General features: G+C 42.3%; 46 protein-coding genes and 1 other annotated feature. Of the genes, 9 read left to right on the top strand and 37 right to left on the bottom strand.

Features of this window, described 5'->3' with window-relative positions:
- Positions 1-821 precede the first annotated feature (821 nt).
- On the top strand, positions 822-1,601 hold the full coding sequence (locus DW959_RS06085) for a YlmH/Sll1252 family protein (protein WP_118483088.1): 780 nt from the start codon (positions 822-824) through the stop codon (positions 1,599-1,601).
- Positions 1,602-1,925: 324 nt separating this feature from the next.
- Here DW959_RS06085 and DW959_RS06090 read toward each other — a convergent pair whose 3' ends face one another.
- The 5 genes from DW959_RS06090 to DW959_RS06110 all read right to left on the bottom strand — a co-directional run bounded on the left by DW959_RS06090 (position 1,926) and on the right by DW959_RS06110 (position 6,205).
- Complete coding sequence (locus tag DW959_RS06090; protein ID WP_118483086.1) at positions 1,926-3,098, bottom strand: GHKL domain-containing protein; 1,173 nt, start codon at positions 3,096-3,098, stop codon at positions 1,926-1,928.
- Positions 3,095-3,817, bottom strand: coding sequence for a LytTR family DNA-binding domain-containing protein (locus tag DW959_RS06095; RefSeq protein WP_173784027.1), 723 nt, complete (start codon positions 3,815-3,817; stop codon positions 3,095-3,097). The genes DW959_RS06090 and DW959_RS06095 overlap by 4 nt, the downstream gene beginning before the upstream one ends.
- A 29-nt stretch (positions 3,818-3,846) precedes the next feature.
- Positions 3,847-4,182, bottom strand: coding sequence for a helix-turn-helix transcriptional regulator (locus DW959_RS06100; protein ID WP_021944672.1), 336 nt, complete (start codon positions 4,180-4,182; stop codon positions 3,847-3,849).
- 297 nt (positions 4,183-4,479) lie between these two features.
- Positions 4,480-4,950, bottom strand: a complete 471-nt coding sequence (locus tag DW959_RS06105) for a methylglyoxal synthase (protein ID WP_021944671.1) — start codon at positions 4,948-4,950, stop codon at positions 4,480-4,482.
- Positions 4,951-5,035: 85 nt separating this feature from the next.
- Positions 5,036-6,205, bottom strand: coding sequence for an NADP-dependent malic enzyme (locus DW959_RS06110; RefSeq protein ID WP_117808079.1), 1,170 nt, complete (start codon positions 6,203-6,205; stop codon positions 5,036-5,038).
- 248 nt (positions 6,206-6,453) lie between these two features.
- On the opposite strand from DW959_RS06110, the gene DW959_RS06115 reads away from it, so the two are divergent.
- Entirely contained in the window at positions 6,454-6,999 is a 546-nt protein-coding gene (locus DW959_RS06115) for a DUF6512 family protein (protein WP_117808078.1), read from the top strand.
- A gap of 53 nt (positions 7,000-7,052) precedes the next feature.
- Here DW959_RS06115 and DW959_RS06120 read toward each other — a convergent pair whose 3' ends face one another.
- The gene (locus DW959_RS06120) at positions 7,053-7,838 is read right to left on the bottom strand and encodes a hypothetical protein (RefSeq protein ID WP_117822369.1); all 786 of its coding nucleotides are present in this window, start codon (positions 7,836-7,838) and stop codon (positions 7,053-7,055) included.
- Between the two features lie 1,158 nt (positions 7,839-8,996).
- Positions 8,997-9,182, bottom strand: coding sequence for a YlcI/YnfO family protein (locus DW959_RS06125; RefSeq protein WP_117822370.1), 186 nt, complete (start codon positions 9,180-9,182; stop codon positions 8,997-8,999).
- Positions 9,183-9,348: 166 nt separating this feature from the next.
- Here DW959_RS06125 and DW959_RS14280 point away from each other — a divergent pair, with 166 nt between their 5' ends.
- Positions 9,349-10,032 carry an Ig-like domain-containing protein gene (locus DW959_RS14280; RefSeq protein WP_201815394.1) on the top strand — a complete coding sequence of 228 codons (684 nt, stop codon included), beginning with the start codon at positions 9,349-9,351 and terminating at the stop codon, positions 10,030-10,032.
- A 199-nt stretch (positions 10,033-10,231) separates the two neighbouring features.
- Positions 10,232-10,485, top strand: a binding site (T-box leader).
- A 151-nt stretch (positions 10,486-10,636) separates the two neighbouring features.
- Positions 10,637-11,851 (top strand): aminotransferase class I/II-fold pyridoxal phosphate-dependent enzyme, encoded by a 1,215-nt coding sequence (locus DW959_RS06135; RefSeq protein WP_021944668.1) that lies wholly within the window; start codon positions 10,637-10,639, stop codon positions 11,849-11,851.
- Between the two features lie 301 nt (positions 11,852-12,152).
- Here the strand turns inward: DW959_RS06135 and DW959_RS06140 are convergent, their stop codons facing one another.
- The 4 genes from DW959_RS06140 to DW959_RS06155 form a co-directional block, all read right to left on the bottom strand.
- Positions 12,153-16,631: a hypothetical protein gene (locus tag DW959_RS06140; RefSeq protein WP_117822371.1), complete on the bottom strand. Its 4,479-nt coding sequence runs from the start codon at positions 16,629-16,631 to the stop codon at positions 12,153-12,155.
- Positions 16,618-17,343 (bottom strand): DUF6063 family protein, encoded by a 726-nt coding sequence (locus tag DW959_RS06145; RefSeq protein WP_008402483.1) that lies wholly within the window; start codon positions 17,341-17,343, stop codon positions 16,618-16,620. The genes DW959_RS06140 and DW959_RS06145 overlap by 14 nt, the downstream gene beginning before the upstream one ends.
- A 21-nt stretch (positions 17,344-17,364) precedes the next feature.
- Positions 17,365-19,002 (bottom strand): hypothetical protein, encoded by a 1,638-nt coding sequence (locus DW959_RS06150; protein ID WP_117822372.1) that lies wholly within the window; start codon positions 19,000-19,002, stop codon positions 17,365-17,367.
- 125 nt (positions 19,003-19,127) lie between these two features.
- On the bottom strand, positions 19,128-19,319 hold the full coding sequence (locus DW959_RS06155; RefSeq protein WP_008402480.1) for a transcriptional regulator: 192 nt from the start codon (positions 19,317-19,319) through the stop codon (positions 19,128-19,130).
- A 539-nt stretch (positions 19,320-19,858) separates the two neighbouring features.
- On the opposite strand from DW959_RS06155, the gene pap reads away from it, so the two are divergent.
- Positions 19,859-21,331 carry a polyphosphate:AMP phosphotransferase gene (pap, locus tag DW959_RS06160; protein WP_118615672.1) on the top strand — a complete coding sequence of 491 codons (1,473 nt, stop codon included), beginning with the start codon at positions 19,859-19,861 and terminating at the stop codon, positions 21,329-21,331.
- On the opposite strand, the gene DW959_RS06165 is transcribed toward pap, so the two are convergent.
- The 5 genes from DW959_RS06165 to DW959_RS06185 form a co-directional block, all read right to left on the bottom strand.
- Positions 21,328-24,087 (bottom strand): CDP-glycerol glycerophosphotransferase family protein, encoded by a 2,760-nt coding sequence (locus DW959_RS06165; RefSeq protein WP_118615674.1) that lies wholly within the window; start codon positions 24,085-24,087, stop codon positions 21,328-21,330. The genes pap and DW959_RS06165 overlap by 4 nt on opposite strands.
- A gap of 115 nt (positions 24,088-24,202) precedes the next feature.
- Positions 24,203-25,291, bottom strand: a complete 1,089-nt coding sequence (locus DW959_RS06170) for an NAD-dependent epimerase/dehydratase family protein (protein ID WP_117822375.1) — start codon at positions 25,289-25,291, stop codon at positions 24,203-24,205.
- 111 nt (positions 25,292-25,402) lie between these two features.
- Positions 25,403-25,861, bottom strand: a complete 459-nt coding sequence (locus tag DW959_RS06175; RefSeq protein WP_118615676.1) for a LicD family protein — start codon at positions 25,859-25,861, stop codon at positions 25,403-25,405.
- On the bottom strand, positions 25,762-26,214 hold the full coding sequence (locus DW959_RS06180; RefSeq protein ID WP_207664457.1) for a LicD family protein: 453 nt from the start codon (positions 26,212-26,214) through the stop codon (positions 25,762-25,764). Before DW959_RS06180 ends, DW959_RS06175 begins: the two co-directional genes overlap by 100 nt.
- A 119-nt stretch (positions 26,215-26,333) precedes the next feature.
- Positions 26,334-27,059 (bottom strand): HAD hydrolase-like protein, encoded by a 726-nt coding sequence (locus DW959_RS06185; protein WP_118615678.1) that lies wholly within the window; start codon positions 27,057-27,059, stop codon positions 26,334-26,336.
- 230 nt (positions 27,060-27,289) lie between these two features.
- Here DW959_RS06185 and DW959_RS14545 point away from each other — a divergent pair, with 230 nt between their 5' ends.
- The 4 genes from DW959_RS14545 (at position 27,290) to DW959_RS06200 (ending at position 31,029) form a co-directional block, all read left to right on the top strand.
- The gene (locus tag DW959_RS14545) at positions 27,290-27,832 is read left to right on the top strand and encodes a hypothetical protein (RefSeq protein ID WP_243023358.1); all 543 of its coding nucleotides are present in this window, start codon (positions 27,290-27,292) and stop codon (positions 27,830-27,832) included.
- The gene (locus tag DW959_RS14550) at positions 27,829-28,416 is read left to right on the top strand and encodes a hypothetical protein (RefSeq protein ID WP_243023359.1); all 588 of its coding nucleotides are present in this window, start codon (positions 27,829-27,831) and stop codon (positions 28,414-28,416) included. The genes DW959_RS14545 and DW959_RS14550 overlap by 4 nt, the downstream gene beginning before the upstream one ends.
- A 249-nt stretch (positions 28,417-28,665) precedes the next feature.
- On the top strand, positions 28,666-30,564 hold the full coding sequence (locus tag DW959_RS06195) for an oligopeptide transporter, OPT family (RefSeq protein ID WP_021944659.1): 1,899 nt from the start codon (positions 28,666-28,668) through the stop codon (positions 30,562-30,564).
- 150 nt (positions 30,565-30,714) lie between these two features.
- Positions 30,715-31,029, top strand: coding sequence for a PqqD family protein (locus DW959_RS06200; RefSeq protein ID WP_173784022.1), 315 nt, complete (start codon positions 30,715-30,717; stop codon positions 31,027-31,029).
- Here the strand turns inward: DW959_RS06200 and DW959_RS06205 are convergent.
- The 21 genes from DW959_RS06205 to DW959_RS06285 all read right to left on the bottom strand — a co-directional run bounded on the left by DW959_RS06205 (position 31,021) and on the right by DW959_RS06285 (position 57,449).
- A complete protein-coding gene (locus tag DW959_RS06205) occupies positions 31,021-33,498 on the bottom strand; it encodes an RNA polymerase sigma factor (RefSeq protein ID WP_118615680.1) in 2,478 nt (825 codons plus the stop codon). The two genes, DW959_RS06200 and DW959_RS06205, sit on opposite strands and share 9 nt — an antisense overlap.
- Positions 33,499-33,561: 63 nt before the next feature.
- Complete coding sequence (locus tag DW959_RS14850) at positions 33,562-33,690, bottom strand: hypothetical protein (protein WP_278286976.1); 129 nt, start codon at positions 33,688-33,690, stop codon at positions 33,562-33,564.
- Between the two features lie 109 nt (positions 33,691-33,799).
- Positions 33,800-34,888, bottom strand: coding sequence for a fibronectin type III domain-containing protein (locus tag DW959_RS06210; RefSeq protein ID WP_118615682.1), 1,089 nt, complete (start codon positions 34,886-34,888; stop codon positions 33,800-33,802).
- A 30-nt stretch (positions 34,889-34,918) separates the two neighbouring features.
- Positions 34,919-35,272, bottom strand: coding sequence for a hypothetical protein (locus tag DW959_RS06215; protein WP_117808056.1), 354 nt, complete (start codon positions 35,270-35,272; stop codon positions 34,919-34,921).
- Between the two features lie 311 nt (positions 35,273-35,583).
- Complete coding sequence (locus DW959_RS06220; protein WP_182430059.1) at positions 35,584-37,374, bottom strand: RNA polymerase sigma factor; 1,791 nt, start codon at positions 37,372-37,374, stop codon at positions 35,584-35,586.
- 75 nt (positions 37,375-37,449) lie between these two features.
- Positions 37,450-37,614 carry a hypothetical protein gene (locus DW959_RS14150; RefSeq protein ID WP_156782874.1) on the bottom strand — a complete coding sequence of 55 codons (165 nt, stop codon included), beginning with the start codon at positions 37,612-37,614 and terminating at the stop codon, positions 37,450-37,452.
- A gap of 192 nt (positions 37,615-37,806) precedes the next feature.
- Complete coding sequence (locus tag DW959_RS06225; protein ID WP_118615695.1) at positions 37,807-38,898, bottom strand: hypothetical protein; 1,092 nt, start codon at positions 38,896-38,898, stop codon at positions 37,807-37,809.
- Positions 38,899-39,129: 231 nt separating this feature from the next.
- Positions 39,130-43,422 (bottom strand): leucine-rich repeat domain-containing protein, encoded by a 4,293-nt coding sequence (locus tag DW959_RS06230; RefSeq protein WP_118615697.1) that lies wholly within the window; start codon positions 43,420-43,422, stop codon positions 39,130-39,132.
- Positions 43,423-43,631: 209 nt separating this feature from the next.
- Positions 43,632-44,852 (bottom strand): hypothetical protein, encoded by a 1,221-nt coding sequence (locus DW959_RS06235; RefSeq protein WP_118615699.1) that lies wholly within the window; start codon positions 44,850-44,852, stop codon positions 43,632-43,634.
- Positions 44,853-44,920: 68 nt separating this feature from the next.
- Positions 44,921-46,423: a LuxR C-terminal-related transcriptional regulator gene (locus DW959_RS06240; RefSeq protein ID WP_182427484.1), complete on the bottom strand. Its 1,503-nt coding sequence runs from the start codon at positions 46,421-46,423 to the stop codon at positions 44,921-44,923.
- 210 nt (positions 46,424-46,633) lie between these two features.
- Positions 46,634-47,788, bottom strand: a complete 1,155-nt coding sequence (gene fabV / locus DW959_RS06245; RefSeq protein ID WP_117808051.1) for an enoyl-ACP reductase FabV — start codon at positions 47,786-47,788, stop codon at positions 46,634-46,636.
- Between the two features lie 92 nt (positions 47,789-47,880).
- Positions 47,881-49,221, bottom strand: coding sequence for a replicative DNA helicase (dnaB, locus tag DW959_RS06250; protein ID WP_021944647.1), 1,341 nt, complete (start codon positions 49,219-49,221; stop codon positions 47,881-47,883).
- A complete protein-coding gene (gene rplI / locus DW959_RS06255) occupies positions 49,221-49,670 on the bottom strand; it encodes a 50S ribosomal protein L9 (RefSeq protein ID WP_021944646.1) in 450 nt (149 codons plus the stop codon). The genes dnaB and rplI overlap by 1 nt, the downstream gene beginning before the upstream one ends.
- A gap of 1 nt (position 49,671) precedes the next feature.
- Entirely contained in the window at positions 49,672-51,816 is a 2,145-nt protein-coding gene (locus DW959_RS06260) for a DHH family phosphoesterase (protein WP_117822386.1), read from the bottom strand.
- A gap of 70 nt (positions 51,817-51,886) precedes the next feature.
- Complete coding sequence (locus DW959_RS15075) at positions 51,887-52,378, bottom strand: 2-C-methyl-D-erythritol 4-phosphate cytidylyltransferase (protein ID WP_347475331.1); 492 nt, start codon at positions 52,376-52,378, stop codon at positions 51,887-51,889.
- Positions 52,354-52,665 carry a 2-C-methyl-D-erythritol 4-phosphate cytidylyltransferase gene (locus DW959_RS15080; protein WP_347475332.1) on the bottom strand — a complete coding sequence of 104 codons (312 nt, stop codon included), beginning with the start codon at positions 52,663-52,665 and terminating at the stop codon, positions 52,354-52,356. Before DW959_RS15080 ends, DW959_RS15075 begins: the two co-directional genes overlap by 25 nt.
- Positions 52,666-52,807: 142 nt before the next feature.
- Positions 52,808-53,893: a CDP-glycerol glycerophosphotransferase family protein gene (locus DW959_RS06270; RefSeq protein WP_181983885.1), complete on the bottom strand. Its 1,086-nt coding sequence runs from the start codon at positions 53,891-53,893 to the stop codon at positions 52,808-52,810.
- A gap of 134 nt (positions 53,894-54,027) precedes the next feature.
- Positions 54,028-55,383: a glucose-6-phosphate isomerase gene (locus tag DW959_RS06275; protein ID WP_008402430.1), complete on the bottom strand. Its 1,356-nt coding sequence runs from the start codon at positions 55,381-55,383 to the stop codon at positions 54,028-54,030.
- Positions 55,384-55,457: 74 nt separating this feature from the next.
- The gene (locus tag DW959_RS14555; protein WP_243023360.1) at positions 55,458-55,652 is read right to left on the bottom strand and encodes a hypothetical protein; all 195 of its coding nucleotides are present in this window, start codon (positions 55,650-55,652) and stop codon (positions 55,458-55,460) included.
- A complete protein-coding gene (locus DW959_RS06280) occupies positions 55,637-56,362 on the bottom strand; it encodes a polysaccharide deacetylase family protein (protein ID WP_243023361.1) in 726 nt (241 codons plus the stop codon). The genes DW959_RS14555 and DW959_RS06280 overlap by 16 nt, the downstream gene beginning before the upstream one ends.
- A 133-nt stretch (positions 56,363-56,495) precedes the next feature.
- Complete coding sequence (locus DW959_RS06285) at positions 56,496-57,449, bottom strand: hypothetical protein (protein ID WP_117822388.1); 954 nt, start codon at positions 57,447-57,449, stop codon at positions 56,496-56,498.
- Between the last annotated feature and the right edge of the window lie 222 nt (positions 57,450-57,671).

Here is a 57,671-nt window from a genome sequence, read left to right on the forward strand (position 1 = left end):
GGGGGGGTTTGGGGGTTATGGGGTACATTACATCGTAATATAGGGATTATACGAATTCGTGCATTGGGAATCCTCCATCATATCTATTCAAATGTTAAGTAATTGTCTTTTTTAACTTACTACACTGTAGTAACTTCTTTCAAGATGTTCGTTTTTATTTCCTGTCCATCTCTTATGGTGCTATGATAACAAATTCATTCAAATTTGTAAATATTGCATAATAAATAAAGTTTTCCGGGTTTTATGGTTCTTTTTGCACAAATTTTACTATATATGATAGCTTTATGAATATTTTGACGGATTTTGCCTATCTCATTTTGTCAAATTTACTATTTCTTTACTCAAACAGCCAAATTCAATCAAATAAAATTTGATTTGCGTGCGATACTTTTCGACATTTTACGATTTTTTACAGCAGCAAAAATTTGAAAATATTGTGAAAAATGCCATTTTTTGTTCAGAATACTTTTTTATATCGCGAAGCGTTTATATTTTCTTCTTAAAAAATAAAATCCGGAATGTAACAATACCTAATTTCTCCGTCAGATATAAAGAAAAAGGAGCTCAAAACTGAACTCCTCATCTTTCGAAAAAAATACTATGCAAATATATAACGTCTGTCACAATCTTACTGACCCCGTATTCGGAATCCTCTTCTATCGCGCCAGACGCTTTACACAATATATACGTTTGTATAGATTTTGTCAAGAATATTTCAAAAAAGTTAAGATTTCTTTCCCCCCTTTACAAATTGTTCCAATAATCCTATCATTCTACATAGATTGAAAGAACACAACACAGCCGCGCAGGAGGAAAACCACATGAATACAGATGCATTATTACAGGGACGATTCAAGGATCTTGCAAATAAAGCCTATCAGAAGAATATCTATACCTTTACGAATTTTCTGTCTGCATCCGATCTGGATATTTTCTATTCTATCCTGCCGGACATCAACCATGTACCATATCAGATTTTCGGTGGCCGGGAAGGATGTGACCGTGTTATGATCCGCTTTGGATCAGAGGATATGACCGGATATGAACTTTCATTTCCGATCACCATACTTCAGATCACACCATTACTGGACAAATTTTCAGACGAGCTGACTCACCGCGACGTTCTGGGTTCTCTGATGAACCTTGGTATTGAACGTGAAATGACCGGTGACATTGTTATGAAAGAATCCTCCAGAAGCGGAAAACGAAATACCGCTTATGTGTTCTGTGTATCTTCGATCGCAGATTACATCACTGATAATCTTACCCGCATCAAACATACCAATGTCCGCTGTATCATCTGCCCGGATGATGACCTGCCGGATATTGTACCAACACTGGAAGAATTTCAGTGCATTGCTGCCTCAGAACGGATCGATGCTGCCATTGCTTCTATCACGAAGCTCTCCAGAAGCCAGACTGTCGCCCTGTTCCGTGAAAAAAAAGTATTTTTAAACAATCGCATTCTTGAAAATAACAGCTATAACCTGAAACCGGAGGATACTCTGTCCATCCGCGGATATGGCAAATTCATCTATAAAGGCTGTGGACATGAAACCCGGAAAGGCAGGATCTATCTGACATTTGAACGTTATGTCTGAATTAATACATACAAACAGTGCAGACCTGAAGCAGCTAAGCGAATCTCCCGATATGCTGCGCTTCCAGACCTGCACCATTTTTGACATCTTATAAATTTTCTGGTTTATTTTTTTATGTTGTCACTACCCTCCTTCCATTTTTGTTTATCGGAATCCCTTCATATATCCCGTAACATCACTATACAAAAAATCACCTGCGAAAAACCGTTGATGTAATAAATAGCATGTCTCAATGTAACTTTTGGTATTGCAATTCCAAAAAAGCACGCACTACATACTCAAACTCACTCTTTTTTATTTCAAATGTTCCATTATAAAACGCCACTACTTCCTGTACAATCTGAGGCCCAGACCATGCGGGTTCCGCTCCACCTGCCCGTTACGCAATCCGGGTATTTGCTTTTCTGCCCCGCCGACAGGCCCGCTGATCTGTATGCTGTTTACCGTCATTTCCTTGATCGTATTCCTGCATACGATCATAAGATTGCTCCTGTCATATAAAATCTTGATCCCTATTTTTCCCCCACGAATCGTATATTTTACGGCATTGTCCAGTATATTTCCAAGCAGCATATTCAAATGATGGTCATTGATCGCAAGATCGATCGGCACTGATATCCATGTCGTGATCTCAATTCCCCGTTCGGATGCTTCCCGCTTTTTATAGGACAAAATTGCATCGATCAGAACATGCCCGGAAATCACCTCCTTTGCCACCACAACTGCCAGTGCCTTTTCATATTCCTGATGCAGCAGCTCATATTGACCATTTTCCAGATACACACATTCCAGCATATATTGCTTCTTCAGGTCATGACGAAATTTCCGAAATTCCTGCCAGACCTTTCCCAGAGAAAAACTATATGCCTTATACTGTTCTGCTTCCGCACGCATCGTCCGGACATTCACTTCCCGTATCTGTCCATTTCTTTCCTGACGATACAGGTTACTGGATAATATATTGACCGCATACAGAAGCAGTACAATGGTCGGAAAATGTTTTCCTCCACATGCCGTCCGAAAATGTGTAAACAATGCCAAAGTTATTACCGGAACACAAAATACCTCCACAAAATCTCCAAACGTCACCTTATACTGCAAGACCAGTAGTGGATCCGGACAAGTCTCATCCATATCGGGTGCACCAACATTTGCATGATGACTTCTCCACAGCATTCTCCACGCCAGAATATTCAATTTTATAAATACTAAAAGGATAATTCTTGAAATAGATACAGCAGATATCTGAAGCCTTATAAAAGTTTCTTTTCCAACATCAGCATGGCTTCCAACCATAATAAAATAACGATAAACAAGCTTTTCCGCAGCGATCATAAACACTGCCAGATAAATGCCTGTAACAGCCGCCTGTTTCCATGGATATTGAGATTTCCCGGCTATTTTCCTGCATTTTCCGGATATACAACCAGAACTTCCAAATAACCGGATTGTCCAGATATAAAAAAGATTAGATGCCAGCGACAGAATAGAACTCAAATGCCTGCTCCCCCGATCCAGTCCATATAATATTCCCGGACATATTTCTTATTGTCTCTGCTGATGGCAAGCTCCATCCCATTACTCATGATAACTTCTGAGTATCGAAGCTCCCTGATATGACTGGTATTGACCAGATAGGATTTGTGGATCCGGACAAAATGCTGCTGGTGCTCCTCCAGATATTTTTCCAGATTCTCAAGTTTATCATAAAATTCAAATATTCCGGAGACACAAACAGCCGTGATCACCCGGCGGTTACTCTCCAGATAAATAATATCTCCAATGTTAATAGCGTAATACGTGCGATTATAATAGAATGGAAGAATTTCCATATTGTTTCTGACATGACATATAATTCTGTCAAGCAAAGGAAGAAAGGTCTGTTCATTTACCGGTTTATCTAAAAACTGAAATGGCTGGACATCAAAGGCCGCCCGATAATATTCACTGTACCCGGACACAAATACAAGAAGCATAGATGGATACTGTTTCCGAAGCTGTACTGCCACCCGGATCCCATTCATCTCCGTCAGCTCAATATCCAGAAATACGATCTGATACATCCCGCTCTGGTCGATCTCCATCAGCAGCTCCTCGCCACTGCAAAATGTATCAATCTGAAAATTGAAATTACAGTTTCTCATATACGTTGCTGTCATCTGACTGATCTCGTCCAGAACATGCTGCTCATCATCACAAACCGCAATCCGAATCATAATATTCCCCCCCATAATATAATTTGTACTTATTTCATCATTGCTGTAAGTTTATCAAGCATATATAACAACTGTTCTGTTTTCTCAGCCCCAAATCTCTGATATGAGATATGTTTTTTCTTCTCGTCATCCCCAATTTCATAATCCATATACAAACTGTCCTGAAGAACATAATCAGCAGATATCTCCAACGTATTGATCAATGCAACAAAACAATCCAGTGACATATCTGCCTTACCTGTTTCGATCCTGCTGATATATTTATCACTGAGTTCAGTCAATTCTCCCAACTGTTGCTGGGTAAGACCTTTTTTCTTTCTTGCTTCTTTCAACCGTTGTCCTAGAAACGTTCTGTTAATCTTCACTAATCTCTCTCCATATTGCTTTCCGGATTAATATGCTTCAACCTTCTCTTTTGTATTCTGTCAAAATTTGTCTTTTTATAGAACAAACCAACGAAGCATTTTCTAACCAACAGTAGAATTTCTAAATTGTTTTTTGCGCAGAGCGTTTTTTCTTTTCATTTTTTTCTGCATACAAAAACAGTGCCTGACCGATACAACCATTTCCACGAATCCACCGTGAATCTGACAGTATTAAAACCAGGCACTGTTTTTATTTTTATATGTTTGTCTTTCCTGTAAATTTATAAGATATACCGTTTACAGACTTTCTGCACGTTGTCTGATATTCTTCTTGAAATTGATCACCTTATGATCGTATTCCTGATCCATGTATTTGGAATTGATCATAAAATCTGCAGTCGACTTGTTATTTGCAATTGGAATATCATACACCTGCGCGATACGAAGCAGCGCTTTTACATCCGGATCATGTGGTTGTGCTGTCAGAGGATCCGAAAAGAAGATCACCATGTCGATTCTGCCCTCTACGATCTTGGCACCGATCTGCTGATCACCGCCTAATGGTCCGCTGTTGTAACCTCGCACCGGCAGTCCTGTCTTATCTGCGATCATCCGGGCTGTTGTTCCGGTTCCGCAGAGAAAATGATTTTTCAGTATGTCCTTATTATCATTACACCACTCGATCATCTCAGCCTTTTTGCTGTCATGTGCGATCAGTGCAATATTCTTCTGTTTCTCAATCGTAAGTGTCACAAAATCATCTGTCATATTAGGTCTCCTTTCTGTCAAAACCTGCTTACCTTATAAGAATTACCACGACATTTCTGCCAGTGGACATTTCTGCAAGCCTTTATTATTTTGTTATACCAAGCTTATGTGCTTCATCCGCAACTGCCTTGGCAACCACCTTTGCTACTCTGTCATCAAATGCACCCGGAATAATATATTCTTCATTTAATTCTTCATCGGTTACAATTGATGCGATTGCTTTTGCTGCTGCCATCTTCATTTCCTCTGTAATTCCTGTAGCCTTTGCATCCAGTGCGCCACGGAAGATACCAGGGAAAACCAGAACATTGTTGATCTGATTTGGATAGTCAGAACGTCCAGTCGCCATAACACGAACGCCACCCTTCTTTGCTTCCTCGGGCATGATCTCCGGTGTCGGATTCGCCATAGCAAATACGATAGGATCGGCTGCCATGGATGCTACCATCTCTGCCGTTACGATATTCGGTGCTGATACTCCAATAAATACATCCTTCCCCTTCATGATCTCTGCAAGATTTCCGGTCTGTCTGTCTTTATTTGTGATCTCTGCCATATCTGCCTGTGCCGGATTCATCCAGTCCTGACCCGGACAGAGTGCACCCTGCTTGTCAACCAGAACTACATTTCCGATGCCAAGCTGAAGAAGCAGCTTACAGATAGAGATACCGGCTGAGCCTGCACCATTGATTACAACATTTGCCTTATCAAAGTCTTTACCTACCAACCTCAGTGCATTGATCAGACCTGCAGATACAACGATAGCTGTTCCATGCTGGTCATCATGGAATACAGGGATGTCCAGTTCTTCCTTCAATCTTCTCTCAATCTCAAAACATCTTGGTGCTGATATATCCTCCAGATTGATACCGCCAAATACAGGAGCGATTCGTTTTACGGTTTCTACGATCTCATCTACGTCCTTTGTATCAAGACAAATAGGGAATGCATCTACTCCGCCAAATTCCTTAAACAGGATAGCTTTTCCTTCCATAACAGGAATCGCAGCCTCCGGTCCGATATCGCCAAGTCCGAGAACTGCAGTTCCATCGGAAACAACCGCTACCATATTGCCCTTACATGTATATTTATATACATCAGCCTTATTGTCACGGATCTTTCTGCATGGCTCTGCAACACCCGGTGTATATGCTGTACTTAGATCATCTCTGTCCTTGATCTTTACCTTTGAAATGACCTCAACCTTTCCTTTATTTTCTTCATGCATCTTTAAGCTCAGGCTATTGTAATCCATTTGTATACATTCTCCTTTTAATCTCTCATTATTTTCTTATGCCAGACTGCTTGACTGCCCGCATTTCTGCATGCTTCTGTTCATGCATATATTCTGTTTATACGGAATATAATATATAGATATAATAGCACAAACAAGCAGTCTGCATCAATGAATCCTGCTAATTATTATGGTAAAAATATAATTCTATTTTTAAATACAAAACTGCTTCTGCGCTTTATGAAAATCTTACAAGGAGAATCATTCTTATGTATCATTCCGGCAAATATAACTTTTTTATCTGGGGTATCTTTTCTTCGATCTGTATTGTCATTCTCGGAAGTATCTGGCATTTTCTTTATGATATTCTTGGAAAAAACAGCCTCATTGCCTGGTGTGCTCCGATCAATGAAAGTATCTGGGAGCATCTGAAGCTTACCCTGTTTCCGACTCTGATCGTCATGTTGATTCTTTATGCACTGCACTACATTCCCGATCAGCCTTCTATTCATAAAGTTATCCTGATGATCTCAACCGGTATCTGTATCGCCAATCTTATCATTGTAAGCATCTACTATGTCTTATCCGGCGGCTTCGATCGTACCAGCATGGCGATCGACTTGACCGCCTATGGAATCGGTATTCTTGCCGGGCAGTTCTTAAGTGCCATACATCTGCTGCCACTTCATCGGATCCCCAAATGGATATATGCCATCGGCTATATATTCCTGATCGTCCTTATCATAATTACGGCTGTATTCTCTTATAATATCCCGGATTTTCCAATCTTTGTTCCATCCGATCAGACGGTATGAAAAAAAAGGAGACAGTCACCCCACCTGCTATGGGTTGACTGTCTCCTTTTTAATTAATGCTGCTTAACTTCCGTTTTTACTCTGTAGATAGCTTTCTGAAATGCAATAATGTTATTCATACCATATTTTTTTACGCTAAGTCTGATGCGTCCACCTGCATATTCGATCACTAGCCATTTCTTGATCAAAACAAGGAATGTGATCAGGAATATAATTGCAACAATGATACCACTTGCCAATATACTGCCATCATCGGCTGATGAAGCTCCTATGATCGAACCGATCAGAATCAGTATCGCAACGATCAGAATGGAATATGGCTTGTTATCTGTTATCTTTGTACCGGTAATATCTGCTGCATCTACAATCTCTCTTGTAGATATCCGGTTGATCAGTCCTTCCCGGTGATTGTAATATAATCGTTTATCTGTAAGTACTGCCTGCTCATTTTTTAACCCCTCACCCGAAATCAGATTCAGAACCATGCCATTGCTTAATGTTGCAACCGGCGTTTCACCTTTTTCAACGAATACCTCGTCAAATACATCTCCGGATACCTGACTATTGTAATAATTGTTCTCCGACGATGTCGTCTGCTGTGACATCTGCGTATAATAATTTGTATTATATGGATTTGCCTGTGCATTGTTATAATAGGCATTCTGCTGATAGTATGCATTATTCTGTGCATTCGTATCATATGCTCCATATGTATAGCCCTGCTGTGCTCCATACACATTCTGTGCTGCAGCTGTATTCGGCTGCGTCTGTGTCGCTGTTGCCGTGTTCTGGGTCTGTCCGGTCGTTTCCTGAACATTATTGTTTTCATTTGTAGCCATTTTCTCGTCTCCTCTTCTTTGTAATAAAATGTCCTTATGCAGGTCTTTCAGCTTTCGCTTTCTCTAATATTTAATATAGTCGTTTGCAAAAACAAACGCAAGCGGCTACACTGTTTATTTTGCAAAATCCACTTACAAATTTTCTGCCGCTATTTATATGACAGATCATGTGAACTAAAAGTTTTAAAATATTTGAAACCGGATCAATTTAAATACATACAAAAACCCAGATGCATAAGCACCTGGGTCTTTGTATGTATTTAATTTTAGATTATTGTCGAAGTATTCTGTAAATATTCGAGGTTTCCACACCCGCCATATAAAACGCCATTTTATATAAAATCTATAAATAAATTCTACTGAAGGATGAGCAATTATGTATGCTCCCGATGCAACTGCATCATTCAAATTTTAGATGTATGGTACAATATTTCAAAAGATGTGAAATGTTATACCGCAATGGTACATATTATATAAACTCCTGCTTATAACGAATCTAAACAAGTGGCATCTGTAACAGTCACTGCCTGAACAGATACTATGTTGTACCAATCCTTCCAACAACTTCTAAGCGTCTATGTGATATAGCCTAATGCCCTTGAAACACTACCTATATCTTGTGTTTTGAACAATCCTAGCAGAACATAACCGGTAATCTAATACCTACGTCCCGATACTTCAATCTATGCCGAACCGGCATCTGTGTGGGGACTTGTTTCAAGTTATATCGATAAGGCATCCCGTGTGGAAACAACTTCCCAATCATGTATGCTGCTACGATAAAACTGTTCTTCAATTGTATCCAACGGAATCTCCTCCTTCCTTGAACTTCTGGAAAACACCTTTTACTTTTGACCAGTTTCCGTGTACCGGACCTCGATCTGTTTATCCAGGTGGCATCTGTTTGATGACCGTTCTTTAATGTATCTTTATTATATGTGATAATACCCATTTTGTCAACATTATTTTTTGACAATTTAATCATTTTATTACATTTATTTTGTCTTTTTGCAAGTATATATTTAGTTGTAGAGCTAATTGTATATGTTATTTATACAATTCATGTTTTGTACCATACTTTTATGTACTCATAATTATATGGCTATGTAATATGAATCCAATTACAAACCTGATATTTCATATAATTTATACCTATATTTATTTCTTTTGTCCTGCGTCTACGTCCATATTTTCCAATGCATATTCACATGCCTGAATCACGAAACTGGAAAAAGTAACATCCTGATTCCCAATCACCTGATCGATCTGCTCGATCAACTGAACCGGAAAGCGGATTGTCTTGTTCTCCGTTTCTTTTCGATTTGTTTTTAACTGAAATGCCATATTATCAACCCTCCTCATATAATAATATTGCAAAAATCGAGCTAAATAGCATTGCTTATTGCATTACATTTTGTATTGCATTTTATTTTTGATTTTGCTATCATAAGATAAGATCAAACATCAGATAACGAAAAGTAGTCAGAATCTGAAAAAAGGAGAGAACATAATGAAAAAAACAGGAATCATGAAAAAACTCATAGCAGTCTTCCTGATCGCTATACTAGGCGTCGCTGCGCTCCCGGCAACCAGCTATGCAAAAGAACCAACTATTATGACAAAATCAAAGGCACTGACGATAGGTAAGAATCAGTTAACCTATAACAACTATTATACGAGTGAAGATACTTTGCTGGGCTGCTTTACTGCTCCGGAAGCCGGAAAATATCAATTTTATATTACAAATAATGGTGAAGCATATAGCTCCTTCCACATACTAGACGAAGATCTTGCCGAAATAGAAGCTTCCGGATATTTCAATACTATACATCCAACCGAATATGTATTATTTAAAAATTATAATCTGAAAAAGGGTGAAAAAATCTATTTCTATATCGAAGGAGACTCTTCTTATTATGATGATAAACTGCTCGCTGCCAAGGTTGATATCCAGCTCGTATCACCGGCAAAGCCTGCACCAAAAATGAGCAAGTCCGTCCTCTCATTAAAGGTCAATAAAAAAACTACCTTAAAATTAAAAAACAACAAAAAACGTGTGATCTGGGTATCCAGCAATAAAAAAGTTGCAACCGTTTCCTCTAAGGGTGTGGTAAAAGCAAAGAAAAAAGGTACTGCTTATATCTATGCGATCGCCGGACACAAGCTCTATAAATGTAAGGTAAAAACCTATTAACAGTTACATTGCAACCTATGCATTTTATTATTCTGATTCTTTTCTTATCTGATTCTTTGATATACGATCATAATCAACAGAAGAACCAGCTACACTATTCTTGAGATTTTATTGTAGCTGGTTTTCATTTTGCTAATGATAATTCTTGACAAAATTTAAGTTGACTTTTCCCCTGTGCAGTGCTAGACTTTTAGAAAAATCAAAGGCTATGACAGGAAGGAGTACTTAAGCAAGTGTTACTTCAGAGAGCAGGCGGCTGGTGTGAGCCTGTAGAACATCTTAAGGAAGCAGTCCCCGAGCTGTGATTGCGAAATAGGTTTTAGATTAGCAGTCAACGGAAGGTTCCACGTTACAGGAACAGCGGTTAAGAGATCTGGCCGTACAGAGTGCAGGAAGTTTTTCCTGAAGTTAGGTGGTAACACGGACTATAAAAATAATAAGTTCGCCCTAAGCAAAATTTATTTGCTTGGGCTTTTTTATTGTCATCTTATAAAGTCCGGCAAATTCCCATAACAACAGTTTCCTGTACAAGAATGGATTCTTAAGGTTGCTTAACTTCCGGTTTTGGGAGCCGGATAAATTCTTATAAAGAGAGGTATATCGCATGAGAACATACGAAAAATCAACGAAACTCGATAACGTTTGTTATGACATAAGAGGTCCTGTTATGGACGAAGCAAACCGCATGCAGGCAGCGGGCATTGATGTTCTGAAACTGAATATCGGAAACCCTGCACCATTTGGTTTTCACGCACCGGATGAAGTCATCAAAGACATGTCTTACAATCTGAGAGACACCGAAGGATATTCCGATTCCAAGGGCTTATTCTCCGCAAGAAAGGCTATCATGCAGTATTGCCAGTTAAAGCATATTCCAAATGTCGGAATTGACGATATCTATACCGGAAATGGTGTAAGTGAACTGATCACCATGTCTATGCAGGGACTTTTAAATAATGGAGATGAGATTCTGGTTCCTTCTCCTGATTACCCATTATGGACAGCTTCTGTCACACTGGCAGGCGGTACTGCTGTTCACTATATTTGTGATGAACAGAGTGACTGGTATCCGGATATCGATGATATGAGAAGTAAGATCACTCCAAATACAAAGGGTATCGTCGTGATCAATCCAAATAACCCAACAGGTGCCTTATATCCAAAGGAGATTCTGGAACAGATTGTTGATCTTGCAAGAGAATTCGACCTGATCCTGTTTGCAGATGAAATCTACGACAGACTGGTTATGGATGGCAGAAAGCATGTTGCACTCGCATCTCTGGCACCGGATGTGTTCACGATCAGCTTCAACGGTCTGTCCAAATCCCATCGTGTAGCCGGTTACCGTATCGGCTGGATGTGTCTATGCGGCAGAAAGGATCATGTAAAAGGCTATATCGAAGGTCTGAATCTTCTGTCTTCAATGCGTCTTTGTTCAAATGTTCCTGCACAGAGTATCGTTCAGACTTCTCTGGGCGGTTATCAGAGTGCCGATGAACTCCTGCTTCCGGGCGGACGAATCTACGAACAGCGTGAATATATCTACAATGCCCTCTGTGACATTCCCGGTGTATCCGTTGTGAAACCAAAAGCTTCTTTCTACATATTCCCGAAACTGGATCAGGAGAAGTTCCATATCAAGGATGATGAGAAGTTTGCCCTTGATCTTCTCCGTGAGAAGAAGATCCTGATCACCTGTGGTACCGGCTTCAACTGTACAGACCCGGATCATTTCCGTATCGTATATCTGCCAAATATCGTGCAGCTTAAAACCGCTATGGGAAGAATTGCTGATTTCTTGAGCTACTACCACCAGTAAACCTATTCGAACGCAAGTGTTTTGCGTAAATGCAGAAAAAGCTTACAGACTATAATATGCATGGGGCTATTGTAAAACAATTCTAACATTTTGGTTCTATACCTGCTTTTGGGGTTATAGATCTGTTTGACAATCATATCAGAACAAATGCCGAACATACCTTTGTGTAGCAAACCTATTCGAACGCCGGTACTAAACTCACTGCTTAAGCAGTGAGTTTAGTACCGCTGCGTGAGAATCGAACGCAAGTGTTTTGCGTAACAAATGGTATGTTCGGCATTTGTTTGTACGGTATAACACCTTATATAAAGTCAAAGGTTGCCTGCTGGTAGGTGATGTCCTGATATTCCAGTTCCTCCTGCGAGGTCTTGCTGGTGTAATCGACAACAACCGTCTGCTGGCGGTTACCGACCATCTGCTGACCAAGAACGTAGTTCACATCAAATTTGCCGGTGATCGCCGGAGTTGCGCCACGGGCAGGAACGATCAACTGCACATGATTAGCTGCAAGCATGGCAAAGATCGGCTCCCAGATATATACATCCTTTGCCGCGCCAAATGGGTTATCAATAAAGATCGTCTTTGTAGAGATCTCACCCTCCGCGCCATAAGAATACATACCTGCAATATAATTGATGATCGCAACCAGGAACTGAATGTAGATACCCTGTGACTGTCCGGTACTACCAACCGCTTCTTCATAACGAAGATACCGGCTCTGCTCCTTGATACGCTCTCTCTTATATAGTTTCAGCTTGATCGCATTCATGTCTGTGACCATTACGCCAAATAACCGCTTCAATGCAAGACAGTCACGGATATAACGGACACGCTTCCTCTCATCCTCATAGGCATCTGCGCCCTTTACGATATCGTCAATATAATCAGACATACGCTGTGCAAGGAATTCTTCTTTCACATATGGGATCGTCAGATCAACCATACGGATGACTTCTTCTCCAACGGTGATCTTCGATAATTTTGGAAGCTTCTCAAGCTCGGTCTTTACATCCATACAACGCTGTAAACACTGACTGCAAAAATTCTCCTTGATCGCAACCATATCTTCGATTCCTTTTTCCACTCTTTCCTTTTCCAGATCGATATAGGAAATGATCTGTAACAGGCTTTCAAGTAACGCCTTTGCATCATAGTAGTTTTCAGGTATGATGACATCTCTGCGGATCGTTTCTGCCATCTCGAATACACCCATTTCACTGAGTGCTTCCGCTGTCTGTCCCTTGAACCGCATCAGTTCATTTCTTGTCTTTTCCAGATTCTTGCGGCTTCTGTCATATCGTAACAAACTGGTCTCAAATGCCTGTCGCAACTCCTCTTTCCCAGCTTCTAACAGCTTACCATTTTCTACATTGATGTCATTTGTATCTACGATACGTTTTACATCTTTATAAAGCTCGATCATATAGCCCTGCTCTTTGTTACAGGTCTCATATTCCTCTGCTGTCTTCTTATAACTCTGTTCCAGCTCAGCAAGGATCTGATCGCCCTGTGCGATCGCCTGCTCTGCTTCACTTAGAGAAATCTGTTCTTCTGCATATGCATCTTCACCATAAGTCTTTTTCAGACTGGCAACCGCATATTCGATATTTCCTTCCAATCTGCCGGAAGCCTTTGATACATTCTTCAGTTCTTCCGCCATGGATGCTGATACCAGTTCCAGACGCATCAATTCATCAGAAAGTGCCTGTAACTGCTGTTCAGATGTGGCAAATAACTGTGTCTGTGCTTCCAGATCCGAAAGTTTCACGCCACGCTTCTCAATCGTATGCAGGATACGATCCATTGACTGTGACAATGCCTGAACCAACTTCTTCTTATCCTCTACATCCGGTGCATTTTTATTTGCTACTGCATACATCGCCATAAATTCTGTCTCCAGCACTTCATCAGAGATCGTAAGGATCTCGATATCCCGTCTGGATACATCTTCCGTTTCCTGTCCAAGTGCCACCTGAATCTTCTGCTTTGGATCCAGTGACACATCCACTTTGCCATCCTCCAGGTAATAAGGTTTGAAGTAATTCTGCCATTTATCCTGTATATCCTGAATACTGTTTGCGATCGCAAGCATCCGTGCCTCCGTCTCGCTCACAGTTGTATTCCATCTGACTGCATCCCGCTTCAGCTCCTCGATCTGTCCTGTGATCCGCTGTTCTTTCTGAACATTCTCCGTATAACGGGCTTCTTCCTCAACTGCCAGATCAGAAAGCTCCTTAATACGAAGCAGGATTGATTTGTCTTCCTCCAGCTCATGCAGCTTTTCTTTTACGGATGCCTCATCTTCTTTCTGATGCGCGATCCGGCTTGTCCGTTCTGCTATGCGATCCTGAAGCTCACGAATCTCATCCTTTTTATTTAACAGATCCTGATTCAGCTTTCGTTCGATATCCGCCGCATCCAGGTGCCTCTCATCTGCCAGATGACTGACAAATGCCAGATCTTCCCGGTAGGTCGCAAGCTTCTCATCGATCATGGATATCTCATCCTCAAGGCCACGGATCTGGATCGTCAGTTCTTCCTTTAACGATTTCAGAATCTCATCATCTGTAAAATATTCTCCTTTTCTGCAGACCATAACGGCATTTTCGTTTATGGTAACTGCCTTTTCAGACAGGTCATCCATATCGTAGATCAAAACCATTTCATTGTCTGTCTGAATCGAATCCAGATTGATATCCTCTGCAATATCAGCGAAATTCTTCACGACTACTCCATACGGAAGTGCCCTGTTTTTCTTCAAGATCTCCGTCCGCTGCTCCGGCTTAAGTGCTGCCAGATAATCAGCTCCGTGCATCGCCATATGTCCATGTCTGGTCACGATATAATCAATAACTGCCGATGCTCCTGCACTCGGTCCGAATAAACGTCCGGATTCCAGATATTTGCGTCTTGCAAGCTGTCGGTCAATCTCCTGTTTTCTGATGACCGTCTCGGTCAGCGTTCCTGTGATTCTTGCATTGATCGCATCTATGATTTCTTCTGCTTTCTCTACACTATATACCGCCATAATGCTTTCTAACTTCTTAGCTGCCTGACGATATTCCTCTGCATCCAGATGGCTTGTCTCATATTCTTTTTCCAGTGTTTCCAGACTGTTTTCCGCAAGTGACAACCGGTAACGGTCTTCAAATACCTGCTCCTGATCTTCCCGTATGCTCTCTGCAAGTGCCTGTAAGGATGCCTCAAATTCTGCTGCCTTTTCTTCGGATGCTTCGATCACGTTTGCCGCATCCGACACAACAAGCAGGGCAACCTGTGAGGTCAGCTCGGATATCTTGTTATTTAAGGACTGTAATTTGTCCGAAGCCGCTTTCCGATTATCCCCGGATACAGCCAGATCGATCTCGCCCTCTTTGATACATTTCATGCAGTAATCAGCCTCTTTCACTGCATACTCATGCGACTGTTCGACCTCTTCCTTTGCCAGAAGAAGCTCTTTCAAACGCGCATCATCCCGAAGCTTTCTGTTATAGGCATAGACCGTCATTTTCTCACGGTCTGCCCCGGTATTCTGTAAGATATGATCGATGATCTTCTGATTCTCGGATAACTGTTTTCTGTCTTCCAGATAACCCAGATAATCATTGATACTTTCTTTCATATTCATATCCTGCTTTAATGCCGATACCTGTCGTTCATTTTCAGCAAGATTTGCATTTAACTGTTCTGACTTATCCCGGAGCTCCTGCAGACGGAAACCATCTCTGGTGATCTTCAGATTCTCCAACCGCTTCTTCTGGCTTTCCTTCTGTTCAAATGCAGTCTGTTTTGCCACAAGCAGTTCTTCCAGATGTTCATTTTCTCTCGATGTCAGTTCTTTTCCCGTCACATAGATATCCGCAAGCTGCCTTGTGATATCTTCGTGTGCCTCGTACTGGTTAATACAGGAATTGACCTTTGCCTGCAGGACATTGATCAGCTCGATCTGATGATCGAAGTTCGCGATATCCCGTTTCTTCTGTGCCAGCACGTTCAATTTATCCTTAATATCAAGCAGCGTTTCTGCCATCGTGCTCTCATCCCCATCCCTACCGGTACGGGTCAGAAATGCTTTCTCTATGATCTCCTCGATCAGCAGATCTTCTACTACTTTTCTGGTCGTCTTATAATTCGTCTCAAAATAAGTACGGACATGACCCTCTGTCTTATTGATTCCACGGATGATCTCCCAGTGGCTCTCATGCAGACCATATTCGCTGATGAACCGCTGGTACTCCCCTTTCCGCTCAAATAAGCGCACTTCAAGGCTCATATCCTTATGTCCAAGCTCCTTAATGTAGGATTTTAGACCACTGTATGTAATTCTTTCATTACCATTTGACAATGGAAGATTAATGATATCGTTCTTATTATAATCCCGATAGAAAATGCAGTAATTGAAATACTCGATCGCCGCCGTCTGTCCGTCCTGTGATGCTCCCTCATCGGATTCCTTTGCTTTCCTGGCACAGAAGCCGGTCGTCATGTAGCGGTATCCATCCTTGATATCCGCATCGTCTAATTTCCATTCGATCAGGGAATGAATAGTCGTATTGCCGCCACCATTCCGGAATAATTTCTCGATCGGCTGCTTATCATCTAACGTACAATTCGGTATCAGATTCTGAAGCAGAAGAAGCATCAGCACACTCTTTCCTCCACCGTTTGCAAGGTCATAAAGCGTGTTCTTGCCATACATACGCATCGAAAAATCATCGTACTGCTGTGTACCAAAGTTGTATTTTACATTATTTACTCGTATTCGGTTAATGCACGGCATCCTCTTCACCTCCAAGCAGCTGATACAGACGTCCCCTGTATTCTTCAAAATAATTCTCACATAACGCCTTGAACCGATCGGTCGGATAGTAGCGTTCTTCGTTCTCGACAAATAATTTCTGGCTGACCATAAAGTTAAATGTCAGCTTCACATAACCGGATTTGGATGCCTTTGACGCCTTCGTCTTTTCTCCGTCATAGACTGCATGACTGACTGCCGGAAGCTCATCCCACAGCAGCCCAACCGCTTTAAAGCTCTCTGCCCCGACATCCTCTGCGGAAAATACAGACAACCGCTTCGTCACATCTGCCAGATATTTGTCCGCCTCTTCGATCACCTTTTCCGGCTTGATAAATTCACGGAACTGATAGCTTCCGGAATCTTTATAAAAATACAGCAGGATCACATACATGAGGAAATAGCACAGGAACAATTCTTTATTCAGCCGCAGTCCAAGTATGCGCTTCATATCGTCATTTGTATAACCAAATACCCGGTTGCCTTCACCCGGAGTGATATAAAGTGCTTCGTTGTATTCGTAAATACTCAGATTCAGTTTCTTTAACAGATTGCCTACAATCTCGTAGACCTCTGCATTTCCATAATAATCTTCGTACAGAGCACTGTTTTCTCTGCTTGCTTTCGCGATCGTTTCGCCCTGTATCAGTCTGGCGTAGATCTCAATCGCCTTATCCAAATTTCTGCTGTCCATCTTTTTTCCTCACATGTATTTTTATTGCAATTCAAATATTATGTTCGTAACATACATATCTGCTCCAACCGGGATCTCCTCAGTGCTGTCAAAGGTCAGCGTGAAGCGCATATCTTTGTATGGCTCAAATGAGATATCCGGAGCATAAGCATCTTCCGAATAAATATCCGGTACGCTTACAGTTGAAATGCTGTCGGCTGTAGCCTGTGGTATCTGCTGCTCTCCGATGCTGTCCCGCACCTTCTGATATTCCCGAATACTGTCAACTACCAGCTTTTCAAGCATGGTATCCTGCTTCTTTAATATCCGGCTGATATCATATTCCTTCTTCTGTGCCAGATGGGTAAGGAATGCGTAATAATCGGCATTCTCATAGATTTCTTTTCCAAATCGTATCTCTAGGAATCCGTTGAATTCTTTCAGGCTGAGCTTCTTCCAGCGGGCAAGCACATCCATCAGTTCAAAGAATAACTTGCCATAGTTTCTGCCGGAGCGTTCTTCTTCAATCTCGTCCTCGTAACGGAAGTTCGCATTTACATCTTCTTTCTTTGCTGTCACCATCTTCGCCTCATCCTCTGATTTGAGCGTAAGAAGATTGTCGATCGATGTCATCGAGAACGACTTCGTGATCGCCGGTGCAAATAAAGGAGCAAGAATCATGCCCATCTTATCCGGCCGATCCTCCCTGATCATCTTCTGTAATTCCTTTTCAAAATCAAATACCGGACGCAGACGCTTTAACTTCGCCTTCTGAATAATGTTGTCCGATATATTCTGTAATTCCATGGTGCTGTTGATCAGATTTCCATGCTTTAATATGGTCTTCTTCAATTCCAGCTCCAACTGACTGATCTCATCCAACAACGTAGAACCTTTTGTCAGATGGTCAAAGTTCGCTTTCGCAACTGCCTTATCGACCAGTGCCTTGTTCTTCGCAAATAATTTCTGTTCCTCGGAAAACCATTTGCCAACCGTCTTCATATATTTCTCATAAGCTTCTGCCCCAGCAAATACATCGTAAGAAAGCAGATCTACGATATCGTCTTTTTCTCTTACAAGCCGGTTCACTTCGCTGTTGATCCGCTTGACAACCTCGATACCTCCCTTGAAATTCTCTCCGGTGATCATCTTCTCAAGCAAAACCTGTTCTACATTGATCTTGCTCTCGTCCTTGATCTCCTTGGTATCAAGATAGAATTCTATCCCATCCGCAGTTATGTAATAGAGCACTTTTCCATCCGTGATTCGGCTGTCGATCAGTCTGACACGCCCGGTCTTCTTCTGCTTCTTACCCGGATCGTAAAATGTAAATTCAAATGCTTTTCCATCATTTCTGATCTTGTCAAATATATATAAGATCAGGTCTGCCATATCCTCGTCCTCGATCTCAATATCGAAATCACGGATCAGTAGCTCTTTTATAAATGCTTCACACTGGGGATATGTGATGTCCCTCTCGTTGAAGTTGTTTTCCTCAATAAAAAAACGCAGTACCGCCATGGTGATATATCCCATATCCAGACTGTTATATCGTCCATCCCTGTACTGTGTAAATGCAGTTTCCGATAACACAAAAAACGGGTAGTATTTTCTTAAGTTATACATTCTCGCATTATGTTCTTCGATTATGTCATTGATCATCACGTACTGCTTTGCCACTGTTTCTACTCCCTGTTTTGTGTGCTTTATTTTCTGTTTTTCTTAAAAAATCACGGACACATAACATGCCCGTGATTTTTCAATACCTATTCGCCCATCATCTGTTTAAAAAATAATTACCTGAATCAATCCTGCTTTGCAAGATTTTCTTTGTCTACTTTGTAAACCATAAGACGAAGAAGATAGTATGGCATTCTTCTATTTCCAAGTTCCCAGTCCTGTACAGTTCTATACGGTATCTCGAAATACTCAGCAAATTCGCGTCTGTTCATTCCTGTAGACTTTCTTAATTCTAATAATTCTTCACCTGATGTCATAGTCTGTGTCCCTCCTGTATCATTCCTATGTGCATTCTTTCTGAAAAAAAAAGAATGCTTTCATTCAATATTATTTCAAAATTCAGCACAAAATAAATTCTACAAGAATCCAACCCTAACCTCATGTATATTCTACAATATAACGGTCGGCATGACAATAGAATTTGTTAACACATTAAAAAATTTTTTTATATGCGTGTCCTTTAGATAATTTAAACATTTTGTCCATTGACTTTATGATATAACCGGAAAATAATGAAATTAATTTTTTATATTATACATTGATATGCATGGGATACCTTTAACATTACCAATCAGGGGACGCTTCCGCTCGTTTTCCCGCTGTGTAACTTCGAACTAACCTCGGATAAACCTCGGTAAGGTCTCAGTTAGGTCTGCAACGGTACTAAGATGCCGCTAATGCGCCATCTAAGGACCGGCGACCTCAAATGCCCCTGTATTGGTAAGTTAAGATATCCCAACGCATAATTCACACAATATAAAAAATTAATTTCATTATTACACAGGGGGTGTTATGTATGTTGAATAATCGAATTATGAAGGAAAAGCCATCGGACGAGGAAATGAATACACGGTTAAAGGCTTTGCAGAAAAAGCTGGCGGCGCAGACGCTGGCTGTCCGGGAACACAAGCTTCCGGTCATCGTTCTGGTAGAAGGCTGGGGTACTTCCGGCAAAGGCAGTCTGGTCGGACGGATCATCAACAATATCGATCCACGTTTTTACCGGGTTGCATCGCTGGAAAAGGTCAGAGAAGAGGACAGGCGGAAACCATTTCTTTGGCGATTTGTAAAAGAGATACCGGAAGCCGGCAATTTTGTCTTTATGGATTCTGGCTGGATGGATCAGCTTACGCGTGAATACGCACACAAAGAATTGTCAAAAAAAGACTACGAGCTTCGAATTGCCAATGTTCGGAGATTTGAACGACAGCTGACCGATAACGGCTATCTGGTTGTCAAATTCTTCCTGAACATCTCGAAAAAAGAACAGAAGAAACGAATCCGGACGCTTGCCGATGATCCTGCAACCAAATGGAGAGTGACCGATACTGACCTAGCACAGAACAAACATTATGACAAATACATGGACATCTTTGACAAATTCTTAGATGCTACCGATTCTTCCCGCGCGCCATGGTATATCATCGATGGCCGCTCCAAGAAATGGGCGGAGCTTCAGGTTCTGGAAATCCTAACCGAGGGAATCGGTGTTGCCCTACAGAATCATTCACTGGCAGTTCCGATCCCGCAGAATGTATTCCCTCTTATGGACATGCCGAAGCTGTCAGATATCTCTTTACAGGACAAGACGGTATCTGATGAAGAATATTCCAAACGTCTGAAAGAATTACAGGGAAAACTTCGAGAGCTGCACAACAGCATTTACCACAAAAAGATTCCTGTCATCATTGCATACGAAGGTTGGGATGCTGCCGGAAAAGGCGGCAATATCAAGCGTGTAACGGAAGCATTAGATCCTCGCGGTTACGAAGTATTTCCGATCGCAAGTCCTCTTCCGTATGAAAAATCCCGACATTTTCTCTGGCGTTTCTTCACCAGGCTTCCACGCTCCGGTCATGTAGCTATCTTCGACCGAACATGGTATGGCAGAGTCATGGTAGAACGGATCGAAGGATTTTGCAGTGAAAATGACTGGAAACGTGCTTACAACGAAATCAACGAATTTGAAAAAGAACTGTATGACTGGGGTGCTGTGATCATCAAATTCTGGATACAGATTGATAAAGACACTCAGCTTGAACGATTCACGCTGCGTCAGAATACACCGGAAAAACAATGGAAGATCACAGATGAGGACTGGCGGAACCGTGAAAAATGGGATCAATACGAAACAGCCGTCAATGAAATGCTGCAAAAAACAAGCACCACCTATGCTCCATGGCACATCATCGAATCAGTCGATAAAAAATATGCCCGGTTAAAAACCCTGGAGATCATAGTTGATGCTATAGAAAAAGCTATATCTTAATGAATCTTTGTCTTCTGGTAGTCGATCATGACATCATAGATCCGTTCACAGTTGTCATGGTCGTCAAACCGGAAGAAATCATCGGCACGTCTGCGGTACTCCGGTTTCATCTCGCAGTTATTCTGCATATAAGAGATCAGAACATCGATCAATTCGTCGTTGTCCTCACAGATCTCGCCAAATCCCATCGTATCATAGTGGAAGGTTCCTTCCTCATAATGCTTCGGTATATCGTGATGGTGCAGGTAGACCACCGGCTTACGCATATAAGCGAAATCGAACTGAACACCCGAGAAATCCGAAACCATCAGACTGGATTCCCGGAACACCTTCTCATAATTGACACCGGAATGTCCATGAACGGCAACCGCCGGAATGATCTCTACCGAAGGATTCTTATCAAAATCATCGATCTGCGGGCTGACGATCGGATGCAGTACATAGACGATCTTATAATTATATTTCTGTGCCGCAGCGATCAGACGCTCATCATTAATAAGGCTGTTATATACCTGATAATAGGTTGTCTCCTTAAAAAGTGGATTGTAGTCACGGCTCACACCCTCATTCTTTGTAACCGGAACTGCTGCCTGCATCCGCCAGGTCGGAGATAACAGGATCTGCCGTTTATCTTCATTTATGAGTCCATCATAACGCGGTACTCCGGTCAGCTTCAATGCATCATAACCCTCATAGCCGTAGATCGGCTTCGACAGATTTTCAATCTCATATTTGGATGCACAGAAATACAACCGTGTATTATCTCTCAACCGGTTCTGCGCAACTGCAATCTTCTGGATAGACATACCATGCTGGACACAGGCTACATGGAAGTTCATCAGATCACGGATCAGTGCCGAATTGATCGTACCGAAATCATTAAATGCGTAGACGGTAGAGTTTGACACGATCACCATATCCGCATACAAAAATGCATACCGGTGCTTGATGCTTCTCCGTTTGACCGGCTTCATACCTTCGCGTTCCAGACGTGCATAATCTTCCGATGCCCCATCTGCCAGATAATAGCATTTGATGCCATCCTTCTTGCTTCTTGCATATTTGTACATGTATTCTGCGGAGTCCCCCGCCTTATATATCTTATCAAAAAAGAGCCAGATCGGACGATGCTTTAAAACCGGCTTTGCCTTTAAGAACGCCCGGACAATGATAAACTTAATAACCTTCTTCTGTCCGGTTGCAAACATATCCCGCCATAACGTCAGTTCTCTGCCTGCGATCTTCCCATGCTTTACCGGATCAACCTTCATGATATTGGCTTCTGTCTTATACATATACAGCTTCTTATTGATCTTCCAATAGCTGTGATGGAAACGGTCACACAAACGGCTGAAATGAGAATCGAATTCCAGAGTGACCGGAAGATCCTCTACCGACATTCCCATCGTTTCACCATTTTCAAAGACATCCGCCCGGACTCTTGTTACATAAGCCAATTCTGTTTCCTGTCCATATGGAAGCTCCACCCGGATCGTAAATGCCCGAAGCTTGAAGATCGACATGCCAAATGCTTTTGTATGTGCATACCGCTCATTATATTCTGCCGGATAGAAGCGGTCACCGACCAGAACACCAAACTCTGCTCCATTCATCAAAAGAATAGGCGATAAACGTCCTTCGATCGTAAGCTCTGTGTGATCCTCCATATCTTTATTGTCCATAAACTGAATGTCCGCCGTCGGCTTCGTAAGCTCTCCAATCTGGATATCATTATAGCTGTAGCAGCCATCTGTAAAATCAAATTCCAGACCGGTGTCCTTATACTTTAAGATCAGCAATACCCATACCAGGCAGTCTTCATTCTTCATATCCACATGGTATCCCTGATTCTCACAAATGATCGAATCATCTATATAAGAGAGCACTTCCCCAAGCCTCCACAAAAAAGCCTCGCCGTCGGTCTCTTCAAATAAATGCTTGTTCAGGTTATCGAGATTTGCCTGGATCATATATTTTACAATGAACAGTGCATGCTGCATAACAAGCATCTGCAGGGTTTCCTGATGGATGGACATTTCCTTTAACCATTCGATCAGCTGATCAACGGTATCCTTATACCATGCCCGGTCATAGATTCCTTCAAAAAAGGTCTTATCCCCTTCAAAGCTGTTTTTCAAAGTATAGTCAACACCATCGATATAATAGAGTTTCTCATCCAGACAGGCTCTTGCCTGAACCGCAAGCAGCCATTTTAATACCGGAAATGATCCCTTTACCAGAACGTCCTCCAATGTATGCGCAGGGCTTCCGAATGTCACATTTGCATCCTGTCCGGCATTCTGTATTCCGGCAGAACTACCCTGTATTCCGGCATCTGCGATCTCCATTAACTGATTTAACAGGCTTCCCTTAAACACCATACCGAATGGTGTAAATCCGTGCAGGAATCTTAAAATCTCCGTAGAGATCACCCCATTTATAAGCTGCTCATAGACACCATGAAATTCCTGATCTCTGTCCAGCTTCTGTGCAAGCCAAGGCGCATGCTTTCCTTTCTCGCGATATGCGGAAAACGGTGCATACATGATTCCCTTCTTGCTGTTCCTGCTCGGTCCGTATTTCTTCGGCAACAGAAAGATATCTCCGTTCCTGTGGTCATCAACAAAGGTCACGATACGCGCAAAATCCTCATCTGAAAGGATATCGCCCTCTTCCATCAAAAGGAACATCCCCTGCTCATCAAATTTTCCATGTATACTGAAGCTGTCCGCTCCGACTACGATCCTGTTTACCAACTGCCACGTCCTCCTGTTTTCTTTATCCCAGACTTTCCTGTAATGCAAATAACTGCTGCTACCATAGAACAGATCGTCCCCTGCAGCAGCAGTTTCTGCTTATTTCTTCCAATCTTTATCTTGTATACTCCATGCTCTTCATCATGCGGGTATACATTTCCTCCAGACCGATCACCGGCTTCCAGCCAAGTGCCTGAAGTTTATCTGAATTCAAGCGCATATTTACATCCGGTGCATAGCCAAATGTCATGGCGCTTTCCGGTATGTCAAATACAACCTTGATCTCATTATTTGCCAGTTTCTCTGCAACCATCTTTGCCATATCTCCGATCGTGATATGTGCTTCCGGATGCGCTACGGTATAGGCTTCACCATCATTTCCCTTTACAAGAAGGAGCAGAATACCCATAACGGCATCTCTGGTGTAGCAGTAATTACCAACGGATTTTCCGGCTGTGTGCAGAACAATATCCGTCTTATTCATAGCAGCCTTTGCGAACTGTGCAAATACACGATTCTCTTCATAGCTGATACCTGCGCCAAATGTCTGTGACAGTCTTGCAATACGAACCGGCAGCTTATACTCACTTGCGTAAGAAGAACACATACATTCGCAGAGACGTTTGCCCTCCGGATAACAGCTTCTTGGATTGTGGATATCAATGTATCCCAGATCATCTTCTTTTACATATGGCTTTTCAGGATCCGGTGCACCAAATGCTTCCATTGATGATATATATACAACACCCTCGGACTGCTTCTCCTTACCAAGGTCTAACATATTCTTTGTACCATTTACCGCAGTCATGATCGTCTCCACCGGATAGTCCACAAAGAACTTGGATGCTGTAGGGCTTGCTGCATGTATGATGTAGTTGATCTGTACTTCTGAGATCTTCTTGCCATTTGACAGGATTACAGTCTCATCGGTAACCGGATCTCCAACATCGCCGATCACATACACCAGCTTATCCTTTGCAAATTCATCATAGATCTTGTCTGCCTTTTCTGCATTTCTGACAAATGCATAGATCGTGATATCAGCATTCTTTACTTCGTTCATCTTAAGCAGTGCCTTTACGATCTGTGAACCAACCAGTCCGGTTGCTCCTGTGATCAGGATGGATTTGCCGTATAATTTCTCATAATCTCCACCTGCATTTGCAATATACAACAGGTCCTCTTCTAAAATCTTATCTTTCATTTTTATTTCCTCCTGAATGATTTTTATTTATTTTCGTCTTGATATGGAAAACACTTGTACTATTCATGTTGTCCACCGTTTACTCTGTTCCTTATACAAATATCTATATGCTTACTCTACCTGATACATTTTGATAATGTGAGCTTTCCGGTCTTCTTCTGGCGGAAGCTTCATATAGTCGCCGTAAAGGGATGTCAGGTAATAGTCTGTACAACCCGGTGCGATCAGCTCTCTGCCGCCAAATGTCACCTTCACAGGCTTCACATATTCTTCTCTCGGCATCTTCTCCTGCGGACCATAGCCACAGGCAATGCCTCCTACATATTTGCACGATTCAAAATCATACTGCGTACATAGCCGTATCAGCTTCTTCACGGTCCGCTTCTTGCCCCAGATCAGATGTGCAAATGGCTTTAAGACCGGCTTCACGATCCTCTTGACCAGATTGCCACCCCGGCCGGTCTTCATCTTCAGATACTGTATGATCCTACGGTACCAGAGTGCTTTTTTATAGATTTTCTCAATCTCTGCATCATCATCCGGCAGTCCATCCATCGGGAAAATATCCATCCATAAATAGATGTCATATTTGTCCTCGTATAATATTTGTCCAGTCTTGTCCTCGTATCCGCAAGCTTCGTATATGGCTCATCCAGATTGCCAAGGCTTGCTGACAGGAACTTATGCTCCGGCAGAAATGGCTGCTCTTTGATCACTTCCTGCAATCTCTCATAATCCGGTCGTGGCATCAGAATGTCGATATCATCATCCCACGGAATAAAATCCTGATGTCTGACTGCTCCAAGCAGCGTACCACCACACAGATAATACCGCAGCCCATGCTTCTCACACAGATCATGGAACATGAACACCATTGTTTTCTCACGCTCATGGATATCCTCAAGCGTCAATAATTTTCTCACGTTTTCGTCTCCTCTTTTATGTATATGCCTGCATTTGCCTTCTATATACCCTTAATATCCTTATGAATACCCATTAAAAGTCTCCTTATAATATCAAAAGGGCTTCTGTCTGATCTCTCTTACAATGTCAGGAGCTCCTCCGGACGGCTGATGATATATTCCGCACCAGCTTTTTCAAATTCCTCACGGTTTCCATATCCATACAGAACACCGACCGTATCAATTCCGCAGGCATGTCCGCCATCAATGTCAAACATCCGGTCACCGATCATAACGGCATCCTTTTCATGTATCTGTGTCTTAACCTCTGGCTTGGAATCGTCCATCATGACTGCCTCTTCCCAGTCTGCCTGTGGCATATCCGTACCTTCCACATCGGCTTCCTTCAACCGCTTCAGGCACTCCGCGATCAGCACCTGTTTGTCCGATCCGGTTCCATCCGGATTGCTTCCTACAACGACATCAAAGTACTGTGCCAGATCGAATTTCGCCAGTATCTTCTTCGTTGGTTCTGTCGGTTTGGAGGTCGCCACTCCGATCTTCGCACCTTTTTCTTTTAAATCCTTGAGTGTCTGTGGGATGCCATCATAGATAGATGTCTCATACAGACCTGTCACATTGTATCGTTCTCTGTACTTCGCCACCAGCCAGAGTGCCTGATCGTGGTCAACATGACATTTGGATGTAAAGGAATCGTACAACGATGGTCCGATAAATGTCTTTAACACTTTCTCCGATGGCTCCGGCAGTCCGGCTGCATCCAGAGCATAGCGGATGCAGTTGAGAATGCCCGGCTCGGACTGGCTTATTGTGCCGTCCAGGTCAAATAAATAGTATTTATACATAGTGTTGCCTTTCTATCCGTTCAAAATTCACGCCACCATTGTAGCATAGATTGTTTTTTCCCTCAACAACATTGATGTAATCTTGGGTTATGGGGGGATAAACAGCAAAAATTACCGAAAGTTACATCCAGACATACCATTTGTTACATTGGCAGTCTTTTTCCTCTTTTTTCTGCTATGCTGTTCCTGTCGACAAAACAGGCGCCGGAAAATAACGAGGAATGAAACTTATGTATAACCAAAACAACAATAATCACCTTCACAAGCAACCGGTATCAAACGAAAAAGTTACCAACTACAACCATGCCAGTCAGCCAGCCAATGGTTCTCCAATAGACATCCACCAGCTTTTTCCTGCCCGCACAGAGCAGGAATGTCTCGCGGAGCTTCGGAAGCATCCGCGAAGTTACTTTGCATATCAGAACATGTCGCCAGAATGGAAGAACCGCTTTCTTGGATTTATGGAGGGTACGAAAACTCTGCCTTTAACCTACGATCCATTTTTCAAGAAGCTGTTCAACCCGGACATCTATCCCGAGCGGTTGTCCAGTCTCATCAGCAGTATCATCGGCACAAGGGTGACGGTTCAGTGTATCCTGTCAAACGAAGACAGTATGCTGCCGTCCACCTCGCTCCTGCTTCTGGATATCCTTGTCCAGTTGGAAGATGGCTCAATCGCAAATGTGGAGATCCAGAAGATTCCCTACGCTTTCCCGGGAAACGTATGTCCTGCTACTCCTCCGATCTCATGCTGCGTCAGTATACAAGAGTGAAAAGCCTGAAAGGAAACGCCTTTACCTACAAGGATCTGAAAACGGTTTACACGATCGTGATATATGAAAAAAGTCCGAATGCATATCTGACTGATGCATTATCCGATATCTACCTGCACCACGGCAGAACTGTTTTTGATACCGGAATCGAACTGAAGCTTTTACAGGAATTCTATGTGGTTGCCCTTGACGTTTTCTGTGAAAGTAAGTATGCTAAAGATATTAATGAATTAAATGCATGGCTGTCATTACTGACTGCCCAGTCGGTTGACGACCTTGCTGCACTGGTATCTGACTATCCATGGATGGAAGCTATCTGTAAGGATATGTCTGAATATATGTATGATCCGGAGGAGGTAATCACCATGTTTTCAGAAGCACTTCGAATGTTAGATGAGAATACGGTTCACTATATGATCGATGAACTACAAAAGGAACGGGATGAAGCAGTAGCTGCTCTGTCTGAAAAAGATGCCGCTCTATCCGAAAAAGACGCTGAAATTGCGGCTGTTCTTTCTGAGAAGAACGCAATGCTTTCTGAGATCGCAGCTTTAAAAGCACAGCTTGCCGCCCTCAATAAATAAACTATTTTATAACAATAACACATAAAGTAAAAACGCCTGCTGGCTGTATCCATGGAATATACGATATTCCTTAGGTACAACCAGCAGGCGTTATTCTTTAAACACATCCTACCTGTTTCCTTCTATTTTATTATTTCAGCTTCCATGTCTTGACATATCTGATGAAGCTCTTTTTTCAGATTTTCTGTGTATGTTTCTGCCAGACTCTGTACATACTAGTGGCATAAAACTATGATTTGAGGGTTGTATATGAAACAATTTAAACCATATATTCCGGCAGACCGGGTGATGCCGGAGCTTACGCCGACATCTGTGATCCTTGGGATCATTCTGGCAGTTGTGTTTGGTGGTGCAAATGCATATCTTGGCTTAAGAGTCGGCATGACTGTATCCGCTTCGATTCCTGCTGCCGTTCTTTCTATGGGTATTGTGCGCATGATCATGCGCCGCGATTCAATTCTTGAAAATAATATGGTTCAGACGATCGGCTCTGCCGGAGAATCTCTGGCTGCCGGAGCTATCTTTACGCTGCCAGCCCTGTTCATGTGGGCAGATGAAAATCCCGACATAAAACCTCCATCTTTTCTGATGATTGCATTTGTCGCCATCTGTGGCGGACTGATCGGTGTTCTGTTCATGATCCCACTTCGTACCGCTCTGATCGTAGAAGAACATGGTACACTTCCATTTCCGGAAGGAACTGCCTGCGCTGAAGTACTGCTCGCCGGAGAAACCGGCGGTCACAAATCCACGCAGGTATTTTCCGGGCTTGGTATCTCCGCTGTCTATAAATTTATTGCTGATGGTCTGCATTTATTTCCAAGTGAGATCACATGGACGATTCCTGCCTATAAAGGATCGGGCTTCGGCATGGATGTTCTCCCTGCACTGGTCGGTGTCGGCTATATTTGCGGCGCAAAGGTTGCTTCGTATCTGTTAAGCGGTGCTGTACTTGGATGGTTTGTTATCATGCCTTTGCTCGTTCTTGTTGGAGGTGACAACATCCTGTTCCCCGCTTCCGTTCCGATCCGCGAACTGTCAGTCGATCAGTTATGGGGAAATTATGTGCGGTATATCGGCGCAGGCGCGGTGGCAGCCGGCGGAATCTTCAGCCTGCTAAAATCATTTCCGCTGATCGCATCCACATTTGCCAAAGCCCTGAAAGGCTTCGGACATACAGATGGAAATTCGCGAACATCCAAAGACATTCCGCTTCCTTATGCAATCGGCGGTATCCTGATCGTAGCATTTGGTCTGAGTGCATTTCCGGATATTCCGATCAATCCGGTCACATCCATTCTGATCATTATTTTTGGATTTTTCTTTGCAACCGTATCTGCAAGAATGGTCGGTGTCGTCGGCTCTTCGAATAACCCCGTGTCCGGTATGGCGATCGCAACCCTGCTATTTGCAACGATCCTGTTAAAGCAAGCCGGCATAGCAGGATACCGGGGTATGACATCTGCCATCTGCATCGGTACTGTTATCTGCATAATTGCAGCCATGGCAGGAGACACCTCGCAGGATCTGAAAACGGGGTATATCGTCGGTGCAACACCATATCTGCAACAGATCGGCGAACTGATCGGATCGATCGCATCCGGTCTTGCGATTGGCGGTGTTCTCTATCTGTTGAATGCAGCATGGGGATATGGTTCTACCGAGCTTCCTGCTCCGCAGGCAACCCTTATGAAAATGGTCGTTGAAGGTGTTATGAATGGCAATCTTCCATGGGGACTTGTTATTGTCGGCATTTGCATTGCTGTCGTTGTCGAGATCTTAGGTATCCCGGTTCTGCCATTTGCCATCGGACTGTATCTTCCGATTTACCTGACAGTTCCGATCATGATCGGTGGTCTGATCCGCCTTTTCGTGGAGAAACGCCGCTTGGCCGATGAGGGTTCACGCGAAACCGTCCGTAATAACGGTATCCTTTTCTCCTCCGGTATGATCGCAGGTGAAGGGCTGGTCGGAATCCTGCTTGCCGTCCTTGCCGTATTTGGCGTAAGTGATCGGATCAATCTGGGACTTATGGGATTCCATCTTGGAAAATGGGGCGGCTGCCTGTTCTTCCTTGCCCTGCTTTTCAGTATGATCTACATGATCCATAAAACGAAGGATAAACAATCATCCAATAACACACTTTAATATCTTCACCCGGAAAGGATTTATTCTCTCATGCAAAAATATAATATACAAAATGTCATTGCAAAACAGAACCATAATCGTAAAGATACCCTCTCGCAATTTTTTATAAAAAGATCAAAATCCGGTTTTCTTTCCCATACTGCAAACTATATGGACAAAATCCCCTGCATCAATCTGAATTATACATGGGAACAGTCGCCCGATGGAATTATTGTGATCGAGATGCCGCATACCGGTTTTTATCACAAGATCGCCCAGAAATATTTTCACAAACCAAAGAAAAGCCATATCAGGCTTGACCGATATGGCAGTACCTTATGGGTTCATATAAATGGCGACAACACGGTATTCAATCTGGTATCCATCATGGAAGAACAGTTCCCCGAAGAAGCTCCTGATATGTTAAAACGTGTTATCGCCTTTCTTGAAACGTTGGAGAGAGTAAGGTTTATCTATTTACTGTAACCCTGTGCTGAAATATCCTTTTTCCTTATCTACATTATAAATGGCATAGCAGTCAAGGGCATCCGGTATCGGGACATTGTAATAATGAAAGCCCAGCCAGTTCTTCATTCCATCCGGCATATCTGCTGTCGGTGCACCCGGAAGATACACTGTAAATGTCGTTCCACCCGCAATTCCGTAAAGCTCTGTAAATGTGGTTTTGTATCCGTTATCATTTGCAACCACTTTACCGATCTCATCATCATACTTTAAAGTGTCCAGCTCCATTGTGTAAGTATATTTATCAACCTGTTTAATATTCTTAAATGATCCGGAACCGCTGGACGTTGATCTGCCCTCATAATTGCTATCATAATAAGATGCCGTAAAGGTTCCGTCCGGCTTGATATCCATACCGGCTCCCCATGCACCTACTCCACTCGTCAGAATAAATTCTTCCGGCAGATCCTCAGGCAATGTCACTGCTACCTCTCCGGCATTTCCGGCAGAGATTTCTTTCTTATCGGCAGATTTCTCCTGCTTTTTGTCAGATGCCGTTTTGTCCGTTTTTTTCTGTGTGATCTTTCCCAGATATTCCATAGCCTCATCATAAGTCATAGCGGTATCATCCAGCGTACCAAGAACCTCCTTGGCTTTATCCTTGCCCTGTCCATTATACATTAACAAGGTATCAAAATTCTTCTGTAATTTCTTTACCTGCGTATCATACTTATCCTCTGTGATCTCAGAACCATTCTTTTGACATGTGACAACAGTTGCTGAATAATCGTCATTCGGACCTTTCCTTCTTGTCCAGGTTGTTGACTTCTGAAGCATGCCGGAATCATCTACCGTGAATTTGATATAACTGTCTGTATAACTCTCATCTCCGAACCCACTATATGCATATAAGGTTCCCTTCTTAGTCGTAAACAGATAATAACTGGTTCCGGAAGCAGCATTTATATCCCAGCCACCATATTCTTCCATATCCGTTCCAAAGATTCTCTTTGCTTTTGTTCCGTCAAAGCTATAAATATCCATCTGTGCAATTGAAGCTTCGTTATGTTCTGATCTTACCAGGATCATCTCCGGCACACCATCACCTGTAACATCGGCAAATACGATCGGCGTCTGTTCTTCTTTTGCAGCCTTTGTGGAATAATCATATTCATACTGCCAGTAATAATTGTCGATCTGTGTCTTATAGGATTCAAGTACCTCTTTGTATGCTGCTTTATAAAGACTTTCATCAATGGCTGCCTCTGTCGTTACCTCTGTTGGTTCTTCCGTTGTAACTTCAGTGGTTTCCTCTGCCTTTGTTGTCACCTCTGTTGTAACAGTATCATCACTTGCTTCCGAAGCGGCTTCTGTTGTTGCATTCTGATCTTTCTTCTTATCCTGTGAGTGCTTATATGCAAATCCTGCTCCGACCGCACCTCCTACCAGGGCAACGGAAGCGGCTGCGATCACGATCTTGCCTGTTACCGTTTTTATAAATGCCTGCTTTCCAACTGTAGCTGCGATAGCCTTTCCGCCTTCTACTGCCCCCGCAGCCGATCCGGCAGCTCCTGTCTGTGCTGTTCCTCCGGCTACTTGTCCAGCAGTTTCTCCTGCTATCTGGGATGCTCCTCCGGTCATCTGTCCGGCGGTTCCTCCTGCTATCTGGGCAGCCCCGCCTGTAACATTGCCCGCCATCTGCATAGCACCACCATGAATGATGCCGGCTGCAACATTTCCACCAAGACCTGCCATCTGCTCAAATACATGCGTAACGATCATATTTCCACGTTCTGCCATAAGCAGATATACAAGAAGACACATCGGTGTGTAGCTGTAAAGCTTGTAGCCCTTCTTCTGAAGCTCCTCTGCCTTTGCCTTGATATTCTTACGTCCATAATTCAACCTGGACTTTACGGTATTCTCCGAACAACCCAATATGGTCGCGATATCCCTGATGCTGTAGCCCTCCAGATGGAACATCAGCACACAGACCCTCTGTTCATCCGACAAGGAATCGATCAGCTCATGCACCATATCCTGTGTTTCCTGTACCGTACATGCCATTTCCGGCTGTGTGCTCATATTCTCATCTTCCAGATTGTATTCGAAGACATCCCCTTCATCATTTTCATTCTGCAGATCAGAAAACAGAACTGCCTGCTTCTTCTGAAGTGCGTTAAGCGCTGTATGTGCTACGATCGTACTCATCCATCCCGGAAATGCATTTGCATCCTGCAAACTATCTAATCTGGCAAATGCCTTTATATATGCATCCTGCAGGACATCCATCGCATCCTGTTCATTCTTCATATATTTCATTGCAATGTATAGCTTATTCCTGTATGTGTTCTCATATAAGAATGTAAAGCCTTCTTCCCGTCCTGCCTTCGCCTGCTCCACTGCCTGTGTATAATCGACACAGCTGCCACAAAACGGACAGTTGTATTCATTCCCCTGTAAATCATTTCCACATGTTCTGCACTTCATGTTATCCTGCTCCTCCTGCTTTTTATCTAATCTCTGTAATTATTGATTCTTTTTAACCATTATTTATCTGGACTGCCTGTCGTGCTCGATCCGTTCAAATAATTCTTTCTTTTGCTCTGGATCGTCCGGCAGCTCCTTTCGTTCTTTTCTTAACAATGCAACAAACGCGCACACTGCCTTCCACACATCCATATATCTCACCTCCTGTTTATTGGACAGATCAGGTGGGTAAAAAGTTTTAAGTTTTTGGATATTTTTTGCTTTATTATAGCATACCACAAAATCAGGATAACATTATATTCTATTTCTTTATCTTTACAGTCTTATATTTGCTCCATACAGAGTAACATTTCTTCTCGCGGGAACCTGCCTTTACATAAGAACGGACACGAACATAATAAGTCTTGCCTTTTTTCAGATCCCAGAATGTACAGTTATTGTAATTCTTAAATGGCGCATCATATACTTTCTTATTCTTTTTAAATTTCTTATCCGTTGCGATCTGGATCTGATATCCGGTCGCCTTGTTCTTGCACTTCCATGTTACCTTTAACTTTCCGGATGAAAGATTCTTTACCTTGTTTACAGTGGTCTTCGGAACATCTGTAAATGTCGTCTTAAATGTATACATTCCGGCATAATTTGGATCAACACTATATGGCCAGCCTTTGGTCATCGTGATGTAGTAGGTTCCCTTTGGCAGGAAAAATGTGTATTTTCTGGTTCCCGGTGTAACACCCGTCTGAATATAGTGAATGTCACCATTCGTATTCTCGATCACAACATTCATTTCCTTGATCTTGCTGTTGATCTGAATGTTCATGTACTGGTTCTTTGTCATCTTCATCTTATAGATATCTGTTGTCTCGTTAAATGCAAACTGTCCTTTATAGGTCGTACCTGCCTTATAGGTAAATGCCATCGTTTTCTCATCGTTCTGTGACAGCCATGCCTCGGAACGTGTCTCGCCGGATGCCTTGTATGATGCGGTAAATGTAAACTTGCAGCCGGTATAAAAACCTGCACACAGTGATAATTTATAATCACCTGCTAATAATTCTGCCTTATAGCTGCCATTTCCTTCACTGACTGATGCTGTATAGATCTCATTATCATACATATCGCTGACTTTTATATAATTAAGCCCGGTGTGGGTCTTTCCAATTTCCTCCGTCGCAATCGCAAGAGAAAATGTACCGGATTTCTTCATCGTAAATGTATACTCATATGTATTCTGTGCATCCTCCAGCTCGCCACTGTAACTCTGTCCCCATACGATCTGCTGTGGACTGTTTAACACCTCTGCGGATACCTTTCGTGCAGGACTTACTGCACACATCATCACCATTAAAATTACTGCTAACATGATCTGTTTCATTTTTCTACTCATAATAATCTGTCCTCTCTTTCTACATTCTTTTTACTCAACTACTTCAACATCCATCATCTGCTCTTTGTATGCCTTACGGATCGGGATGATCGGCAATCCGATAAAGACCATGATCGAGATGAAGAAGGATACCATACCTGTAACGATGTCATATGGAAATGGTACGATGAGCCAGCCCCATTTTGCTATCTTGCCTGCCATTCTCACCGCAGTTCCAAACCCTCCGAAGAAGTAGGAAACAATGCCTGCCATAACTCCATACCCCATCATAGACATCGGGATCCTGCCACCAAAAATACCGGAAAGGACAAATCCTAAAACGGTTAAACAGGTTGCTCCCAATGCGATGTACTGTGCGATTTCGATTCTTTTCATTTTCTTCATTTTTTATTCTCCTTTTCTTTATCTGAGGAGCATTTTTTATCCGGAAATTCATCCATAAAAAATGCAACCTCTGTATCGTTTCACCTATATGACACAGAGGTTGCAAAAAAGTTTTATATTTTTTGAAATTTTTTAAAAATTTTTTCAGACACCATTTTTTAAGTATAATCGGAGAGTTTTTGGAAATACAATCGGAGAGATTCGGTATTTTCAGTCGGAGAGTTTTTTTATAGAATGAACTTTCTCTTATAAAATAAAATGCCTTCGACTGATTCTTAAAAAACAGCCAAAGGCACGCTAATAATTTTTTATTATTTGCTCTCTTTAAAATATTTCAATGCATCTGCATAGGACATTTCACATCCGTCACTTACTCCTCCTAAATTTCGACCTGCCGTTATATTTCCTGACGAATCTCTGTTAATATCTGCCAACTGATCATATATGCCATAAGGAGCTGTCGCCGCCATGTTCTTCAGAACCTCACTATCCACTTCTTGATATATTTCGTCGCGTTTTGTCTGATATTCCTCCCAGGCCACAGATATACCATCCCGTTCTGCAACCGGCACCGTTTCTTCATCCCCCACTTGTTCTGCATGACAGGTCCAGACAATCGGTTGTAAGCTATCTCCACGAGAAGTAGCCACATCGAATTCTATCATCTTATCTATGACACCAATCTCTGTATTATCACTTTGTCCATCGCTGCAAAGTATATACATCCGGCATCCATTTTCTGAAACTTCTCTAGCGCAAACTAATACATATGGTGTTCCTTCTGATCCCCATTTGTCCCGATTCTCATCTGACCTTGTATCAAGTTCTCCACTATAGACCTGTATTGCTTCATTATCTATATATGTATATATATAAAGATCAGCTTTATTCGGATCTGATTCATCCTGTACCGCAAAGATCAGTTCAGGAGTATCATCTCCCATAATATCAGCAACAGTAATCGCTCTGGATTCTCCTACCAACGTCGGTTCATTCTCCCGCATCTGCGAAGTTTGCCAGCCATAATCCTGAATTTCCTGTCTATATTCCTTCAGCACCTCTGTATATGCATCCTGCCAGGTGTTCTGGTTGTGATTGTATATTGCTACACCGGCTGCTCCTCCTGCTACTGCCACTCCGGCTGCCGCCATTGTGATTTTTCCTGCTACTGTTTTCAAGAAGGTCTGTTTTGCCGCTGTAGCTGCTGCCGTCTTGCCTCCTGCGGCTGCACCTGTTCCCGCTGCCGACCCTGCAGCTCCGGCGACTCCGGTACCCCCGGCTGTGGCTGCACTTCCGGCAACAGATAATGCGCCTGCGGCACCACCATGAATCAACCCGGCACCGACTACACTTCCAACACCTGCCAGCTTGTCGAAGGTTCCTGCTACCAGCATGCCTCCACGCTCTGCCATCAGCAGATAGGTAAGAAGCGCCATAGGTGTGTAGCTGTACAGCTTGTAACCCTTCTTCTGAAGCTCCTCTGCCTTTGCCTTAATATTCTTCCGTCCATAATTCAATCTGGACTTTACTGTATTCTCTGAACATCCAAGAACTGTCGCAATATCTTTTATACTGTATCCTTCAATGTGGAACATCAGCACACACATTCTCTGTTCATCAGACAATGATCCGATCAGCTCCTGTACCATTTCCTGTGTTTCTTTCGTTGTACATGCCATCTCAGGCTGGGCTGTCATGTTCTCATCTGCGATCGAATATTCAAATGTCTCTCCATCCTGATCTTCTCTCTGCATATCCGAAAAATTCACTGTATGGCGATCTCTCAATGCATTCCTTGCGGTATTTGCAACGATGGTACTGAGCCATCCCGGAAATGAATTTGCATCCTGAAGACCGGAAAGCCGTTCAAATGCTTTCACATAGGAATCATGCAGAACATCCATCGCTTCATCCTCATTCTTCATGTATTTCATCGCAATATACAGCTTATTCCGATATGTCATCTCATACAGATAGGAAAAGCCTTCTTCCCTTCCGGCTTTTGCCTGCTCCACCGCCTCTGTATAATCAACTGCCGCCCCACAGAACGGACAGTTATATTCATTTCCCTGCAGATCATTCCCACATGTTTTGCAAATCATTTGTAGCCTCCCACACGCCTGTTTTTTCATTTTTGTATACTTTTAATAGAAATATGTCAGATCCGTTTTCTCTGTTTAGCCTATTATAGCCTTTACTGCACTAACATCCAGATTTGTTATCTCAACAATCTGATCCAAAGAATAGCCTTTCTTATGCATATTCAGTACAATCTCTGTTCTTGCCTTCTCTTCACCTTTAGCTTCACTTTCTTCCTTGATACCCTGACTTAAATTACACATAATACTCACTTCCTTTTCTACCACGTCTCACCGTCTCTCCAGATTTCATTGTAACGTAGTTCACAGGGGATAGCAAGATGAAGAAAATAAAGGCAACAAAAAACTGACATGAGGATCAGGTATCTTTCTTCCGAAAATATGATGATCCATATGTCAGTTTTTGTACTTATTTATGTAGGGTTGTATTTATTATTATTTAATCTTAACAGTCTTAACCTTACTCCAAGAAGAATAATAATATTCATCCGGAGTACTACCATAATTATCAATCTTCACATAAGAACGAACACGAACATAATATGTTCCTTTTTTCAAATCAACCATATACATTCCTGTATATTCATCCTGCTTTGTCTTTTTGCCCTTTTTAAACTTTTTGTCTCTTGCAATCTGGAACTGATAGCCATCTGCCAATGAATTTTTCTTACACCGTATATACATCGTCTTATACTTATTATCCGGTTTTGTTTTAGTAATAGTTGGCTTTGGTATTGCAGTTACAGAAGTTCTAAAGGAATACTTACCTGTATAATGATAGTCCGTTGCATAATTTACACCACCTCTGAACTTGACATAATATGTACCCTTTGGTAAAAATACTCTGTATTTATGAAGTCCCGCTTCAATATCTGATATACTAACATTCCGACTGCCACTTGTGTTTACCAAATTAATGTTCAGTTCACGGAGCTTACTAGATACCGTCAGATTCAGATACTGACTTTTTGTTACTCTCATCTTATAAATATCTATATCATCATTCAACGCTAACTGTCCTTTTACAGATTTACCAATCTTATAAGAGGTTGCTGTTCCCATCTCATTATTCTTTGCCATTGCATGCTCGGACTTCGTTTCCTTAGATGGCTTAAATGATGGTGTAAATGTAAAATTACAACCATCCATACCACCCTCCATGCCTATTCTTAATGTATAATTACCTGCCAGCAAATCCAGCGATAAACTACAATCTCCCACATTATAAATCTTGTATACTTCTTTTCCTGTTTCGTCCAAAACTGTTATTTTACCCATACTGGTAAATGCATATCCAGCATCCGATACCTGAAATACAAAGGTGACATTTCCGGATTGTTTCAAAGAAAATGCATATTTATAACATTTACTGGTCTCTGTACTGCCACTATACGAACTGCCCCATTTCAGTTCTGGTCCCTCTGTTGTTCCTGCTGCAGATGCCTTCTGCACTGGCATCACTAACATTACGAATGCTGCTGCCAGCATTACAATTAACCCTTTCCATAAACTCTTGTTTTTCATCATCTTTCTTCTCCTTTTCATTTTTTTATTACAACAAATATTTACAGATGCAAGAGAAATATTTTATTTTCCTGCCTTCTACTATATAAGACAGGGGCAAATGGAAAAAGGTTTTAAAGTTTTCAAATTTTTTAAAAATTTTTTCACCTTGACTCATACTGTCCAGATAAAACGAAAACGCCGTCTGTAATATTCCTACCACAAACGGCGTCCTTTGCTTTTACTGTTATTTTGTTATTTTGTTACCTTGACCTTGGAAGATAAGCCTTTGCTCTTAAACAGCTTCTGATAAGAGGAAACCTTCTTCTTAGGTACCTTGATCGTTGTAACCTTGGTAATACCCTTAAACGCATTTTTAGAAAGCTTCTTTGAGGTTATCTTTGAAGACTTAATTGTAATTGTCTTCAGCTTCTTACATCCGCTAAATGCCTGATCTCCAATCTTCGTTGTCTTCGCCGGAAGCGTAATACCGGTAAGAACCTTACAGCCCTTAAATGCATTTGCTCCGATCTCCGTTACATTCTTGCCAATTGTGATAGTTTTAAGTTTTATCGCTCCGCTGAAAGCATTCTTGGAAATCTTACTAACATTGCTTCCGATTGTAACCTTTGTTACCTTCCTATTATTCTTGAAAGCACCCTCTGCAATCTGTGTTACTTTGTATTTCTTACCTCTGATCTTCACGGTTGCCGGAATGCTGACAGTCTTAGCCTTTTTATTTACAGGTGCTTTATATGCAACTGTTTTCTTGGATGTGCTTATAACCTGAACCTTTGCAGCTTTACTGTCATCAGAAACCACATCCCCCTTCTTGAGCGGTTTTACTATTGGTTTTTCCGGTGTCGGTTCCTGAAGCTTTGCGATTGGCTCTGTTCTTGTCTTTTTGCAGACGCTGCAGGTATATGTCTTTACACCCTCTGTCTTTGTAGTTGGCTGTGTTGTAACCTTTCCTTTATCCCATGTATGTCCGGTTGCCTTCAGTTCTTCTGTATCTATAACCTCATTACACTCGGTACATCTATATGTGATAGAACCATTTTTCTCACAGGTTGGCTCAACTCTTGTTCCATTATCTTTGATATGTTTTGTATGTGGTGCCTTAACCTTGATTATTACTACATATTCGTCAGATGTATATGCTCTTTCTTCTGTATAGGATGTTACTGTAATTGTAGTCTCACCGCATCCCGTTATAGTAACTTTACCGGTCTCATCTACAGCAGCAACCTCCGGAGCAGCCGAAACATACCGTAATGCAGAGAGCTTGGATTCAAGCGCTGTATCCTTTAAAGCCACATCCAGTGTAAATGCGCTATCGCCAAATACCTTCTCATAAGTCTCCGTACCGGTTAATTCAAGTCTGGTAGTCGGAAGAACCGTTACCGCAATCCTCTTTGTTGTAGTGCCCTTACCTGTACTTGCAGTGATAATGGTCGATCCCTTGCCTAACGCAGAAATGGTAATTCCATCACAAGCAGCTATCTCTTCGCCGCCTTCTGCAACCTTATAGTCAATAACATCTGTTGATCCATCGTTAAGTTTGGCATCGATCCAGATCTTCTCGCCCTTATAAAGCGTCACCTTATATTCACCGGCTGATGCATCCCACGCAAAATCATCAGAATCGGAAGTGATCGTAATACTGGTTCCCTTTACATACTTTGTTAATGTAACATTTATGGAATGTGATAATTCAGAATCTGCATAGTAGTTTACTGCACTATCCTTAATTGTTACATTAACAGCGATTTCTGCTGTTCCTGCCTTTGAATAGGATGTATCATAAGCAGTCGTGATAACTCCGTTTGATACATTTGCCACGATATTTGACTGATCGGATATCTTCTTATAAGATACAGTATATTCATCTGCTGCAAGGCCTTCGATCTCGCCAAATTCTATCTGAAGCTCATGCTTTACATCATTCTGAACTGTAAATTCATTTGATCTTACAAGTGCATCGATATCCGTAAGCTTCGCTTTTGCAATTGTAAATGTTGCTTCCTTACTGTTTGTAGTATGAATACCATCACCCTTGATCGTAAGTCTACCGGTACCGGCATTCACATTCTCACCATACTCTACCGTATACTGATCGTCCGGAACAACTGCGCCATCGATTGTAACTTCGATATTTTCCTTATCCGGTGTCTGCTGCGTTCCATCATAGGTATATTCGCCATTTACTGCTACTGCTGCCTCTGCAAGATCATAGTATAAGGTTGGCTGTGTGATCACTATTGTATACTGGATCACTACTGTTTTTGCTTTATCTACATATATATCTGCTACATATGTTGCCTCAACCGCATTCTGTCCGACTACCTCACTTGATACAAAATCGATCTGACCAACTGTATTGGTAAATCCCTGTACCTGAAGACGGATCTTATCCTTCAGTGCTGAGATATCACCGACATTCTTACCTAATGCAAACTTAACAACATGCTCCTCATTATCTACATCTGTAGCAACAAATGATTCGCCGCCCGCAGTAAGTGTGGTCTTTCCCTTATTTAAGCCTGCAAAATCAAATACAGTTATCTCATAGGATGCTGTAATATCATCACTGTATCTGTCATCTGCAATATACTGAAGTGTTACCGTCTGTGCAGAAACGCTGTTCATATCATAGCCTGTAACCTTCAGCTCTTTATCAATATCAACCGGTGCAGTCTTCTTATTCTTATAAGTCTTTACCACCTTCAGACCATTCAGATCAAACTCTGCCCCTTTGGCAAATGCTGTCTTATTTGGGAAACGTTCGATGCTGATCGATTCTACGGTTGATTTTGCTTTTACTGCAAATTTTATCGTCTCACCACGATATTCAGATACCGATAATACTACATTGTACTCTCCTGTTTCCTGATTCTTTGTAACATAACTGCTGTCATTTATAATGGACTTGCCATCCAACAGGATATCTGTGATCTGGAATCCGTCATGTGCAACAATGTTATTAATTGCATATGTACCGGTAGTAGTATCCTCTAGGCTGGACTCATCAATGATCAACTGATTCTCTGCAAGATTACCCTTTGCATTGTAGGTTACACCATCATCAATATCCAGATCAAGGTATACTGCAATCTCCCCCTCTTCCGGAGTCTGATTCTTTCCCTTTGTGATAACACCATTTCCGGTATATTTACCATTCATAAAGAACTTACCGTAAATATTAGCATTTTCTTCCAGATTAAGAGAACCGTTCAATACAATGATACCATATTCGGAATCCATCGCCATTGTTCCCTTAACTGTTAAAGTACCATTGATGATTAACTGTGCATCACTGTCAGCTGCCCAAACAAGCGCACCCGGAAGTACATTATCATGCTGTGGATCAACTACAAGTTCAACGTCCTTAGGAATGATCAGCTTGGATGATGACGGTAATTCTAATGTTGTTCCTGCTTTAATATGTGTACTCTTGCGAATGGTTGCTGTTCCATAAACCTCATATGTCTTTCCTACGAACAGAACAGAGTTAGAAACAGTTCCCAGAACAGGAACATCCTCTGCCTTTGCTCCACAGATATTATCACCGATAATTGTAATATCAGAAGCAGATGAGCCATTCAGTGCTCCTACTGCAATACCATTTTCAGCACTGAGGTTGACTGTTGCATCTGTTAAGACATTTACGTTCTTAACATCTCCTGCATAAGCACCGATTGCCGGACCATTTGCAGCAATAACTATAAGCTTTCCTTTTGTCTCAACGACCTCGCCGATAATATTAATATCCCTTGTCTCTGAATTCAGACCGGCTCCGATACCGGCTCCATTTCCTCTTGCTCTGATACTAATAAAACCTGTATTTGAAATATTAATATTTGTTGCCTCTGATACAGTATCTGTTGCTCCGGAACCAATACCGGCTCCGTTTTCTGTACCATCGACAGTCAGATTTCCTGCATACTCTAAATAAATATTGATATTATCAACGGATGCATTCTTACCGGAACCGATACCGGCTCCGTCTGTTCCTGCTGTTACCGTTACAGCTACATTTCCTGAAATGTAAATATCGGAGGCTGCACCTGCCAGACCGGAACCGATACCTGCTCCATTTGCTCCACCAACTGCTGTTACAGTTCCACCTGATATCATAATATACGATACCTTTGCATTTGCTCCCGAACCAACACCGGCTGCATCTGTGCCGCCTGTTGCTTTTTTTACAACACCGCCTGTTACCTTAATCTCTGTTGCTTCTACATCAGATCCGGAACCGATACCGGCTCCACCGTCTCCACCGGTCGCTATTACAGTTCCTCCTGAAATGGTAATACCGGAAGCAAGCTTTGCTTCATCATTTATGTAAGCACCGGAACCAATACCGGCTCCGCCAATATTTTTAGAACCGATCGTTCCACTTCCCGCTGTTGCATTTACGATTCCGCCTGCAATCTCGATATTGGCAGCATCAGCATTTGCACCGGAACCGATACCGGCTGCTCCGTTTGCACCAATTGCTGTTACGTCTGCATTTTCTGAGATCCGGATGCCATCAACCGGCATATTGTACTGAGAACCGATACCGGCTGCTCCATATGCTGCATAGCTTTCATTTGATGGCTGTGATCCCCTTGCTTTTATAATTACATTTCCATTTATCTCAATATTTGAAACAACCTTTAAGGTTTTGTCTGTACCACCACCGATACCGGCTGCTCCATATGTCGCATTGTTACCGGCAGTTGCATTTATAGTACCTTTCGTCGTAGAAGTCAGTACCAGCTTACCGCTCCATTCTTCTGGATCGCTGCATAAGCTCCCGATGATGTCAGATTGTTTGTTCCGTAAGCAGTGATCGTCACGGTCTTACCCTCTGCCGGATTTACTGTGATCGCTGCCCCCTGAGTATTCCGTGTGATCGTCAGACTACGGATCGCAAGATTCACATCAATATCCCCTGCTGCCTTGATCTGACCCTTCATAACCTTACCGGATTTTGTTCCGAACAGGATCATCTCCTTATCAGATTTGATCGTAAGTCCATCCGTCTCCGAATAAGAATAGTCATCTTTTGTTGCTGTTTCCGCTGTGCTCTTTACTCCAAGCCAGAGTCCATCCTCCAGCTTCGTGTATTTGTCATAGCCATATGGATCAGCGATCGTATTTGTAAATGTACCATATGCTGTCTCCATACCGGATTTTGACACCGCATATTTTGTAGTATTACTTCCTACCTGATACATACCGGTATTATCATATGAGATCGATACGCCGGATGTCTTTGACTCTACATATCCCCTATGATATTCACCATCAAAAGTAATCCTTATATCATTTGGAATCACATAAGGTGCTCTCTTACAATAAAGATAAATATATGCACCTCCGGCATTTTTATTGAGATCTCCATCAATCTTGTTCCAGTTGCTGTCAACATTCTCGACCCTCTCTGCATTCTGGCTTTTAAGACTGCTTCCTGAATTTCCTCCGGCATACTGCAGCTTTTTATCAGTGTCATTCCAGATACCAAGTGATGAGATTGGATCTCCAGCATTCCTGTCCTTTGTTGCATAGATGTAGATATAACCGGATTTTGAACCTACACCATCATTCAGGTCACCCGTCTTTCTCTCAACGCTATATCCGTCAAGACTGCTTGAAGTACCTGAATTATTCTGCCATACAGACCATATCCTTGTATATGCCTGTGCCGGATCTGTGGTCGTCTTTACCCAGATGTATTCATCTGAACCTTTACCACATCCCCTGTTTACATTTCCCGCATTTCCATCAATAGACAGTCTTGTATATCCTGCATAATTGGCACCAAATCCACCGGATTTAATATCACAGATATACAGTGTCTGACGTGTCGCCGCTTCCGACTTTATATTCGGAAAAAAGTTACCGATACCTGCAACCATTGCAAACACCATAGTTGCAGCCACTACCACTGACATGAAACGCTTCACAAATTTAATTTTCTGTTTCAATCTTATTTCCTCCTTTTTATTTTTTTATATAAAAGAGCCAAATGCTCTTATATATTAAAGCGTCTGTTTTATAACAGACCAATCTCCCGACCGCGTTCGACTGCCTCCTGACGCGTCGGAACCTGCAGCTTACGAAAGATATTACAACTATGGAACTTCACGGTTCCCGTCTTTTTGCCCAGTTGTCGTGCAATATCATCATTACTTAAGCCCTGTGCCATCAAACGAAAGACTTTTTCTTCCATCTGAGTCAGAGGTTCATAATATTCATATGGAGATTTTAAATAATCAGGGAAATAAGTACCGACCGAATATGCAAGTTCTTTAATCTCACTTATGAAGGAATCTTCTTCATATTCTTTCTGATAAATTGCCAGCATTTGTACCATACAATTGCCTGTGTCCGCAAGCAGTCTGATATAACCACACCTTTTTGCAAGCGCAATGGCCTTGGAAAGCTCCTCACACATGCCTTCCATATTCTTCATCTTATAATATATGATAGCTGACAACATATAGCATTCACACAAATCCATATAACGTCTGCCCGGAATCAACAATGCAATAAGCTGGTGTGTCAATACATAGGCAGCCATATATTTGCCTGTCTGTATATAACATCGCACCTTAACCATCCATGCATACATATCCATCATGAAGATGCCCTTATTCTCATCCGGTGCTATATCATCTAACCAACGCTCTACATCCTGTAGTCGCCCATCATAACAGGCACCAAGACATTCGATCGCATTCAGACTTGAAGTTAATTCATCCCATCCCGTAATCTGTATCCGTTTCCGAATCTTTTCCACCAAAGGACGTGCAGCTTTTGTCTGTCCATTTACCAAAAGGATCTTCATCTGAAGTGCAAGTGCCACAAACAGACAACGCATATCCTTCTCCTGCTCGATCAACGGAATCGTTCCGGTCACAAGAATCAGTGCTTCAAAACAATTATTGTTCTGATAATACCATTCTGCCAGCATGATCTCATACACTTTCTGTCCAACACTTCCACCATATAATCGGCATGCGGCTTCTGTTATCTCGTCCTTGCTTTTTTTCAGATATTTTCCATATCTTGTAAAGTCGCGAAAACCATTCAGTATACTTGGTCTGCATGCTGAAAGCGTAAGACCCATCACGGGCACCAGATTTTCTTCAATTAGAAAGCTTACGATCCGAAAAAACATTGCATCACTTATATATGGCATGACAAGTTCTGTTTTGATACGACAAATATCCATCATATCATATGTATCCATTTTCACCAGCCGCGGTGTCTTCCCCATAAACTGTACATATGCTTTTGCCTGACTCAAGTCCCCATCCATAGCAGATAGCAATGCAAGATGAGTAAACAGAACCGGATGTGCGGACAGCTCTTCTTTTTTCAGCCCGTAGAAATATGCCCGGCACCCCCAAAGCACCGGCATGGAAAATGGTTTCTTCACAAACTCATCAAAAATAATCTCTAACAGATGGCCTTCTTTTTTTGCTGTCGCTAATATCAGCAACACTTCTTCTTCCGATCGTGGATAAATTATCTCGTTATTCATTTGTTTCATACATACCCCCATAACCCTGACGCTTATAGATTATATTATTTATTCCTGTTTTTGTATAGCAAACCTTTCAGACATAAAAACCAAACCCTTGCCCAAACCCTTGCGGTTTTCACACCTGACCGGAACGCTTTTTTACAGAACATATTTTGTGAATAAAGTAAAAAACGGATCCACCTTCCGATGAACCCGTCTATTGTCACAATTGTTTCCTTACATAATATCTACATCTGCACTGTAATCTACACCATCGATCTTAAATCCGAACATATTGTAGAACTCATCCCAGTATCCATCGATATCTGCAAGCTCTTTTACATTTTCGCTGGTAACCGCATCCCAGTTCTTTGCAACTGCTTCCTGAATGTCATCTGCCATTTCCCAGTCATCCATACGAATAAATCCATTCTCGTCTGTCTCTGCTTCTCCAGCCATCTTATCAAGGAAAAGTCTTGCCATCTGCTCGATACAGCCCTCATGAACACCCTTTGCCTTCATCTGCTTATATAACAGCGTGATGTATAACGGAACAACAGGAATTGCTGCACTGGACTGTGTTACAAGTGCCTTGTTGATTGCAATATAAGATGTAACATTTGCAAACTTCTCATTGATGATATCACTTGATCTGTACAGATCCTTCTTTGCCATACCGATCGAACCTTCCGCATAGATTGGGAATGTGATCTTTGGTCCGATATAAGAATATGCAACAGTTGTCACATGCTCTGCCAGAACACCTGCATCTGATAATGCCTGCATCCAGTCGATCCAGTCCTCACCACCCATAACCTTGATGGTGTTCTCGATTTCTTCCTCGGTTGCTGCCGGGATATGTGCCATTGTTACTGTATTGTCCTTCAGAACTAAAGTCTTATTGGAATACTCCTCACCTACAGTCTTAAGTACAGAAGAATACTTATGTCCATCCGGCGTTACACGTCTTGGTGCTGCAAGGCTGTAAATAACCATATCGACAGTTCCAAGATCTGCCTTGATCGTATCAATTACCTGTTGTTTGATCTCCAGTGAGAATGCATCTCCGTTGATGGATTTTGCATACAGCCCATCCTTCTTTGCTTCTTCTTCAAATGCTCTTGTATTATAGAAGCCTGCAGTCGCTGTTCTTCTTCCATTGGATTCCTTCTCGAACATAACACCAAGTGTATCTGCATCATAGCCAAATGCAACTGCGATTCTGGAAGCGAGTCCATATCCGGTCGATGCTCCGATCACAAGTACCTTCTTTGGTCCCTCAACCTTTGGCTGTGCCTTTACATACTTGATCTGATTCTTTACATTTTCTGCACAACCAACCGGATGAGCGGTGGTACAGATATAATCCTTTACTCTTGGTTCTACTACCATTTTAATTTTCTCCTCTGATCTTCCGATTTATTCGGACTTTCTTTCTCGATTTATATTTATACATTCCGTATTAATATCTTTTTTCTGATCCGTTACATCTGCGGGTGCTCTTTATTTGCAAACTTCGTGTAATCCTGCATCCATACAAGATCAACGGAACCTGTCGCACCTTTTCTCTGTTTTGCGATGATGATCTCAGCGATACCTTTTTTCTCGGTATCCGGATTGTAATAATCATCACGATAGATGAACATAACAACATCGGCATCCTGCTCGATTGCACCGGATTCACGCAGATCGGCAAGCACCGGCTTATGATCCGGTCTGGAGTCAACTGCACGGTTCAACTGTGACAGGGTAATAACCGGAACATTCAGTTCCCTTGCAAGCACCTTTAATGCTCGCGATGTATCAGAAATAAACTGCTGTCTGGACTCTACATGCTTGTTCGTGCTCATCAACTGCAAATAGTCGATGATGATAAGACCCAGGTCGTTGTTCTGTTTTAATTTTCTGCATTTGGAACGCAGGTCGGCTACCGTGATCGCAGAATTATCATCAACAAAGATCGGAGCATCAGCAATAACCTCTGTACTCTCCATGATCTTATCCCATTCATCATCTACAAGCTGTCCCGTCTGGATCTTCTGTGAATTAACAAGTGAATCCAGCGCGATCATACGTGTTACCAACTGTTCCTTCGACATTTCCAAACTGAATATTGCAACCGGAATACGCTTCTTTACAGCTACATGATGTGCGATATTTAAGACAAATGCAGTTTTACCCATAGCAGGACGAGCCGCTACTAGGATCAGTTCCGATCCATGCAGACCTGTCAGCATATTATCCAGATCGATAAACCCGGTCGGCACACCGGTAACTCTGGTGTTCTGTCTGGATGCTGCCTCGATCTGATCGATAACATCTAATACGATCGAATCGATCGACGCAAAATCATTTGCACCGTTTCTCTGCTGTACGATCTTGTAGATCCCACTCTCTGCTGTCTCAAGCAGACCATCCACGTCATCCGTATCCAGATAACAGTCCTTTTCAACATCCTCACACATCTTGATCATACGGCGAAGCACCGCTTTATCTGCTACGATCTTCGCATAATACTTGGCATTTGCCGAGGTTGGCACTGCGGCTATGATATCTGCAATATAACTCATACCCGCCACATCTTCCGGAATATTCTTCTCCCGGAGCCGGTTATTCAACGTGATCAGATCGACCGCCATTCCTTCCTTGAACAGCTCGATCATGTTCTCATACAGAATCGCATTCTGTGCACTGTAAAAGTCTTCCTTCGTAAGTATATCCGATACGTCTACGATCGCATCACGATCCATGATCATAGAACCGATAACTGACTGTTCTGCATCCAGGTTATATGGTTGTTTCTTCCTGATAAATGCGTCTTCCATTAGTCAGCCTCTTCTACCTTTACTGTTAGCTCTGCCTGTACCTGTGGATGCAGCTTGATCTTAACAGTAAATGTTCCCATTGCTTTGATCGCATCCTTCAGCACGATTTTCTTTTTATCAATATCATAATGCAACTGGCTCTTGATCGCATCTGAGATCTCCTTGGAGGATACAGAACCAAATGCCCTTCCGCCTTCTCCTACCTTGATACCGACGGCTACAGATGCCTTTTCAAGCTCTGCTGCCAGCGCCTTTGCTGCTGCAAGATTCTCTGCTGCAACCTTTTCTTCATGCGCTTTCTTTAACTTATAATCATTCAGGTTCTTAGGTGTTGCCTCAAGTCCCAGCTTTCTCGGGATGATATAATTTCTGGCATGACCGTCACTGACATTTACCAGCTCTCCTTTTTTTCCGAGACTCTTTACATCTTCCAGTAAGATAACCTTCATATTAAATATCTCCTTCCTTGTACATCTCCTCAAGTAAATTGACAAGCTGTTCCTTTACTTCTTCCTTTGTTGTATTCGTAAACTGTGCGGCTGCAATATTCGCATGGCCACCGCCACCCATACGTTCCATGATGATCTGTACATTTACATCATCGATCGACCGGGCTGATATCTTAACATCATCTCCAAGCTGTGCAATGACAAAGGAGGCACGCACGCCTGCTATATTTAACATCTCGTTTGCCACCTTCGCTGTCAATACGATCGGTGACTCCGGACCTTCTTTCGGTTCAAATACAGATACCGCAAACATTCCGAGAACCATCTCGGCATTTCTGACACCATCTGCCTTCTGTCTGTAAGAATCAATATCACTCCGGAACATCTTACGGACACGCATAACATCCGCACCGCTTCTTCTTAAATATGCGGCCGCTTCAAAGGTACGCACGCCTGTCTTTGTCAGGAAATTATCCGTATCGATCAGGATCCCGGCATACATAGCATCCGCCTCGGACGGACGCAGCTTAATTTTTTCATCCATGTACTGCAACATCTCTGCGATCATTTCACATGCAGATGATGCGAATGGTTCTACATAAGAAAGGGTTGCATTAGCAATGACATCCTTGGTCTGTCTGTGATGGTCGAATACAACTACCGTCTTTGCATAGGAGATCAGCTCCTCACATTCCGTCAGACTTGGATTATTGACATCCACAACAACCAGCATGGTATCAGCATTGATCATCTCGATCGCCTGCTCATTGTTGATGATCATATCATCCCCATACATACTGTTGGCAGTAAAATTACCATAGATCGGACTGATGGCAGAGGACACTTCATTGATTACGATATGTGCCTCCTTATTCATGGAATTTACCATCCGGTATACACCGATCGCCGATCCAAATGCATCCATATCGGGATTCTTGTGCGCCATAATGATAACTTTTTCTTTTGTTTCCAGTAATTCCTTGAATGCCAGGGTCTTAACACGGGCTTTTACTCTGGTTGATTTCTCAGTACCCTGACTACGTCCGCCGTAATAAGTGATCTTGTCATTCGACTTTAATACAACCTGATCACCACCTCGTCCAAGTGCAAGTTCCATTGCAGAACGGGCAGCTTCAAAATCTTCTATAAAGCTCTTATATTCCGTGCCCAGACTGATTGAAAGCGTCAATGGAAGATCATTTCCGATATTGATTGCTTTTACTTCATCCAGCAGCGCAAACTTATTCTCCTGAAGCTGTGGAAGATATTTTTTCGGCATGACAAACATGTACTTGTCCTTCTCAAAGGAACGTACAATGGCATCTACGTTTGCCATATATTTATTGATCTTTCGATCGACGAGAGCAACCAGCAGAGAATGTCTTACCTCTTCCAGGTCATCAAATATCTCATCGTAATTATCAATGTAGATCAGACCGGTCACCAGCTTCTGCTCTTCATTCTCTTTTGCCAGTTTATTCCGTTCTGTCATATCAAACAGATACATAGCGGTGAAGTTTGTAACTCCTGTATGTTTTTTCCGTTTGATCGTTTTCTTCTCCTGTGGCTGGTCCTCTGTAACCGGCAGATTCTCCATTTCCTCCTCATGTTCTGAGGTCTCCTGTTCCTGGACACTGTCTACCGGTCCATCCGGATTTACCCGGATATTCTTAATCTCAACCCTGTACTCTTTTCCATCGTATTCAATATCCGCATGTACCGGCTCATCACACTCACCCGGTATCATCTCATGGGGCAGTCCCTCAAATACCTGCATCGCAGTCAGACGCATCAGCTTCCGCTTGCTGGTGTTCGTAATATGAGCAAATTCATCATTCACCCATGCGAGCCTGCCTGTCTTATCCAGTATCGCATATGGAATCGGGAACTCACGGATCAGATCTTTCTGAACCCGCCCATTTTCCATTGCACGATTTGCATATGCGGCTTCACTGGACACTCTGGAAGAAATATAAAGGACTATCACCACAACCGAGTACACTGCAGTAAATATGATCCCTACAATTCCTGCAACAACACTGACCGTCAGCATCCAGATATCACAAAGTACAAATAATGCGATCACATAAAGCGGCATCTGTAAATATATTTCATGTCTGGTGTCTGTATGTCTGTTATCATTCATGGAGATAATCCTTTCCGGGCATCCTGAAAAATGCCCTGTCTTTATTCATATTTGTATGTGAGTCTATGATCTATTTCTCATTGTCTTTCTTATACTGACTCATTCTGGTATCAATCTTGTTTGTAATTCCAAGACCAAATGCCTGCTCATTTTCCTTATACTGCAATAACGCACGGAACATGTATACATCCTCCGGTGTTGTTACCTTGATATTTCCTCTGTTGCCTTCTACGATATGTGCAACGATATTCTGGCTTCTGATGATCGTACATGCATCTACCATTCCTTCATAACCGGTTGGTGTAGCGCGGACAACATCATGTGCTGCAATGATATCCTTCAGATAGAAGGACTGTGGAGCCTGTGCAGAATAAGTATCCTTTCTTGGTGGCACGGAATCGATCTCGATACCATCCTCACTGATCATAATCGTTTCATAGCAGGCTGTTGATGTGATCGCATTTCCATATTTCTTAACGGTTGCAATATTGTTTGCAATAACATCATAAGATACATATGGACGAACGCCATCATGGATCAGCACGATAGAACCTCCGGACACTCTGACTCTGCCATCTTAAGTGCGTTGTAAATAGAATCCTGTGAAGTTGCTCCACCTGCTAATACATGCTTTACCTTTGTAAGGTGATATTCATTTGCAAGATCCTCTACATAAGGAATATAATCCTTCAGAACAGAAATATAGATCGCATCGATCTGATCATGATACTGGAATAACTGTAATGTATGGATCAGAATTGGCTTTCCATTGATCTCAAGAAACTGTTTTGGGACACCTGCTCCCATTCTTACTCCGCTTCCACCTGCAAAAATAATTGCTATATTCATCTACTGTTTTCTCCTTTTTTCTCTAATTATTTTCATGAAACCGGACTGCCGTCTGGCAATCCCCTCACAGAATGTTCCTGTATATACTTATCCCATTCTGCATAGATATATTAATATTATAACGTATTCACAAAAAATTCAACTATAGGTTTTTCACAACCTCCAAAATCCGCTCCGTTGCCTGTCCATCACACATTTGCATATGGTATTTCAGGCATTCCCGGATCTCATCTGTCCGATTCTGTGTGAATTCCCGGTCTATCGCAGCCACCAGCTTCGTTCCATCGGATACGATCTGGCATGGGAAAGAATCATATGGAACATAGAATCCTCTGGCATGGTCAAAGGAATCAAAATCCGGTGCAAAGAATAAAAACGGCTTCTCATATACCATATAGTCAAATAATACCGACGAATAATCCGTGATCAGCAGATCTGCAACTGCAAATATTTTCTCGGATGGCAGATCGCAGTTCGACTTCATTCCCTTTTCTTCCAGATGCGGATGCAGCTTGATCACCCAGTAATACCGGTCTGAGGTTTCTTTCATGGCTCTCTGTATTTCTTCCATTCCACAGAGCGTCGGCATAGCTGCATTTCCACGAAATGTCGGAGCCCACAGGATGACTTTTTTCCCTTTTGCATCTGGATATTTCCGGTAGAATTCCTCACAGTTTGCCTGATTCCACGCTTCATCATAATAACAGTCTGAACGGCTGATCCCGGTTGCCTGTACAACACCCGGTGCAAGCCGCATCGTCTTTGTAAATACCGGCACACAGCATAGTGCACTGACGGTCAGCAGATCATAGTTTTTGTAAACCGAACCGCCTTTATACATCTTCGGAATATCCTCCGTCGTATCATATCCGCTTTTCTTAAGCAGTCCTCCGGAATGCCAGAGCTGCACAACCTTCGTCTCCGGACGTTTTGTGCAGGCAGAAACCGGAAGGAAATTATCACAGATAAACACATATTCGGCGGCCGCATACCGTTTCATAAACTGCTTCAACCATTTTAACAGGCTGCCATATCCCATCTTTCCAAAATCAGTGACCCACGTTTCATTCTTATACTCTGGATCTCCCTGCAGTGTTTCATACATTTTTCTCATGGAAAAAGGTAGATCCTCATGATGTGCATCGGCAAAAATTACCAGCCCCTTTTCGACCGGCTTTCCGGCATACCGTTTGTAGAGCATCGGCAGATAGACCTGCTGCATCGCCATTTTCAACACCTGTTTTATATAAAATACTATCTTCATGTGCTTCAAAATAAACCTTTCGACTATTTTGAAAACCGGCGGCATCCGCGTTTTCATGCGTATGCCGCCGGCTTATCGTCATCTTCTATCTAACTTTATTAACCATTGATTCTGGAAAGAAGCTCTTTGCCAAGTTCTTCGTTTCCTGGTTTGCCAAGTAATGCGAACATGTTCTTCTTGTAGCTTTCTACACCTGGCTGGTTAAATGGATTTACACCAAGTGTGTATCCACTGATACCACATGCAAACTCAAATGTGTAGAACAACTCACCTAATGTGAACTCATCGATCTTGTCGATGTTAATCTGGATGATTGGGATTCCACCATCAACATGTGCAAGAATTGTTCCGTTCATAGCACTCTTATTTGCAAAATCTACTGTCTTGCCTGCAAGGTAGTTCAGACCATCAAGATCACAATCCTCTTCTTCCATAACGATCTCACATGTTGGATGTAACACATTGATTACTGTCTCGAAATGGTTCTGTGAACCCTGCTGGATAAACTGTCCTAATGAATGAAGGTCTGTTGTAAAGTCAGTTGCTGTTGGGAATAATCCCTTACCATCTTTTCCTTCGCTCTCGCCGTATAACTGCTTCCACCATTCTGCTACGAAATGTAATGCCGGCTCAAAGTTGGCAAGGATCTCGATAGACTTGCCCTTTCTGTACAGAATATTACGAACTGCTGCATACTTCATAGCATCACTGTCGTCGAAGTTCTCTGCAAGGCAATCCTTTCTTGCTGATGCAGCACCTTCCATGAGCTTATCAATATCTGCTCCGCTTACTGCGATTGGAAGAAGACCTACTGCTGTCAGAACTGAGAAACGTCCACCTACATCATCAGGTACTACGAATGTCTCATATCCTTCTTCTGTAGCAAGGGTCTTTAATGCTCCCTTTGCCTTATCTGTTGTAGCATAGATTCTCTTAGCTGCTTCTTCTTTGCCATATTTCTCAATTAATTTCTTCTTGAAAATTCTGGATGCAATACCAGGCTCTGTTGTTGTACCTGACTTGGAAATAATGTTGATAGAGAAATCTCTGTCTCCGATCACCTGTAACAGATGTGCCATATAGGTACTGCTGATATTACTTCCTGCATAATAGATCTCAGGGGTTTTACGAATCTCTTTATCTACTGAATTATAAAAGCTGTGTCTTAAAGCTTCGATCGCTGCTCTTGCACCAAGGTAAGAACCGCCGATACCGATAACTACCAGAACATCTGAATCTGACTGGATCTTAGCTGCCGCTTTCTTGATTCTGGCGAACTCTTCCTTATCATAGTCAACCGGAAGATCGATCCATCCAAGGAAATCGTTTCCTTCACCAGTCTTGTTTACAAGTGTTGATTTTGCTGCAACAACTTCTTCCTTAATAGCTGCGATGTCCTCAGCGGAAGCCATACCAGCAACATTCTTAAAATCGAAACTTACTGTCTTTGCCATTTTATTATCTCTCCTTGCTTATATGATTTTTCAAAGCTATGGATAATTGTAGCAAAAGGAACCCCCATAATCAACTATTTTTCGAACATTTCATCAAGTGATACAAATCTGTAACCAAGTTCTGTTAAATTTGACAACACCGTATCTAATGCCTGCGCATTTGACTCCGACACATTATGCATGAGCGGGATCGCTCCATTATGATAATATTTATCAAAATGCTCGATCACATAATCCTTCCCCGGCTGATTATTTACATCATAATCCAAATATGCCATGCTCCAGAAGATGGTCTTATACCCATATCCTTTGCCAGTTGGAGTACCCTTTCACTGTACTCACCACTTGGCGGTCTGAAATACGGATCCATCCGGTAGCCCGTGGCCTCCTTCATATAATCGGCACAGGTCTGCAATTCTTCCTTCTGTTTCTCCACACTGATACCGGGCATGGAAGGATGGGTAACGGTATGGTTGCCAACCTGGTGGCCCTCCTCTTTCATTCTTTTTACCAGCTCCACATTATCCCTGATATACGTCTGTGTAACAAAAAAACAAGCTTTTGCATTATGCTTCTTTAACGTGTCCAGTATCTGTTCTGTATATCCGTTCTCATAACCGCAGTCAAAGGTCAGATACATAACCTTGTCATCTCCTGCATCCTGATCCACATAATATGCATCATACTGTTCGATCGAAAAACTGTGATCGCAGTCACTGAGCCCATGATTTTTATCCCGTACAATGTACCATGAAAACTTCTTATTGCTGACCGCATCATAATCCCGAAGCAGCGTCATATCCTCCGTCATCGCCTCTGTCTGGTCTTCTACACTTCCATTATCATTTCCTCCTTTTCGTCCATCCGTACTGTCATTTTGTCCACCGGAACCATCAGCTTCCTGATTTCCCTCTTTCTGCACCCGACAGTCTCCCGGTGTTGCTACATTTCCGTTTTTACCAGCTCTGCTCTTTGCCATTCCGGCACAGCCTGTCAGAAACAGACACATCATAATTCCCGAAACTACATACAGTTTTTTGACTGCAACCACTTCCAATTGTTATTTTGGATATAATATATGCTGTTTCTTCTACTGTTTATACCTATACCTGTCAGGTTGTACTGATTCCCTGCAGCAGCTTGTCAAATAATGCATCACACGCCGCAATCTGTTCCTCCGTTACCTCCCGCTCTTCAGCCTTTGCGGTCTGTTTCAGAGGCTGCTGCTCTTCAGATGCCGTCTGCCGCCGGTTTTTCTCTGATCTGCGTTGCTCTGCCCGCATTGTTTTTTTCGACTTTGCCGTGATTCTTTCCCGTGCAGGATCAGACTCCTGCATGTTTTTCTTCTTGCTATCCGCTTCCCGTCCTTTTTTACGCTCTGCTTCTGTCTGTTTCTCGCTCCGTCTGTCCTTCTGCTCTCCCATCTGTGCCAGTGCCGCATCAATATCGATCACATTTGGCTCTATAATAGCCGCTGCTGTCTGTTTCAGACCACTCCGGCTTCTGTCTTCTGCTTCCTGTTTACTGCTCTCCATCTGTTTTTCCTGTTCCCGTTTCAGGCGGTTTGCCAGGCTGTTATTCATATAGTTGACAAGTTCTGCTGATAGCATTTCACATTTTCTCCGGGTATTGAATACGTTGTAGACCATCTGCATAACCCCACATGCAACAATGCCCCACATGCCAATCTGTGTACTTGCAAATATAGAACTGCCTGTCCGATATTCCCACCAGGTTCCGATCAGCCCTGTTCCGGCGGCAAGGATCATCATATTACTGCAGAAGCTGTTCCAGGAGCTGACGTAGCTCTTACCAAGCTTCAGTTTATATATGTATTTCTCGACAAACGATCTCGTATCCCGGATACCAACATCAAGATACGATAACTCCTCGTACCTTTTTCGTATCTCCACCAGTGCTTTCTTTTTTGTACTTTTCATACTTCCGACTTCTCTGACCAGCCCCTTTAAAAATCCATTCATTATCAGCTTTGCTGCAATTCCACATATTCCCGTTGCCGCGATCACATACAAAAAAATACTCTGTTCCAAAATAGTTCCAAACATAACCATTTCCCCTTTTCAAATAATTTTTCATGTTTTCAGTTCCGATACCCCGCTCCGGATTCAGGGTGGTTCCATTATAGTTTTGATTTTTTTGATTTTTCAAGCCAAATCACACGACAAATGTTTACCTTTATTTTCATTTTTGGTATACTGGTTTCGATTTGAACCCATTTAAGAATGTATATAGTTATTTTGGACTATAATAGAAAAGAGGTAATTTAA

The sequence above is a fragment of the Clostridium sp. AM46-21 genome (genome assembly GCF_003480025.1).
GTDB classification, from domain to species: Bacteria; Bacillota; Clostridia; order Lachnospirales; family Lachnospiraceae; genus Coprococcus; species Coprococcus ammoniilyticus.

Bases quoted from the DNA above. Each gene is read 5' to 3' on its own strand.
- DW959_RS06085 (WP_118483088.1), top strand. From the start codon at position 822: ATGAATACAGATGCATTATTACAGGGACGATTCAAGGATCTTGCAAAT.
- DW959_RS06095 (WP_173784027.1), bottom strand. From the start codon at position 3,817: ATGATTCGGATTGCGGTTTGTGATGATGAGCAGCATGTTCTGGACGAG.
- DW959_RS06105 (WP_021944671.1), bottom strand. From the start codon at position 4,950: ATGACAGATGATTTTGTGACACTTACGATTGAGAAACAGAAGAATATT.
- DW959_RS06110 (WP_117808079.1), bottom strand. From the start codon at position 6,205: ATGGATTACAATAGCCTGAGCTTAAAGATGCATGAAGAAAATAAAGGA.
- DW959_RS06115 (WP_117808078.1), top strand. From the start codon at position 6,454: ATGTATCATTCCGGCAAATATAACTTTTTTATCTGGGGTATCTTTTCT.
- DW959_RS06120 (WP_117822369.1), bottom strand. From the start codon at position 7,838: ATGGCTACAAATGAAAACAATAATGTTCAGGAAACGACCGGACAGACC.
- DW959_RS06125 (WP_117822370.1), bottom strand. From the start codon at position 9,182: ATGGCATTTCAGTTAAAAACAAATCGAAAAGAAACGGAGAACAAGACA.
- DW959_RS14280 (WP_201815394.1), top strand. From the start codon at position 9,349: ATGAAAAAAACAGGAATCATGAAAAAACTCATAGCAGTCTTCCTGATC.
- DW959_RS06135 (WP_021944668.1), top strand. From the start codon at position 10,637: ATGAGAACATACGAAAAATCAACGAAACTCGATAACGTTTGTTATGAC.
- DW959_RS06140 (WP_117822371.1), bottom strand. From the start codon at position 16,631: ATGCCGTGCATTAACCGAATACGAGTAAATAATGTAAAATACAACTTT.
- DW959_RS06145 (WP_008402483.1), bottom strand. From the start codon at position 17,343: ATGGACAGCAGAAATTTGGATAAGGCGATTGAGATCTACGCCAGACTG.
- DW959_RS06155 (WP_008402480.1), bottom strand. From the start codon at position 19,319: ATGACATCAGGTGAAGAATTATTAGAATTAAGAAAGTCTACAGGAATG.
- pap (WP_118615672.1), top strand. From the start codon at position 19,859: ATGTTGAATAATCGAATTATGAAGGAAAAGCCATCGGACGAGGAAATG.
- DW959_RS06170 (WP_117822375.1), bottom strand. From the start codon at position 25,291: ATGAAAGATAAGATTTTAGAAGAGGACCTGTTGTATATTGCAAATGCA.
- DW959_RS06175 (WP_118615676.1), bottom strand. From the start codon at position 25,861: ATGGATATTTTCCCGATGGATGGACTGCCGGATGATGATGCAGAGATT.
- DW959_RS06185 (WP_118615678.1), bottom strand. From the start codon at position 27,059: ATGTATAAATACTATTTATTTGACCTGGACGGCACAATAAGCCAGTCC.
- DW959_RS14545 (WP_243023358.1), top strand. From the start codon at position 27,290: ATGTATAACCAAAACAACAATAATCACCTTCACAAGCAACCGGTATCA.
- DW959_RS06195 (WP_021944659.1), top strand. From the start codon at position 28,666: ATGAAACAATTTAAACCATATATTCCGGCAGACCGGGTGATGCCGGAG.
- DW959_RS06200 (WP_173784022.1), top strand. From the start codon at position 30,715: ATGGACAAAATCCCCTGCATCAATCTGAATTATACATGGGAACAGTCG.
- DW959_RS06205 (WP_118615680.1), bottom strand. From the start codon at position 33,498: ATGAAGTGCAGAACATGTGGAAATGATTTACAGGGGAATGAATACAAC.
- DW959_RS14850 (WP_278286976.1), bottom strand. From the start codon at position 33,690: ATGGATGTGTGGAAGGCAGTGTGCGCGTTTGTTGCATTGTTAAGAAAA.
- DW959_RS06210 (WP_118615682.1), bottom strand. From the start codon at position 34,888: ATGAGTAGAAAAATGAAACAGATCATGTTAGCAGTAATTTTAATGGTG.
- DW959_RS06215 (WP_117808056.1), bottom strand. From the start codon at position 35,272: ATGAAGAAAATGAAAAGAATCGAAATCGCACAGTACATCGCATTGGGA.
- DW959_RS06220 (WP_182430059.1), bottom strand. From the start codon at position 37,374: ATGATTTGCAAAACATGTGGGAATGATCTGCAGGGAAATGAATATAAC.
- DW959_RS14150 (WP_156782874.1), bottom strand. From the start codon at position 37,614: ATGTGTAATTTAAGTCAGGGTATCAAGGAAGAAAGTGAAGCTAAAGGT.
- DW959_RS06225 (WP_118615695.1), bottom strand. From the start codon at position 38,898: ATGATGAAAAACAAGAGTTTATGGAAAGGGTTAATTGTAATGCTGGCA.
- DW959_RS06230 (WP_118615697.1), bottom strand. From the start codon at position 43,422: ATGCCGGTTGATGGCATCCGGATCTCAGAAAATGCAGACGTAACAGCA.
- DW959_RS06240 (WP_182427484.1), bottom strand. From the start codon at position 46,423: ATGAAACAAATGAATAACGAGATAATTTATCCACGATCGGAAGAAGAA.
- fabV (WP_117808051.1), bottom strand. From the start codon at position 47,788: ATGGTAGTAGAACCAAGAGTAAAGGATTATATCTGTACCACCGCTCAT.
- dnaB (WP_021944647.1), bottom strand. From the start codon at position 49,221: ATGGAAGACGCATTTATCAGGAAGAAACAACCATATAACCTGGATGCA.
- rplI (WP_021944646.1), bottom strand. From the start codon at position 49,670: ATGAAGGTTATCTTACTGGAAGATGTAAAGAGTCTCGGAAAAAAAGGA.
- DW959_RS06260 (WP_117822386.1), bottom strand. From the start codon at position 51,816: ATGAATGATAACAGACATACAGACACCAGACATGAAATATATTTACAG.
- DW959_RS15080 (WP_347475332.1), bottom strand. From the start codon at position 52,665: ATGAATATAGCAATTATTTTTGCAGGTGGAAGCGGAGTAAGAATGGGA.
- DW959_RS06270 (WP_181983885.1), bottom strand. From the start codon at position 53,893: ATGGCGATGCAGCAGGTCTATCTGCCGATGCTCTACAAACGGTATGCC.
- DW959_RS06275 (WP_008402430.1), bottom strand. From the start codon at position 55,383: ATGGCAAAGACAGTAAGTTTCGATTTTAAGAATGTTGCTGGTATGGCT.
- DW959_RS06280 (WP_243023361.1), bottom strand. From the start codon at position 56,362: ATGGCAAAGAGCAGAGCTGGTAAAAACGGAAATGTAGCAACACCGGGA.
- DW959_RS06285 (WP_117822388.1), bottom strand. From the start codon at position 57,449: ATGTTTGGAACTATTTTGGAACAGAGTATTTTTTTGTATGTGATCGCG.